Here is a 56393-nt window from a genome sequence, read left to right as displayed (position 1 = left end):
TGATGAGCACGAACAGCGCGACGGCGATGCGCAGCACCAGCAACGTCGTCCGGTCGGGCGCGACGAGCTCCAGCCAGGTGAAGGCGAGCAGCCCGGACGCCGCGGGCCAGTAGCCGAGGTCGAGGTCGGTGAGCGTGAAGTCGCGAGGGATCCGCGCGAGCGCCGCGATGCCCCGATGCAGCCAACGGATTGGGTTGAGGACCGCCCAGATCGCGCCGAACACCAGGGACAGGAACGGCATCCCGACCCAGAGCCACACGTAGACGACGTACGGCACCGGGTTGTTCGCATCGTCACGTCCGAACACCAGCGACATCAGCACCCAGCCGGTCAGCAGCAGCGACAGCCCGGCGAGGATCCCGCGGAACCACCGCGCGTCGAGGACCGACTGGACCCCTGGGGGAACCGGCCACCCGTCCGAAGGGTTCAGCCGCGGCTCCCGCCACAGCAACGCCAGCCCGACGAACGAGGCGACCAGAGCCAGCGCGGCCCCGATGACCAGCGCCTCGAACGGGAGAGGGAGGTCGGTGCGGTTGCCGACGCCGTGGGCCGGCACCGCGACCCACGGGGCCGCCGGCAGGTATGCCGCGAGTCCGGCCCCGGGGGCGCTCACCTCAGCGGACGGCGACGGTGAGCAGCGTCAGTGCGGGGTGGTGCAGCTCGACCTCGTAGACGCCCGGGTCCTTGCCGGTGAGGGCGATGGTGGCCGGCACGCCGGCCTTGATGTCCTCCTCGACCTCGAACCCGTGCGCGTGGAGCTGGTCGTCGTGGTCGCTGGTGACGACGAGCGTCAGGGTCTGGCCGACCGGCAGGTCGACCTGAGCGGGCGCCGGAGTGACCGCCGAACCGGTCACCGTGATGGCGATGGTCCGTCCGGTGGTCGTCGAGGTCGTGGCCGACGGGGTGGAGCTGGTGGCCGAGGACGTCGCGGAGGTCGACGGGCTCGCGCTCGTCGCCGGTGTCGTGGCGGCCGGAGTCGGTGACCCGTTGGAGCAGGCCGCCAGCGCGACGGCCGCCGCGGCGACGACCGCAGCCGTGGTGAGGCGACGCATACCCCTGAGCTCCCTACCCCTGATCGACGAGTCCGGCCTGACGTGACCGACGTCGCCATCGTAAGGAAGGACCGGTCTGCAACGATGTGCGGGTGTCCGACCGGCTGAGCTCCCTCGACGCCTCGTTGCTGTACCTCGAGGAGCCGACCACGGTCATGCACGTCGGCAACGTCATGGTGTTCGACGAACCAGGGGGGCGGGGAAGTTCCGACGCGCCGTTCGACTACGAGGAGCTCGTCGCCCTCATCTCCGCGCGCATCGCCCACCTGCCGCGCTACCGCCAGAAGATCCGCGAGGTGCCCGGCCGGCTGGCCAACCCGGTCTGGGTCGACGACGAGTCGTTCGACATCACCTACCACGTACGCCAGGCGGCCCTGCCGAAGCCGGGCACCGACGAGCAGCTCGAGGAGTTCGTCGCCCGGATCCAGCAGCGGCCGCTCGACCGTAGCCACCCGCTCTGGGAGGTCTACCTCGTCGAGGGGCTGGAGCACGACCGGTTCGCCGTCGTCACCAAGACGCACCACGCGCTCGTCGACGGGGCGGTCGCTCTCGACATCGCGCAGCTCGTGGTGCGCGACCGACCGGGCTTCGACGAGGACGTCGTCGACACGTGGCGGCCGCGGCACGAGCCCAGCGACCTGCAGCTGGTCGCCGGAGCGGTCACCGACGCCGTGTTCATGCCCGGTCAGGTGATCGACTCGGTGCGCGAGAACGTCGACGAGGCGCGCGAGATCGCGGGGCGCGTCGTGCAGGGCCTCGGCTCCCTGGTCTCGACCGTGGTGCGCGGGGCTGCCCGCCCGGCTCCCACCTCACCGCTCAACGTGGAGATCGGCGCCGGCCGCCGTTTCGTCATGGTGGGGACCGACCTCGACGACTACCGGAAGGTGCGCTCGCGGCTGGCCCGCGGGGCCTACGCCGACGACGTCACCATCAACGACGTGATCCTCGCGACCGTGGCCGGCGCGTTCCGGGCCTGGCTGCTCACCCGGGGCGAACCGGTCCACCCGAGCTCGGTGATCCGGTCGATGGTCCCCGTCAGCGTCGAGTCCGAGTCCGGGTCGTCCGCCGCGGCGCACCGGCTCACCGCCTGCTTCGTGGACCTGCCGGTCGGGGAACCCGGTGCGTCGATGCGCCTGCACCAGATCGCCTTCTCGATGCGCCAACAGATGGAGGGCGGCCAGGCGATGAGCGCGCAGCGCCTCGTCGGGCTGGCCGGGTTCGCGCCGCCCACCCTGCACTCGCTCGGTGCCCGGCTCGGCAGCGCGATGTCGCGCCGATTGTTCAACGTCATCATCACGAACGTCCCCGGCCCCCAGACGACGCTGTATGCGGGGGAGGCGCCGATGCTCTCGACCTACCCGGTGATCCCGCTCGCCAAGGGGCAGGCGCTCGCGATCGGGCTGACGTCGTACGACGGCGGGGTGTACTTCGGCCTCAACGCCGACCGCAACGCGATGCCCGACCTCGAGGTGCTCGGCCAGTGCATCGTCGACGCGCTCGCCGAGCTCACCGAGGGCCGGGAGGGCGCGTGATGACGCGCTCATGACCAGGAGAGGACTGGTCCTCGGCGGCGGGGGCGTGCTGGGAGCGGCGTGGATGGTCGGCGCCCTCACGGCGTTGGAGGACCACCTCGGCGTGGACGTCCGGTCGTTCGACGAGATGGTGGGGACGTCGGCCGGATCGGTGCTGTCCTCGCTGCTGGCGTCCGGCGTCAGCGTCGCCGAGCTGCGCACGCACCAGATGGAGGGGTCGCTCACCTACGGCAAGCTGGCCGGCTTCGAGTGGAACTACAACGAGAGCACGGGTGGCGACCGACCGCCCGCTCCGCGCGCGGGGTTCGGGTCGACGGTGTTGCTGCGCAAGCCGATTCGCGAGCTTCGTCAGCTGCCGCCGATGGCCGTGCTCGCGGCACTCCTGCCCGAGGGCCGGGGCCGGCTGGACAGTGTCGGCGCCCTGGTCCGCCACGTCGTCGGGGACGGGTGGGTCGAACGCTCGGGGCTCACCCTCGCGGCGCTCGACTACGACCTCGGGGTGCGCGTGCCGTTCGGACGCGCCGATGCGCCGGCGGCAGGGGCAGCCGAGGCGGTCATGGCCTCGTGCGCCATCCCCGGTTGGTACCAGCCGGTGACGATCAACGAGCGGCGCTACATCGACGGCGGCACCTGGTCGTCGACCAACATCGACCTCATGGCCGGCCTCGGACTCGACGAGGTCCACGTCCTCGCACCTCAGGCGTCGTTCGACCTCGACGCCCCCCGTGAGCTGGTGACCCGACTGGAGCGGCAGTGGCGTACGCGGGTGACCGCCAAGGCGCTGCGGGAGCTGGCCGTGGTCCACTCCGAGGGGACCGACGTGACGATCATCGGTCCTGGCCGCGAGGACCTCGAGGCGATCGGTGGCAACCTCATGGACGTGGGCCGGCGGCCTCGCGTGATGGAGACGTCGCTGCGGACCTCGCTGCTCGCCCTGGAGGACCCCGGTCCGGCGCCCCTGCCCTCAGACTTCCACCCCCTGACCGACGACACCGAGCTGCGGGCGGCCATGGCGGCCGAGGACGAGGCGGCCGACCAGGCCGAGCTGACGGCGCGAGAGGGGCGGTCGTGACGGTGCAGAACCGCGTCTACGTCGCCCTGGACCGAGCCGCGCTGCGCCGGTTGGCCACCGTCGGGAGGCTCGAACCGGCCCCGTTCACGGCGTATGCGGTGACGACCGACCTGCGCCGGGAGCACCCGAACGCCGACGACGAGGAGCTCGAGTACCTCGCCTTCACGGACGCCGCGTCCGAGGCTGCGACCGCCGCCGCTGCCGGCCGGCCCGCCCGGGTGGTCGCCGCGGCCGACGTGGACGCCGACCTCCTGACCGACCTGCTGGAACCCGGTGCGCCGGTCAGCGCGGTCCGTGTCGCTGCGGCGGTACCGCGGCGCCACGTCGCCTCGTTCCACGTCGCCGACGAGGCGGCGGACCACGCGTGGTACGACGCCACCGAGCTCGACGTGGTCATCGACCTCCTCGCCTGAGCGCGGACGACGAGTCAGGAACCGGGAAGCCCGCGGCGTCGACCGACGCATACCGTGTGGGCCATGACCACCGAGCCACACGTCGCCGACCGCCACGACGTGATCCGGGTCGTCGGCGCCCGGGTCAACAACCTCAAGGACGTCAGCATCGACATCCCGAAGCGTCGGCTCACGGCGTTCACGGGCGTCTCGGGTTCGGGGAAGAGCTCCCTGGTGTTCAGCACCATCGCCGCGGAGTCGCAGCGGATGATCAACGAGACCTACAGCGCGTTCGTGCAGGGGTTCATGCCGACGCTGGCGCGGCCGGACGTCGACGTCCTCGACGGGCTCACCACCGCGATCATCGTCGACCAGGAGCGGATGGGCGCGAACCCCCGCTCGACCGTCGGCACGGCCACCGACGCCAACGCCATGCTGCGCATCCTGTTCAGCCGACTGGGGTCGCCGCACATCGGCTCGCCCCAGGCGTACTCGTTCAACGTCGCCTCGATCTCCGGCGCCGGTGCAGTGACCATCGAGCGCGGCGCGTCGACGACGAAGGAGCGCCGCAGCTTCAGCATCACCGGGGGGATGTGCCCGCGGTGTGAGGGAATGGGCTCGGTCACCGACGTCGACCTCACGGCGCTCTACGACGCCAGCCTCTCCCTCAACGAGGGCGCCCTCACCATCCCCGGCTACAGCATGGACGGCTGGTACGGCCGGATCTTCCGCAGCTGCGGGTTCTTCGACCCGGACAAGCCGATCAGCCGGTTCACCAAGAAGGAGCTGCACGCGCTGCTCTATAAGGAGCCGACGAAGATCAAGGTCGAGGGGATCAACCTCACCTTCGAGGGCCTGATCCCGAGGATCCAGAAGTCGATGCTGTCCAAGGACATCGACGCCATGCAGCCCCACATCCGGGCGTTCGTGGAGCGGGCGGTCACCTTCACCGTCTGCCCCGACTGCGAGGGCACGAGGCTGAGTGCGCCGGCCCGGTCGTCGACGGTGAACGGCAAGAACATCGCCGACGTCTGCGCGATGCAGATCAGCGACCTGGCCGACTGGGTCCGCGAGCTCCGTGAGCCGTCGGTCGCCCCACTCCTCGCCGGCCTGCAGCACCTCCTCGACGCGTTCGCGCAGATCGGTCTGGGCTACCTCTCGCTCGACCGTCCGGCCGGGACGCTCTCCGGCGGGGAGGCCCAGCGGACCAAGATGATCCGCCACCTCGGCTCGTCCCTCACCGACGTCACCTACGTCTTCGACGAGCCGACGATCGGCCTGCACCCGCACGACATCCAGCGGATGAACGACCTGCTGCTGCAGCTGCGCGACAAGGGCAACACCGTCCTCATGGTCGAGCACAAGCCCGAGGCGATCGCCATCGCCGACCACGTCGTCGACCTCGGCCCGGGCGCGGGTTCGGCGGGCGGCACGGTGTGCTTCGCGGGCTCCCTCGACGGTCTCCGGTCCAGCGACACCGTCACCGGCCGGCACCTCGACGACCGGGCGAGGCTCAAGGACACGGTCCGCACGTCGACCGGAGCGCTGGAGGTGCGCGGGGCGTCCACCCACAACCTCCAGGACGTCGACGTCGACCTGCCGCTCGGCGTCCTCATCGTGCTCACCGGAGTAGCGGGGTCCGGCAAGAGCTCGCTGGTCCAGGGCTCCGTCGCCGGCCGCGACGGTGTCGTCACCATCGACCAGGGCGCGATCCGCGGGTCCCGGCGCAGCAACCCGGCCACCTACACCGGCCTGCTCGACCCGATCCGCAAGGCCTTCGCCAAGGCCAACGGCGTCAAGCCCGCGCTGTTCAGCGCCAACTCCGAGGGCGCCTGCCCCGCGTGCAACGGCGCCGGCGTGATCTACACCGACCTCGGGATGATGGCCGGCGTCGCGACCACCTGTGTCGAGTGCGACGGCAAGCGGTTCGAGGCGTCCGTGCTCGAGTACCACCTGGGCGGCCGCGACATCAGCGAGGTGCTCGCCATGTCGGTCACCGAGGCCGGGGCGTTCTTCGCGGAGGGGGAGGCGCGGATCCCCGCCGCCCACGCGATCCTCCGTCGGCTGGCTGACGTCGGCCTCGGGTACCTCACCGTGGGACAGCCGCTCACGACGCTGTCGGGAGGCGAGCGCCAGCGCCTCAAGCTGGCGACCCACCTGGGTGAGAAGGGTGGCGTCTACGTCCTGGACGAGCCGACCTCCGGGCTGCACCTCGCCGACGTCGAGCAGCTGCTCGCGCTCCTCGACCGGATCGTCGACTCCGGGAAGTCGGTCATCGTCATCGAGCACCACCAGGCGGTCATGGCCCACGCCGACTGGATCGTCGACCTCGGTCCCGGCGCCGGACACGACGGCGGGCGGATCGTCTTCGAGGGAACGCCCGCCGACCTCGTCTCAGCCCGCGCGACCCTCACCGGCGAGCACCTGGCGGCCTACGTCGGCGCCTGAGGGCGGGTTGCCGTCGTCAGGGTCCGGCCCTGGTGCTGGTTGTGGTCCCAGATGATGACGCGGTCCTGGACCGTCGGCGTGTTGCCGGTGACGTCGTGACGTCGAGACGCGGCGCCGCACAGCGGATGGTCTGCTCCCGCGAGAAACTGCCGCAACCTGCGACATGTTGAACCCGGTAGCCGGGCCCCCGTCAATTGGAGGCGCTACCGCGCGGCGTGGTCCGACCCGAGCCGTCGCCCCAGCCACGGGTCGACGGCGGCGTGGAACTCCTCGGTCTGCTGGTGGCGCACGTAGTGACCGGCCCCCGGCACGACGACGACCTCGATCGCCGGGTTGGCCATCTCGGCGACGACGGCCCGGCTCGCCTCACCGGTGATGACGTCGCCGTCCCCGGTGACCACCAGCGTCGGCGCATGGATACTCGGGACGCTCTCGGTCCACGGCGTCGTCGGGCGGCCCCCACCGGTGGTCACGTAGTCGAGGTCCAGGTCGAGCTTGGCCTCGACCCAGGGCCGGTACTCGGCCTCGGGCCAGCGTGGCTCGCGCTCCCGCAGCCGGTCGAGCTGCCCGTGCGGGTCGCGCTGGAACCCCAGCACCTCCTCACGCCGCGCCGCACCGACCGTGCGGCGCGGGCCGACCACGACCGGGGTGTCCCACGGCGGGTCGACGAGGACCATGGCGTCGACGAGCTCTCGTACGCGTCCGGCTGCGGCGGTGAGGGCCGCGCCGCCAAGGCTGTGGCCGACGGCGCCAGTCGGGATTCCGTTGCGTCGCAACGCGTTCAGGACGGCGATGGTGTCGTCGACGAAGACGTCGCCCGGTGCGTCGAGCTGGTCGGGGCGGAACCGCGGTGAGGACCCGTGCCCCCGCATGTCGACCGCGAACAGCCGGTATGCCGGTGACCAGCGGGCGGCTGCGTCCGGCCAGCAGCGGCCCGAGTCACCGTTGGCGTGGAACAGGACGAGCATCGGCGCATCGGCCGGACCACCGAGGTCGTGGACGCTCAGCCCCTCGACGGTGGTCTCGTTCATGGGTTCGTGGCGAACTGCTTGGCGACCCACGGGTCGACCAGCTGATGGAACGAGTCGGGCCGGTCACGTCGGGCGCAGTGACCCGCACCGGGGACCACCTCGATCTCGAGCCGGTCGTTGTGCACCCCCAGCAGCGCGGACCTCAGGTCGCCGGTCCAGATCCCCCGCTGGCCCAGCACCAGTAGTCCTGGGACGGAGACGGCCGCGGTGACCTCCTGCCACGGCGTGTGCACGGTGATCACCGGGTCGGCCAGCATGGCGAGATCGGTCATCAGCTTCGCCTCGAGCCAGGGCCCGCGCTCCGCCTTCGGCCAGTCCGGATGGTCGCGCTTCCCCTGCTTCTTGGTTGCCCGGGGGTTGGCCATCGTGGCTCGCGCCTCGGCGACGCGCCGCCGGGCGTCTTTTCCGCGCTCGGCCTCCGGGTAGCGGTCATTCCCGAGGGCCGGGTCCTCCAGCACCACCGCGCGCACCAGGTCGGGCCGTCGGCCGGCCAGGGCGGCGGCCGTCCCGGCGCCCATCGAGTGGCCGACGAGTATCGGCCGGTCGACACCATCGGCCTGCAACGCCTCGATCGCCTCCTCCAGGTCCGCGAGGTGGGTCTCACCGACACCGGCCGCAAGCTGCCCCTTGGCGAACCGTTCCGACTCTCCGTGGCCGCGGGCGTCCCAGGCGAGCACGCGGTAGTCGTCCTGCCACCGGGCGACCGCATCGGGCCAGCAGCGCCCCGAGTCGGTGAGGCCGTGCAGCAGGAGCAGGGTCGGCGCAGCGGCCTCGGTGCGACCGAACCGGTGGACCGTCAGGTCCTCGCTGCGATAGGAGGCCGCCATACGTGAAACCATAGGGGGCGCCGATCCGCCCTACCCGAGGAGGAGCAGCCCACATGGACGCTGTGACCCAGGTCCCCGCACCGGTCAACGAGACGGTTCTCGAGTATGCGCCCGGCAGCCCCGAACGGGCCGACCTCGAGATCGCGCTGGCGACGTTGGGCGCCGACCGGCGCGACCTCCCGCATACCATCGGCGGCCGTCGAGTGATGGGTGGCGGCAAGAGGTTCGACGTGCGGCAGCCGCACGCCCGCCGCAAGGTCCTCGGCACGCTGAAGAACGCGACGGTGGCCGATGCCCGCTCCGCCGTCGAGGCGGCCAAGGCCGCGGCTCCCGGCTGGCGGGCGCTCTCGTTCGACGACCGCGCGGCCATCCTGCTCAAGGCGGCCGAGCTGCTGTCCGGGCCGTGGCGCGCCCGGCTCAACGCCGCGACGATGCTGGGCCAGAGCAAGACGTGCTACCAGGCCGAGATCGACGCGGCGTGCGAGCTCATCGACTTCTGGCGGATCAACGTGCACTTCGCCCGGCAGATTCTCGCCGAACAGCCGCCGCTGAACTCGAAGGGCATCTGGAACCGCACCGACCACCGACCCCTCGAGGGGTTCGTCTACGCGATCACCCCGTTCAACTTCACCGCCATAGCCGGCAACCTGCCCACGGCACCGGCCCTCATGGGCAACACCGTCGTGTGGAAGCCGTCGCCGACGCAGAACCTCGCCGCCCAGCTGACGATGGAGCTGCTCGAGGCGGCCGGAATGCCGCCGGGCGTCGTCAACCTCGTGACCGGCGACGGGCTCAACGTCTCCAAGGTCGCGCTCGCCGACCCGGACCTCGCGGGTATCCACTTCACCGGGTCGACCCCGACGTTCCAGCACCTGTGGCGCGAGGTCGGTGCCAACCTCACGAGCTACCGCAGCTACCCGCGGCTCGTCGGCGAGACCGGCGGCAAGGACTTCGTCCTGGCGCACCCCTCCGCGGACCCCGATGTCCTGCGAACCGCCCTGATCCGCGGGGCCTTCGAGTACCAGGGACAGAAGTGCTCGGCCGCCTCCAGGGCCTACGTCCCGGCGTCCCTCTGGAAGGCCATTCGCGACGATCTCGTCGACATCACCAACGGCCTGCCCCAGGGCGACGTGACCGACTTCTCGAACTTCATGGGCGCGGTCATCGACGAGCGCTCGTTCGCCAAGAATGCGGCGGCGATCGACCGGGCCAAGGGGACGGCGAAGGTGAAGGTCATCGCCGGGGGGACCTACGACGACGAGGTCGGCTGGTTCGTGCGGCCCACCGTGCTCGAGGGCGAGGCGACCGACGAGTCGTTCCGCACCGAGTACTTCGGACCGATCCTCTCGGTCCACGTCTTCCCGGACGCCAGGTACGACGCGGCGCTCGACCAGATGGAGTCGTTCTCGCCCTACGGTCTGACCGGGTCGATCATCGCCCAGGACCGGGTCGCGATCGCCGACGCCACCGAGCGGCTGCGGTTCGCTGCGGGCAACTTCTACGTCAACGACAAGCCGACCGGCGCCGTCGTGGGGCAGCAACCGTTCGGCGGCGGCCGCGCGTCGGGGACCAACGACAAGGCCGGCGCCGCCCACAACCTCATGCGGTGGACCAGCGCCCGCTCGATCAAGGAGACCTTCGTCCCCGCGACGTCGCACGCCTACCCGCACATGGGCTGACCGCACCGGTCGGGACCGGCGGGTGGAGAGCCCAGCGAGCGCTAGAGCGCTCGGATATACCTCCACCCGGACAAAGTCGGAGTGGGTCAGCCGGCCAGCCAGGCGGTGCCGACCTCCTGCTCCTTCTCGATGGCGCCGAGGACGGGCCGCTCGGCCGCCTTCTCGATCTTGCCGCCGAGCAGCGGGATCTTGGCCTTGAGCTCACCGTCGATGTCGATGCGGGTGCCGAGCCCGCCGGCGGCGAGGCGCACCGTGCCGTGCATCGCGATCGGCGCGTCGCCGATGGTGATGACGATGGTCCCGGTCCGTGACCCGTCGGCGGACGCTCTGCTCCAGATGAGCGTCTCCGTCACGCGGAGCTTCGACCCGATCATCGACTTCGCGAAGTCCGGGAAGCCCTCGGTGGAGATGACCCGGCTCGTGACGATCTCCGTCTGCTCACCCTTGGCGGTCACCGACTCGGTGTGGGACAACGGGTGTGTCGCCTCGACCTTGGCCGCCTGGAAGGCGGGATCCGCCAGCATGACGAACACGTCCTCGGGAGTCGCGGCGTAGTCGAAGAACGTCGTGATCCTCATGGCCTCACCGTAGCGAACGGGTCCGGGACGTCGTGGCGGCAGCCGCCAGTGCCGCCGTGCCGTCGACCATCACCCGGGCCGTGGCAGCCCGAGCCCGGCCGAGCCGGCTCGCCAGGCGGTCGGCGTGGCGCTGCAGGTCCGGCTGGGCGCGATGGCGTTGCTGGGCCAGCTCGGTGGTCAGCACGCCCCACGGCTCGACCACGCGCAGCCCGTCCAGCTCGAGGCCGGCCGCCGCGGCCTCGCCCTCCAGCCGGCGGACCGCCACGGCGATCTCCGCGAGCTCTTGAGCGAGGTGCTGCAGCGCCGACCCGCTCGCGTCGAGCCGGTCGACGACCGCATCGAGCAGCCGCAGGTCGGCGTCGAGGTCCGTGACGGTGGCCGTCGCGTCCGGGTCCCGTCGCAGCCGGTCGGTGCGTTCGGCGAGCTCACCGCGCAGCGCCGTCAACCGCGCCGCGTGCGACCGGAACGCCCCGCCCAGCTGCGAGCACGACCCCGGGTCTCCGGTCACGCCGTCGATCACGGGCGCTCCAGCACGAGGGCGCGCAGCGTCTCGGCGACCGACTCGTCGAGGGCGCGCAGGGCGTCGGCCGCCTGCTCGACGAAGTCGTCCACCGCGCGACCGGTCGTCCGGTCGCCGGTGTCGGGGACGTGGCCGAGCACGTCCTCCGCCTGCGCCCGCGCCGCCTCCCGCACCGCGGTGAGGGTGCGGACCAGCCCGTCGCGGCGCGGACCCGGCGTCGTCACGGTCGGAGCCCACTCGGCGTGGTCACGCCTCCACGGTAGGCGTTCCGGCGAATACCCCCTCGGCGTTCTCCACCGCCCCGGCCTGAGCGCCCCGCATACGGCCCACTGTCCAGCATGTGAACAGGGGCGATACCCTCGAACGGCACCCGAAGACGCGTGCCCGCGAGACCAGATGAAGGAACACGACCAACGATGTCGGCGACGCTCGAGCAGTCCCGGACCCAACAGCTGCGCGCCGCCGCCGAGCACGCTCCCGAGGAGTCCCGGGAGGACGTCGACCGGCTGTTGCACGTCTTCTACCGCCACACCGCGACCGAGGACCTGCTCGCGCGCGAGCCGGAGGACCTGCTCGGGGCCGCGCTGGCCGAACGCGACCTCGGCCGCCGGCGTGCCGTCGGCACCGCCAACGTCGACGTGACGAACCCGACCGTCGAGTCCCAGGGCTGGTCCAGCGGGCACACCATCGTCCAGGTCGTCACCGACGACATGCCGTTCCTCGTCGACTCGGTGACCGCCGCACTCGACTCGCTCGGGCGCACCGTCCACCTCGTCGTGCACCCGCAGCTCGTCGTCCGCCGGGACGCCGTCGGCACCCTGGAGGAGATCTACGCGGACACGCCGGCCGAGGACGAGTTCGGCGTCGTCACCGAGTCGTGGATGCACCTGGAGGTCGACCGCGTGGCTTCGGCGGAGGACCGTGAGGCGATCTCCGCCACGCTGCGCACCGTCCTCGGCAACGTGCGCGACGCCGTGGAGGACTGGAGCAAGATGCGCGAGCGGTGCAGCAGCATCGCGGTCTCGCTGCACGGCAGCCCACCCGTGGGGATCCCGGCGGAGGAGGTCGGCTCCACCGCCCGGTTCCTCGAGTGGCTGGCCGCCAACCACTTCACCTTCCTCGGCTACCGCGAGTACACCCTCGACGTCGACGACCAGGGCGAGAACCTGCTCTCTCCCGTGAGCGGCACCGGCCTCGGCATCCTGCGGTACGACCGGCCGGCGTCCGAACCGGTCGCGCGGCTGAACCCGTCGGCCCGCAAGAAGGCCCGCGAGCGGGAGCTGCTCATCATCACCAAGGCCAACTCGCGCTCGACCGTGCACCGGGCGACCTACCTCGACTACGTCGGCGTCAAGGTGTTCGACGAGCAGGGGCGGGTCACCGGCGAGCGCCGGTTCCTCGGCATCTTCGCCTCCAGCGCGTATGCGGAGTCCATCCTCCACATCCCGATCCTCGCCGAGCGCGTGGCTCACCTGCTGGAGCGCGCCGGCTTCACGCCGGACAGCCACTCCGGCAAGGACCTCGTGCAGGTCATGGAGAACTACCCGCGCGACGAGCTGCTCCAGACCGACCCGGACGACCTCGTCGACATCGCCCTGTCGGTGATGCACCTCCAGGAGCGGCGCAAGACCAAGCTGTTCCTGCGCTACGACATCTACGAGCGGTTCGTCTCCGCCCTCATCTACCTCCCCCGCGACCGCTACAACACGACGGTCCGGCTGAAGATGGAGGACATCCTGCGGCGGACGTTCGACGCGGAGAGCGTGGACTACACCACGCGCGTCTCCGAGTCCGCCCTGGCCCGGCTGCACTTCGTGGTCCGGGTGCCGAAGGGCGCTCCGATCCCGCAGGTCGACGAGTCGGCGCTGGAGCGCGAGATTGTCGAGGCGACGCGGACCTGGGACGAGGATCTCGTCGAGGCCCTGCGGGCGGATGTGGGCGACGAGGCCGGCGGCCGGCTGATCGGGTTGTACGGCAAGGCTTTTCCCGAGGCGTACAAGGAGGACGTCCATCCCCGGGTGGCGGTCACCGACATCCGTCGCATCGAGATGCTCGACTCCGACGACGCCGTGCAGGTCGGGCTGCACCAGGAACCGGGCTGCCCGCCCGACGAGCGGCGGTTCAAGCTCTACCGCCGCGGCCCGCTCACCCTGACCCGCGTCCTGCCGATGTTCACCCACCTGGGCGTGGAGGTCATCGACGAGCGGCCCTACGAACTCACCCGCAGCGACGGCGTCCGTGTCTACGTCTACGACTTCGGGCTGCGTACGCCGAGGGTCGAGGACTGGGGCGTCGCCGACGACCATAACGCCCGCCGGCTGCGCTTCCAGAACGCGGTCCGGGCGGTGTGGACGGGAGCCGCGGAGTCCGACGGCTTCAACGCGCTCGTCCTCGGTGCCGGGCTGACCTGGCGCCAGGTCGTCATCCTGCGGATGCTCGCGAAGTACCTGCGGCAGACCCGGTCGACGTTCTCGCAGGACTACGTCGAGGCCGCCCTCGTCGCGAACCCCGCGATCTCGCGGCTGCTCGTCGAGCTGTTCCAGAACCGGTTCGACCCCGATCGGTATGCGGGAGAGGCGGGCTCCGAGCGGGCGGCGGCCGAGTCGACGATCGCCGACGCGGTGCTCGCCGCCCTCGACGACGTGAGCAGCCTCGACCAGGACCGGATCATCCGCGCCCTCCTCGGGGTGGCCCAGGCGGCGTTGCGGACGAACTTCTACCAGACCGACCCGGTGGCGGGCGGTCCCAAGGCCTACGTCAGCCTCAAGCTCGACCCGACCAAGGTGCCCGACCTCCCGGCGCCCCGGCCGATGTTCGAGATCTGGGTCTACGGCCCGCGCGTCGAGGGCGTCCACCTGCGGTTCGGCAAGGTCGCCCGTGGTGGGCTGCGGTGGTCCGACCGTCGGGAGGACTTCCGTACCGAGGTCCTCGGGCTGGTCAAGGCGCAGATGGTCAAGAACGCCGTCATCGTCCCGACCGGGAGCAAGGGCGGCTTCTACGCGAAGCAGCTACCCGACCCGACCGTCGACCGCGAGGCGTGGCTGGCCGAGGGGGTCGCCGCCTACGAGCTGTTCATCTCGGGCCTGCTCGACCTCACCGACAACCGGGTCCAGGGCGAGGCGGTCCCGCCGCCCGACGTCGTGCGGCACGACGGACCCGACACCTACCTCGTCGTCGCAGCGGACAAGGGGACGGCCACGTTCTCCGACATCGCCAACGCCAAGGCGCAGGAGTACGGGTACTGGCTCGACGACGCGTTCGCCTCCGGCGGCTCGGCCGGCTACGACCACAAGGCGATGGGGATCACCGCGCGCGGCGCGTGGGAGTCGGTCAAGCGGCACTTCCGCGAGATGGACGTCGACACCCAGACGCAGGACTTCACGGTCGTCGGCGTCGGCGACATGTCCGGCGACGTGTTCGGCAACGGGATGCTCCTCTCGGAGCACATCCGGCTCGTCGCGGCGTTCGACCACCGGCACGTCTTCGTCGACCCGACGCCGGACGCCGCGACGTCCTTCGCCGAACGGCGTCGGCTGTTCGAGCTGCCGCGTTCGTCGTGGGCCGAGTACGACCGCTCCCTGATCTCGGTCGGTGGCGGCGTGTTCGACCGGTCGGCGAAGTCGGTACCGATGTCGCCCGAGGTGGTCACTGCACTGGGGCTGCCCAAGGACACGTCGCACCTCACCCCGGCCGAGCTCATCCACGCGATCCTGCTGGCCCCGGTCGACCTGCTGTGGAACGGGGGCATCGGCACCTACGTCAAGGCGTCCACAGAGACCAACGCCGAGATCGGCGACCGGGCCAACGACGCGATCCGCGTCGACGGGAACGCGTTGCGGGTCAAGGTGATCGGCGAGGGCGGCAACCTCGGTTGCTCCCAGCTGGGCCGGATCGAGGCCGCCCTCAACGGGGTTCGCGTCAACACCGATGCGATCGACAACTCCGCCGGCGTCGACACGTCCGACCACGAGGTCAACATCAAGATCCCGCTGACCGGGCTGGTCCAGGAGGGCGACCTGACCCTCAAGCAGCGCAACGTGATCCTCCAGTCGATGACCGACGAGGTCGCCGCCGAGGTGCTGCGCGACAACTACGAGCAGAACGTCCTGCTCGGAAACGCCCGCGCGCAGCAGTACTCGATGCTTCCCGTGCACCAGCGGCTCATCCACTGGCTGGAGGAGCGCGGCGAGCTGAACCGAGCGCTGGAGTACCTGCCCTCGGACGCCGAGATCGCGAAGCGGCGCGCCAACAAGCTCGGGCTCACCTCGCCGGAGTTCTCGGTCCTCGTCGCCTACGCCAAGCTCGCGCTCAAGGCCGACCTCACGCCGACGGCGCTCGCCGACGACCCCTGGTTCCAGCAGACGCTGACCGAGTACTTCCCGCCGCAGATCCAGGACGAGTATGCGACGCCGCTCGCCGCCCACCCGCTGCGGCAGGAGATCGTCATCAACGCGGTGGTCAACTCGATGGTCAACCGGGGCGGGATCACCTTCGCCTTCCGGGCCGGTGAGGAGACCGGGGCGGACCCTGAGCAGGTCGCACGGGCGTTCGTCGTGTGCCGCGAGGTGTTCGGGCTGACGTCCTACGTCGCCGAGATCGAGGCCCTCGACAACGTCGTGTCGACGCAGACGCAGACGATCCTCTACCTCGAGTTCCGGCGACTGCTCGACCGGGCGTCCCGCTGGTTCCTCTCCACGAGACCCACCAACATCGACGTCGTCGCTGAGGTCGAGCGGTTCCGCGCAGCGGTGGCCGAGTTCGCGCCTCGGGTCGGGGAGGTGCTGCAGGGTTCGGAACGGCGTCGGCTGGAGAAGCGGATCAAGGAGCTGGAGAAGCTCGGCGTCCCCGCGGCCACGGCGACGCGCGCGGCCTCGTTGCTCGACCTCTTCTCGCTGCTGGACGTCGTCGACCTCGCCGAGGAGCTCGAGCTGCCCGTCGAGGAGGTGGCCGCCGTCTACTACTACGCCTCCGAGAAGTTCACCATCGACCAGATGCTGACGCTGGTCAGCAAGCTGCCGCGTGACGACCGGTGGGACGCCCTGGCTCGCGGGGCGATGCGCGACGACCTCTACGCGGTGCTCGAGTCGCTCACTAGGTCGGTCCTCGTCGCCAGCGACGGCGGCGACACCCCGGCGAAGCGGTTCGAGTACTGGGCCGACGCCAACCGTGACGCGCTCAAGCGGGCCAGGACCGCGCTGCACGGCGTCGAGCGCCTCGACAACGCGGGGCTGGCCGCCCTGTCGGTGGCCCTTCGTACGCTGCGCTCGGTGCTCCGCGCCGGCCAGCCCGCCTGACCCACCCGGGACCTCCGAGGGCACGTCGCGGTTCAGGTCGCGCCGCATGTGGTGGTGGCAACATCAACGGCGACATGAGGTGCGACCTGACCGGACCGTTGAACCGGGCGGTCCCGGTACGCGTGCCGCCGGATAGTGTCGGGTCGTGCCGACGCTCGCCGAGCTCCTCCAGGAGCACTCCGAGCTGACGGGCGCGGACTCCGAGTGGCTGCACCTGCTCGTGGGCGACTGGCAGCTGCTGTCCGACCTGTCCTTCGCGGACCTCGTCCTCTGGGTGCGACTGTCGCCGGTGCAGTGGGAGGCTGTGGCGCACGTCCGGCCGACGACCGGTCAGATGGTCTTCTTCGAGGACCAGGTCGGGATCAAGGCCACCCGTGTCCGCGCGGAGATCCTCGAACAGGCCTTCGCCGAGTGCCGGATCGTCCGCGAGCGCGACACCGAGTGGGGTGACGACCTCCCCGTCCGTGAGGAGTCGATCCCCGTCGTGCGGCAGGGCCGCGCGGTCGCCGTCATCACGCGGCATACGAACCTGTCGATGATGCGGACCCCGAGCCGCCTGGAGCTGACCTACCTCGCCACGGCCGACGCGTTGTCGCGGATGATCGCCGCGGGCGAGTTCCCGAACTCGTCAGCGCCCACGGGACTGCGACGCGGTGCCCCGAGGGCGGGGGACGGGGTGGTACGCCTCGACTACGACGGGGTCATCACGTATGCCAGTCCCAACGCGGTCTCGGCGATCCACCGCCTCGGGTGGCCGGGTGAGGTGATGGGCGGCTCGATGTCCGAGATCGTCACCTCGGTCCTGCGCGACTCGTCCCCGGTCGACGAGGGCCTGCCGCTCGTCCTGACCGGACGCCAGCCCTGGCGCACCGAGGTCGGCTCGCGGGCGGCGATCGTCACGATGCGGGCGATCCCGCTGACCGAGGCGGGGCAGCGGTTCGGCGCGCTGCTGCTGCTCCGCGACGTGAGCGAGCTGCGCCGCCGGGAGCAGGAGCTGCTCACCAAGGACGCGACGATCCGCGAGATCCACCACCGCGTGAAGAACAACCTGCAGTCCGTGGCCGCCCTGCTCCGGCTGCAGGCCCGGCGTACCGAGGACGAGCAGGCCCGCGCCGCGCTCCAGGAGGCCGAGCGACGGGTGGGAACCATCGCGCTCGTCCACGACACCCTGAGCAAGGGGTTCGACGAGACCGTCGACTTCGACGAGGTCGCCGACCAGGGCTTCCGCGCGGTTGCCGAGGTGGCCGCCTACGACAAGCGGATCGAGCGGCAGCGCACCGGTGACTCGTTCGGCCGGCTGCGCGCCGAGGACGCCACGTCGCTCGCGATGATCCTCAGCGAGCTCGTCCAGAACGCGATCGAGCACGGCTTCCCGGCCGACATCGGTGGCACGGTCACGGTCGACGTCAAACGGGTGGTCGGCGTCCCGGGCGCTCCGGACGTGCTGACCGTGAAGATCACCGACGACGGGGTCGGCATCGGTACGGAACGCCGACCCGGGTCAGGCCTGGGTACGCAGATCGTCCAGTCCCTCGTGCAGGACCTTCGGGGGACCATCCGGTGGTCACCGGCGGAACCGCACGGCACTCAGGTCACCTTCACGGCGGCCCTGCGCCCACTCAAAGGCTGACCGCCCGGCGATGTCGCCGGGCGGTCAGCAGGACGCGTGAGAGGGGACCGGGTTCAGCCCGCGCGACGCGCCCTGGCGTTGCGGCGCTTGAGCGCGCGGCGCTCGTCCTCGGAGAGGCCGCCCCAGACGCCGGCATCCTGCCCGGACTCGAGCGCCCACTTCAGGCACGTCTCGGTGACCTCGCAGCGACGGCAGACGGCCTTGGCCTCCTCGATCTGCAGGATCGCCGGGCCGGTGTTCCCGATCGGGAAGAACAGCTCAGGGTCCTCGTCGAGGCAGGCAGCGCGGTCGCGCCAGTCCATGCTGATCGTGCTCCTTGATGAGGCGGTGGGCGCCGTGCGGACCGGGGTGGGGCCGGTCGTCGGGCGAGAGTGGCTGCGGGGGGAGCCAGTGGCGGGAGTGGTGGAGGTTCGGGGGACCCGGTGGGGTCGGGTGGCGCTGGTCGTCATCCTCGTCGTCATCTGTTCGTATGTCTCGTCGGATTCTCGGGGGATTCTCGGGGGATTCTGGGTGGAGTGGTGGTGGTCTGGCCTGGACGCACGTCCACGTCGGCGTTTCACCGGTGGACGGGCGGTTCGATGGTCACTGGGAGCGGGTGGCGAGGCAGCGGCGCTGCTTCCTCGTCGGTGCCGTGTCGGGTCTGATCTCGACCTCACGGCTCGGCACCCCGGGCAACGCCCGGGGACGCTCCGATGTTCCAGGGCCGCCGTACAGTCTGACGGCTGCGGTGCCTCAGGGCAACCATTTCGAGGTCGAGATGATATTGGTCCCCCGAACCGGTTCAGTTCACGTGCTCGCTAGGCTCGGGTCCGTGACGCAGGCCACACCGGAGCCGACGTCGGGCGACGCGGTTTCCCGGCCGGTACGCCGCCCGTGGGCCGTGGCCGCGGGCGTGGTCTGCGTACTCCACGTCCTGGTCCTCCTGGCGCTGGCCGTCTTCTACGGCCTCGAGCTCCTGCGTGGCGAGGGGAGCAGCCCGACCACCGTGGTGATGTCGGGCGTGCTGATCCTCGTGTTCGCCGTTCTCCTGGCGCTGCTGGCGCGGGTGTGGTTCGTCGGCTCGAGTCGCGGCGCGGTGCCGACGTTCGTCTGGAACGGCCTGCTCATCCCCGTGGTCGTGGCGCTCTACGGCGCCGAGGAGTCGGTCATCGCGACGGGGCTGCTCGCTCTCGTGGTGCTCGGCGTCGTGACCACCGCGGGCGCACTCGCGACCAGGCGACCCGGCCCGACACCGACCTGACCCTCGCATACCGCTCCTCGGACCGTGTAGGGCCGGTTCGCCTGCTGGCGAACCGGCCCTGTCCGACGAACCGGGTCAGCGGTTCCCGACGACCGCCCGTATGCGAGCCGCCGCGTCGGTGAGGATGTCGACGACCTCCCGGGTCTGGTCCGCGGTCAGACCGCCGCGGCGCCACGCTCGGCGGACGTCGCTGCGGAAGGTGTTGACCGCCTGCTCGAGGTCGGCGTAGGCCGCCGCCTCGCCCCGGGTCCAGGGCTCGTGGCCGCCGACCGGAGTGGCCGTCGCTCGTGCCTCGCGGGCCGCGTTCTTCAGCTCCGTGCGCAGGTCGGCCGCCTGGTGCTGCACCCGTGAGCGCACCTGTTCGGCCAGCTGCCGGACCGACTGGTCGAGGTCGTCCCGCAGGTCCTGGACATCGGCCTGCCGCGCCCGGACCTCGGCCCGGCCGGCGTCGGTGATGGCGTAGGTCGCCTTCCGTCCGTCGTCGGTGCGCTGGACCAGGCCCTCCTCCTCCAGCTTGGCCAGCCGGGGATAGACCGTGCCGGCGCTCGGCGAGTAGAGCCCGTTGAAGCGGCTCTCGAGCTCCTGGATCACCTCGTACCCGTGTCGCGGCCCCTCGTCGAGCAGCACGAGCAGATAGAGGCGCAGCTGTCCGTGGGCGAAGACGGGGCTCATCGGGCACCACCCTCGGAGCCCTCGGAGCCCTCCTCCGGCCGGGTCGTCCCGCCGGACTGGTCCGCCGGATGCTCGCCGGGCGGGGTGTCCTGCGGCATCGGCGACGTGCCCTCGGTGCGGATCTGCGCCGTCGGCTCGCCGGTGGGCGGCGGAGGTGCGTCCTGAGGCGTCGGCGCGGTGGACGCCTCGCTGGAGCGCAGCACGACGATGCTGCCGGACACCGCGTTGGCCTTGATCTCCAGCGCACCGTCACCCTCGCGGAGGTGACCGACGCGCTCGTGACCCTTCGACCCGCCGCCGAAGCCCTTGGACAGCTGACGGCCGTCCACCACGATCGAGCCGCTGGCCGTGTTGGCCTCGACGTCGAACCCCGTCAGGGGCGCTCGGACCGTGACGTCGCCGGACACCGAGTTGGACCGGATGTGCGACGAACCCGAGGTCAGGTCGAGGGCGATGTCGCCGCTGACCGTGTTGATCTTGACGTCCGGAAGGCTGCTGCGCTGCAGGGTCACCATGCCGGAGACCGAGTTGACGCTGGCGCTCCCGGTGAGGTTGTCGCCGTCGACCGTGCCGCTGACGGTGTACATGTCGACCTGGCCCTGGACGTCGCTGACGATCAGCGACCCGGAGACGCTGTTGACCTTGACGACGTTGCGCAGTCCGGAGACGACGGCCTCACCGCTGACCGTCGCCACCGTGGCCGACGCGTCGGTGGGCACAGAGATGCTGATCGTCACCTTGTTGCGCCCGAAGTGCTCGAAGGTCCGCTTGAGCATCTCCATGACGTTGTTGTTGTCCCACTCCTTGCCGTGGAGCACGCGGAGCGTGACGCCGTCCCAGGTCACCTTCACCGGCAGCCCCTCGACGTTCGTCACCTCGATCCGCGCGGTGGGGGAGTCGTCGTGGGTGACGACATCCACCCGTCCGCCGACGATGCCGACCTCGAGCTTGCCGACCCGCTCGTTCTCGTCGCCGATGTCGAGGACTCGTGGCCCCTCGATGCGCCATTCCTGCGTCATGCGCCTCTCCCTTCGCGCGCGTCCCGGCTGATCCGAGTCGCGTTATATCGCGTTCAGAAGGACACGTTATATCGCGTATGCGTCGAACGCAAGCCCTGGGGAGAAGGGTCGCGAGGTGGACTAGGAGGAGATCCGCATCCAGTCGTTCCAGCCGTTGTGGAGGACCAGCCAGGCGATGAGGCCGTACCCCGCCTGTCCGGGGTGGACCCGGTCGGGCGACGCGTTGACGTCGGAGAGCCACTGCTCGTGTCCGACCAGGGGGGTGAAGCAGTCGACGTAGGCCACCCCGCGGCGGGCGCAGACGTCGGCCTGCGCCTCGGCGAGCGCCTCGATGCGGGGGTTCCACTCGGTCTCGAGGCTCGGGGTCAGGCCCACGCAGAACACCGCGATGCCGCTGGTCGTCGCCTCGTCGAGGATGTTGGCGAGGTTCAGCCGGGACCGGGCGAGGCTCACGCCCGTGGCGATGTCATTGGCGCCCACCGAGACGACCAGCCGACGCTCGGTCCGGTTCACCCAGCGCAGGGCGGTCTCGCTGCGCCACCGCGCCATCACGCCGGCCGAGGTGTCGCCGCGCACGCCGAGGTTGTACGCGGTGAGGTCGAGGTCCGGGTGCTGGGTCCGGCTGACCACGCGTCCGACCCAGCCGAGTCCCTTGGGATCCCCGTAGCCCGCGGTCATCGACGAGCCGACGAAGCACAGCCCGACGTCCCGGCGCCCTTCGGCCACGTTGAACTCGGCGCTCGGGGTGAACTGAGGTTCGTGGTGCGTCTCGGCCGCGGCGGCGGCGGTCTCGTCGTCGGTCACCGGGTCATCGTTCCACGCGGTCGGGTGTCGTTCGTTCGTCCGCTCCCGGTACGCCTGCGTGTCGCCCGGAGCACGGCACCGAGCGGCGCCGCGGAGCTCGGGAGCTGAGCGCGGTCAGTCGTCGTCGTCCAGCCGAGCGAGCCAGGTGGCGAGCCGCTCGACCGGGGTCTCGAACTCCGGGTTGAGGTCGACGAACGTCCGGAGCTGCTCGGCGAGCCAGTCGAACGAGACCTCCTCCTCGCCGCGCCGAGCGGCGAGCTCCTCGATCCCGCGGTCCGTGAAGTACAAGCCGGTCAGCGGTCGAAGGCGGCGGCGACGAGGTTCTCCTGCTCGACCTCGTGCTTCTTGTGCGACCCGGTCGCGGGGGAGGCCGAGGCCATCCGCGACACCAGCCGCAGCGGCCGGGTCTCGCCGAACTCCTCCATCGCCTCGGGCAGGTTGAGCGCCATGTAGGGCCACGCCCCCTGGTTCCGTGGCTCGTCCTGGACCCACAGCACCTCAGCGCCCGGGTAGACCGCGAGGGCCTCGGCGATCTCGGCGCCCGGGACCGGCGCGAGCCGCTCGACCCGCACGATCGCCGTGGTCGTGTCCTCCCGGGTGGTGCGCTCGGCCTCCAGGTCGTAGACCACCTTGCCGGAGGCGAGGATCACCCGGGTCACCCCGGCCGGGTCGAGCCGGGCCGGGTCGGGCAGCACCGGACGGAAGCCGCCCTCCGTGAAGTCCTGGACACTGCTGGCCGCGGCCTTGAGCCGGAGCATCGACTTCGGGGTGAAGACGATGAGCGGGCGGCGCGGACGCGCGTACGCCTGACGCCGCAGCAGGTGGAAGTACGACGCGGGCGTCGACGGGTAGGCGACGGTCATGTTGTCCTCGGCGCAGAGCTGGAGGTAGCGCTCGATCCGCGCGGACGAGTGGTCCGGGCCCTGGCCCTCGTAGCCGTGCGGCAGCAGGAGGGTGACCGACGAGCGCTGGCCCCACTTCTGCTCGGACGACGAGATGAACTCGTCCAGGATCGTCTGCGCGCCGTTGGCGAAGTCGCCGAACTGGGCCTCCCAGAGCACCAGGGCGTCCGGCCGCTCCACGGAGTAGCCGTACTCGAAGCCCATGGCCGCGAACTCGCTGAGCAGGGAGTCGACAACCCAGAACCGGCCCTGGTTCTCGCCGAGGTAGAGCAGGGGCGTCCACTCGGCGGCGGAGGTCTTGTCGATGAGGACCGCGTGTCGCTGCACGAACGTGCCGCGCCGGCTGTCCTGGCCGGCCAGCCGGATCGGCGTGCCCTCGATGAGCAGCGACCCGAACGCGATCAGCTCGCCCATCGCCCAGTCGATCCCGCCCTGGCTGGTCATCGCCGAACGCCGCTCCAGCAGCTGCCTCAGCTTAGGGTGCACGGTGAAGCCGTCGGGGATATTGGTGAAGGCGTCCCCGATCTGCTTGAGCACCTCCGGCGTGATGGCGGTGTTGTTCTTCCACCGCGGTGCGGCGGCGTAGTCGGCGGCCTGTGAGGCGGGCTTCTCCAGCCCACGGCTGCGGTTGTCGGCGGAGGCGCTGGCGGTGGTCTTCGGGGCCTTGATGGCCTCCTTGGTCTCGACGAACACCCGCTCCAGCTGCTGCTGGTAGTCGCGCAGGGCCGCCTCGGCGTCCTCCTGCGAGATGTCGCCGCGACCGATCAGCGCCTCGGTGTAGAGCTTGCGGACCGAGCGCTTGGCCTCGATGAGGTGGTACATCAGCGGCTGCGTCATCGAGGGGTCGTCGCCCTCGTTGTGACCGCGACGGCGGTAGCAGACCATGTCGATGACGACGTCCTTGTTGAACGCCTGGCGGAACTCGTAGGCCAGCTCGGCCACGCGTACGCACGCCTCGGGGTCGTCGCCGTTGACGTGGAAGATCGGCGCCTGGATCATCCGCGCCACGTCCGTCGAGTAGACCGACGAGCGCGACGCGGACGGGGAGGTCGTGAAGCCGACCTGGTTGTTGATGACGACATGGATGGTGCCGCCGGTGCGGTAGCCGCGCAGCTGGGACAGGTGCAGCGTCTCGGCGACGACGCCCTGCCCGGCGAACGCCGCGTCACCGTGCATGAGGATCGGCAGCACCGTGAACGCCTCGCCGGCGAGGTCGAGCCGGTCCTGCTTGGCCCGGACGATGCCCTCGAGCACCGGGTCGACGGCTTCGAGGTGGGACGGGTTCGCCGCGAGGTAGACCTTCGTCGTCGAGCCGTCCTCGGAGGTGAACTCGCCCTCGGTGCCGAGGTGGTACTTCACGTCCCCGGACCCCTGGACCGACTTCGGGTCCTGCTGACCCTCGAACTCGCGGAAGATCTGACCGTAGGACTTGCCGGCGATGTTGGTCAGGACGTTGAGCCGGCCGCGGTGCGGCATACCGATGCAGATCTCGTCCATCCGGTCGTCCGCGGCGCGGCACATGACGCGGTCCATCAGGGCGATGACCGACTCGCCGCCCTCGAGCGAGAACCGCTTCTGCCCGACGAACTTGGTCTGAAGAAAGGTCTCGAACGCCTCGGCGGCGTTGAGCTTCTTGAGGATCCGCATCTGCTCGTCGCGCGACGGACGCGCATACGGGACCTCGACCTTGGCCTGGATCCAGGCCCGCTGCTCGGGGTCCTGGATGTGCATGTACTCGATGCCGACGGTGCGGCAGTAGGAGTCGCGCAGGATGCCGAGGATGCGGCGGAGCTTGAGGAACGGCTCGCCGCCGAACCCGCCGGTCGCGAACGAGCGGTCGAGGTCCCAGAGGCTCAGGCCGTGGGTGGTGACGTCGAGGTCGGCGTGCTTGCGCTGCCGGTACTCGAGCGGGTCGGTGTCGGCCATGAGGTGGCCACGGACCCGGTATGCGTGGATCAGCTCCTGAACCCGCGCCACCTTGTTGATGTCGTCGTCATGGGTGGCCGAGATGTCCTGGACCCAGCGGATCGGCTCATAGGGGATGCGCAGCGACTCGAAGATCTCGTCGTAGAAGCCCTGCTCGCCCAGCAGCAGCTGGTGCACCACGCGGAGGAAGTCGCCGCTCTGGGCGCCCTGGATGATCCGGTGGTCGTAGGTGCTGGTCAGGGTGAGGATCTTGCTGACCGCGTTGCGGTTGATCGTCTCGGTGCTCGCGCCCTGCCACTCGGCCGGGTACTCAAGCGCGCCGACGCCGATGATCGCGCCCTGGCCCTCCATGAGCCGGGGCACCGAGTGGTTCGTGCCGATGGTGCCCGGGTTCGTCAGGCTGATCGTCGTGCCCTGGAAGTCCTCGACGGTGAGCTTGTTCCCGCGGGCCTTGCGGACGACGTCCTCGTAGGCGGTCCAGAAGTGGACGAAGTCCATCGACTCGGTGGCCTTGATGCTCGGCACCAGCAGCGCGCGAGTGCCGTCGGGCTTGGACATGTCGATGGCCAGGCCGAGGTTGACGTGCGCGGGCGTGAGGAGCACCGGCTTGCCGTCACGGACGCCGAAGCCGTTGTTCATCTCGGGCATCGCGCGGAGCGCCTTGACCAGGGCGAACCCGATGATGTGGGTGAAGCTGACCTTGCCGCCGCGCGAGCGGGCGAGGTGGTTGTTGATCACGACGCGGTTGTCGATGAGCAGCTTGGCCGGCACGGCCCGGACGCTGGTAGCGGTCGGGACCTGGAGCGAGGACTCCATGTTGGTGACGACGCGGGCGGCCGGTCCGCGCAGCGGGGAGACCTTCTCGGTGACCTCGGCGTCGGGGTTCTTGGGCGCGACCTTCACGTCGCGAGGGGTGGGCCTGGACTCGGGCTTCTGCTCCGCGCGGGCCGTCGGAGCCGAGCTGGGGGCCGGCTTGCTCGCGGGCGGGGCCGTCGCGGTGGCGGCGACGGTCGGGGTGGCCGTACCGCCGGCCTTGGAGGGAGCGGCGCCCTTGGCGGCGGGAGCGGCGTTCTTCTCGGGCGCGGCCTTGGTGGGAGCCGGCGCGGCCTTGGAGGGAGCCACCTTGGTGGGAGCCGCCTTGGTGGGAGCCGGCGCGGCCGTCACCTCAGCGGTTGGCGCGGCGCCGTTTCCTCCGTTGGGGCCCGGCGTGCCGTCGGGCGAGTAGTCGGCGAAGAACGCCCACCAGGCCTTGTCGACCGAGTTCTTGTCCTGCAGGTACTGCTCGTACAGCTCGTCCACCAACCACTCGTTCGGGCCGAAGGCACTGAGCGGGTCGTCGGGCCGGGTGGTCCGGGGGTCAGCCACGGGGAAAACGCCTCTTTCGTCACGTCAACGATGACGGTCACGCGAGACGGCCGGGAAGGCCCAGAGAACGCAGCCCGTCACCGCCGTTCCCGCGTACCTCAGGGTTCGAGTCTAGCCCCGCCACGTCCTGGCCGCGGCGCGGCATCCCCGGTCCGAGCCCGCGGCGACCGAACTCAGATGTTTACCCGGTTTCGGGCGTTCGGGCCCGGAAACCGGCAGACATCTGAGTTCGGTCGGGGGGAAGGACGGTCAGCTGATGTCGCGGCGCACCGTCAGCCACGAGCCGATGCCGGCCATGACCGCGGCGTAGGCGGCCAGGACGAGGGCGCCGGCCCACCAGCTGAGGGTCTGCACCGTGTTCCCGTTGAACCCACCGGTCGAGGTGCTGAGCATCGCCGACGTGGCCTGGCTGGGCAGGTACGGCGTGATGTCACCGCCCCAGCTGGTGATGCCGAGGACGGCCCCGAGGATCGGCTCGATGATCCACGCGACACCGATCGCGATGAGCAGTGCGGCGACCTGGTTGGGGATGAGGATCCCGACTCCGAGACCGATGAGCGCCCAGAGGCCGAGGACCAGGAGCGCCAGGGCGAGAGTCCGCCAGATCTCCGGGTCGGCGAACGGGGCGTGGCCCTTCGCGGTGAGCAGGAGCCCGCCGGTCACGACCGAGCCCACCAGGGACAGCACCGCGTACATCGCCCCGATGACCAGCAGCGCGACGACCTTGGCGCCCATGACCTGGACCCGCTTGGGGTTGGCGAGGAACGTCGACGTGACCGTCTTGTGGCGGTACTCCGAGCCGATGGTCATAACGCCGATGGCCAACGTGAGCAGGTACCCCACCCCGATGCCACCGGTGAACACCTGGCGGGCCAGGTCGAGGTCGTTGGTGATCGGCGGCGGTCCGCCTTGGCCGCCCGTAGCGGCGTCGCTGGTGAAGATGAACCCGAACAGCAGGGCGAACCCGGCGCCGGCCAGGACGATGGCGATCGCCATGCCCCACCACATGCGGGTGGTGAAGAACTTGAGCAGCTCCGAGTTGATCGACCGGATCATGACGCGACTCCTTGGTGGACCGCGGGTTCGGCGTCCTGCACCGGCATCCCCTCGAGGTTGCGGTTGCGGTTCTCCGGTGACGTCGTCAGCTCGAAGTAGAGCGACTCGAGGTCCGTGGAGAGGGTCCGCAGCTCGTGGACGGCCACACCGGCCCGCAGGGCCACGTCCCCGATCCGGGCCATGTCCTCGGTGCGGACGCGCAGGCCGTTGGCCTCGTCCTGCTCCGACACCACGCCGGCGGCGAGGAGCGCGCTGGCCAGCTCGTCGCGGTCGGGGGTCCGGACCAGCACGGTCGGCTCGCCCTGAAGGTCGCTGATCGGGCCCTGCGCGACGCTGCGCCCGTTGGCGATGATGACCACGTCGTCGACGGTCTGGGCGACCTCGGCGAGCAGGTGGCTGGAGATGAGGACGGTCTTGCCCTCGCTGGACAGGTACCGCAGGAAGCCGCGCAGCCAGCGGATGCCTTCCGGGTCGAGGCCGTTGGCCGGCTCGTCGAGGATGACCGCCTTCGGGTCGCCGAGCAGCGCGGCCGCGAGGCCGAGCCGCTGACGCATACCCATCGAGTAGCCGCCGGCGCGCTTCCGGGCCGCCGCCGGTATGCCAACGAGGTCGAGCATCTCGTCGACCCGGCTGACCGGGATGCCCGAGGTCGCCGCGAGGACGCGCAGGTGGTCACGGCCGCTCCGGCCGGGGTGGAAGTTCGTCGACTCGAGGGCCGACCCGACCTCGAGAAGGGGGTTCGGGATGTCGTGGTAGGTGACGCCGCCGATGGTCGCGGTGCCCGAGCTCGGCCGGATCAGGCCGAGCAGCATCCGTAGCGTGGTCGTCTTGCCGGCCCCGTTCGGGCCGAGGAAGCCGGTGATGCGGCCGGGCTCAACGGCGAAGTCGAGGTCCTGGACCGCCGTGAAGTCCCCGAACCGCTTGGTGAGGCCTCGAACCTCGATGCGCGCGCCGGACGCCGGCGCCGGTGTCATGAGTCGTCCCCACAAGATGTCATGGGTCGATCAAACCAGCGCCGGTCGGGCACCGGATCCCACGGGGGGCGGATTCCGGGCCGGCTCAGGGTGCGCTCAGGGTCATACCCCAGGCGGAGGAGCGGGTATGCGGCGGATCGGCCGCTCCGCGCGGCTTCCCTAGGATGGAAGAACTATGACCGAGTGGTTGCTCGTGCTCGCCGCTGTCGCCCTCACGGCGGGCACCGCGCTCTTCGTCACCGCGGAGTTCTCCCTCGTCGCCCTGGACCGGCCGTCCGTCCAGCAGGCGGTCGACCAGGGCGACGAGCGTGCGGCCACCGTCCTGAGGTCGTTGCGCCAGCTCTCGACCCAGCTGTCCGCCGCCCAGGTCGGGATCACGCTGACCACCCTGATCGTCGGCTATCTCGCCGAGCCCTCGATCGGCTCGCTGCTCTATGGGCCGCTGGTGAGCCTGGGCCTGTCCGACTCGATGGCATCCTCGCTCGCCACGACCCTCGCCCTGGTCCTCGTGACGCTGTTCTCGATGGTGTTCGGCGAGCTGATGTCGCAGTTCCTCGGGATCAGCGCGCCGCTCGCGGCGGCCAAGGTCGTGGCCGGGCCGGTCCGGGCGTTCGCGATGGTCGCTCGGCCGCTGGTGGCGATCCTCCAAGGCTCGGCCAACGCCGCCCTGCGGGCGATGGGCATCACACCGCAGGAGGAGCTGACCAGCGCCCGGACCCCGCAGGAGCTCGCGAGCCTGGTCCGGCGGTCCGCGGAGCAGGGGACCCTGGAGGCCAACACCGCTCGGCTGCTCACCCGCTCCCTCGACTTCGGCGACCGTACGGCGGTCGACGTGATGACCCCGCGGGTGCGCTGCTCGGGCATCGAGCGCACGGCCCGTGCCGACGACATCATCCGGCTCGCGCGGCAGACCGGGCACTCGCGGTTCCCCGTCATCGGCGACGACTGGGACGACATCGACGGGCTGGTCCACGTCAAGAAGGCCATCGCGGTGCCACATGACCGTCGGCCGGACGTCCCCGTCAGCGCACTGATGGTGCCGCCGGTAATGGTGCCCGAGACCATCCGCCTCGACCCGCTGCTGCTCCGTCTGCGGGCCGCCGGCCTGCAGATGGTGGTGGTGGTCGACGAGTACGGCGGGACCTCCGGAGTGGTGACCCTCGAGGACGTCGTGGAGGAGATCGTCGGCGAGGTCAGCGACGAGCACGACCGGTCGCAGTCCGACTGGAACCAGATGGCCGACGGGTCCTGGCTGCTCCCGGGCCTCTGGCGGCCCGACCAGGTCCGCGACCAGCTCGGCGCTGTGGTCCCGGACGGACCGACCTACGAGACCGTCGGCGGGTTCGTCATGGCCGTGCTGGGCCGCATCCCCGTCGTTGGCGACGAGCTGGCCCTGCCTGGCTGGACCGTGCGCGTCGCGAGGATGGACGGGCGGCGGGTCGACCGGCTGCGGTTCATCCCGAACCCCGACGAGCCGCCGCCGACGGATGCCGACGGCCAGCCGTCCGGGGAGGCGTCCGCGTGAGCCATGCCCTGGCGTTGTGGATCTCGGTGCTCCTGCTGCTCGGGAACGCCTTCTTCGTGGGTGCCGAGTTCGCGGCGATGGCCGCCCGACGCTCGACCCTCGAGCCGATGGCCGCGGCCGGAAGCGCCCGCGCTCGGATGTCGCTCGACGCGTTGGAGCACCTGGGCTCGATGCTCGCAACCGCGCAGCTCGGCATCACCGTCTGCTCGGTCGGGCTCGGGGCCCTCGCCGAGGTGGCGCTGCACGAGATGCTCGAGGGCGTCTTCATCTCCTGGCACCTCGACCAGTGGATCAGCGAGGCGTGGCTGGGTCCGATCTCGCTCTTGGTGGCCCTCAACATCGTCGTCTACTTCCACGTCGTCATCGGCGAGATGATCCCCAAGAACCTCGCCATCGCGGGTCCCGACCGCGCGGCGCTGCTGCTGGTACCGGCGCTCCTCTTCGTGTCGCGGGCGCTGCGGCCGCTGGTCCGGGTGATGGAGTGGGTCGCGAAGGGCTTGGTACGCCTCGTGTTCCGTGTCGAGCCCAAGAACGAGATCACCAGTGCGTTCACCGCCGACGAGGTCGCGCACATCGTCGCCGAGAGCCACGCCGAGGGGTTGCTCGAGGAGGGGCGCGAGGGGCTGGTCCGCTCGGCGCTCGACTTCAGCGACAAGGTCGCGTCCCAGGTCGCCGTTCCCGTCGACTCGCTGGTGACCGTGTCGTTCGGTGCGACGCCGGCGGACATCGAGAAGCTCGTGGCCCGTTACGGGTACTCCCGGTTCCCGGTGCGGGCGCCCGACGGTGAGGTGACGGGGTACCTCCACCTCAAGGACATCCTGTACGCGGACGACGAGCGCCAGACGCAGCCGGTCCCGCTCAAGCGGGTTCGCCGCCTGGCCACGGTGAGCCCGAACGACGATGTCGACGACGTGCTCGCGACGATGCAGCGCACCGGTGCCCACCTCGCCCGAGTCGTCGACGCCGACGGCGCGGTCAGCGGCGTGATCTTCCTCGAGGACGTCCTCGAGGAGCTCGTGGGTGAGGTGTCGGACGCGACCCAGCGGTGACATCCTCTCCCCTGCGGACGGCGGCAGCGTCCGCCCCGAGAAGTCTCAAGGGACTCATGGCCGACAACGGCGGGCGTCAGATCGGTGATGTCGTCGGCGCCGACGTCAGCCCGGTGGAGACGATCACCGGTGGGGTTCGACGTGCCGACCGGCACGCCGCTGAAGGTGGCCTACACGCCGGAGCTTGCGGTGCTCGGGTCCTGGCAGTGACGGTGACCCAGCGCCTGGCGCTCAGGCCTTGGATGTCGCGGTGATGCCGCCGCCCTCGGTGGCGATGAACTTCGTCGGCCGGACGGTCAGGACCACGCGGACGTCCTTGTCGGTGACCTCGTAGTCCCTGCCGTAGCGGTGCTGCAGGCCCTTGTAGAACGACGCCTCGGCGTCGTCGTCCTCGACGCTCTCGAGCACGCCACGGATCTCGAGAGAGCGGTACTCGTCGTCCGGGTCGGCAATCGACAGGGCCAGCCGCGGGTCCTCGGCCAGGTTCGCGAACTTCTGCCGCGTCTTGGTGTGCGTCATCCGCAACCGTGAGCCGTCCCACGCGAACCACATCACGCTGCTCATCGGCGCGCCGCTCGGCCGGACGGTCGCCAGGTGGGCGAACACCGGGCGCTCGAGGAGGTCGGCGTGCGAGGCGGGGACGCTGGCGGCGGTGGTGTCGGTGTCGGTGCTCATACCTCCGCCAACCACCGAGAGCCCCCGAGTCATTCCGGCTTGGCGGGTCCCCGCACGTGCATTCGCTCACCCTGCGGCCCGAACAGGGCCAGGATCTCGGCGCTCTTCCCGCCCGCCGCCTCGATCGCGTGCGGCGTGCGGGTGTCGAACTCCGCCGCCTCGCCGCGGGTCAGGATGAGGTCCTGGGTGCCGAGGCGCAGCCGGAGCCGGCCGGACAGCAGGTAGAGCCACTCGTACCCCTCGTGCGTCTGGAGCGGAGGCAGGCGGGTCGAGGTCGGTGGCGGCATGAGGATCTTGTACGCCTGCAGCCCGCCGGGCTGCTGCGACAACGGGATGAACGTCCGGCCGTGCCGGTTGACCGGTCGGGGGTGGATGCGCGGGTCGCCGGTCGGCGGTGCTCCGACGAGCTCGTCCAGCTGCACGCGCCAGGCGCTCGCGATCGGCAGCAGCAGCTCCAGGGTGGGGCGGCGCTGCCCGGACTCGAGGCGCGACAGCGTGCTGACCGAGATGCCGGTGGCGGCCGAGAGCTGCGCGAGAGTGCCGCCGCGTTGCCGCCGCGTCGCCCTCAGGCGCTCGCCGACCCCGTCGAGGGTCGTGGTGAGGTCGGGTGCGTCCATGGCCCCAGTTTGCCAGACCGGCAAGGGTGTTTGCTCACCGGTGGAGAGTCTGTGCAGACTGCCCGCATGAACTCGAGCTATGACGTCGTCATCATCGGAGGAGGCCCGGCGGGCCTCAGCGCGGCTACGGCGCTCACGAGGTCCCGGCGGACGGTGCTGGTCCTCGACGGGGGTGCCCCGCGGAATGCGCCGGCCGGTCACCTGCACAACTTCCTCAGCCGCGACAGCACCTCACCGCTGGAGCTGGTGGCGTTGGGCCGCAAGGAGGTCGAGTCGTTCGGCGGGACCGTCGAGTCGGCCGAGGTCAGCGGCATCCGTCGGGTCGGGGACGCGTTCGAGGTGACGACGGCCGACGGTCGGGCCGCCCAGGCCCGGAGGGTGCTGGTCACCACCGGACTCCAGGACCGGCTGCCGGACATCCCGGGGGTCGCCGAGCGCTGGGGTCGCGACGTCCTGCACTGCCCCTACTGCCACGGCTACGAGGTCCGCGACCAGGCGGTCGGCATCCTCGCGGTCGGCCCCCTGGCCGGGCACGCCGCCGGGCTCTGGCGTCAGCTGACCGACCGGGTCACCGTGTTCCGGCACGACGACGAGGAGCTCGACCCGGAGACGGCGGAGCGGTTGGAGGTGCTCGGCGTCCCGGTCGTCGACGGGAGGGTGGCGGGACTCGTCGTCGAGGACGACCGGGTCACCGGCATCCGGCTCGAGTCCGGTGAGGTGCTGCCGGTGGACGCGGTGGTCGTCTCGCCGCTGGCCGGCGCCCGGGCCGGGTTCCTGGCCGACCTCGGGCTGGAGACGGTCGACATCGAGATGATGGGGCGCGTCGTCGCGACCCGGCTGGACGCCGACCCGCTCGGCCGCACCGGGGTTCCGGGCGTCTGGGCCGCGGGGTCCGTGGTGGAGCCGATGGCCCAGCTCATGGCGTCCGCCGCATCGGGCCTCATGGCCGGTGCGCAGATCAACGCCGACCTGGTCGAGACCGACCTGCGGGAGCGGATCAGCTCCCGTCGGGCGGTCGCCTCGTAGCGGTCACCACATCAGGAGGCCCTTGACGACGGTGAAGACCGCGCCGCCCAGAGCGAGACCGATGGCGAGCCGGCGGGCCAGCTCGTGGTCGATGTGCCGCGACAGGATCTCGCCCCCGACCAGGCCGACGGCCAGCGCGCCGAACGACACGGCGAGCGCGAGCGGGGCGACGTGGGGCAGTCCGCCCTTGGCGGCCAGGGAGCCCAGGTTGGTGAAGATCGAGAAGAACTGGAACGTCGCGACGAACTTGCGGTGTTCCCAGGCGGTGCTTACCGCATACAGGACGATCGCCGGACCACCGACGCCGGCGGTGACGTTCATGAAGCCGCTGGACGCGCCGGCGACGACGGCTCCGCCCCGGCCACGCAGCACCCTGGCCCGCTCGCTGAGCACGACCGCGCCCAGGGCGAGGATGACCAGGAGGCCGATGATGACCATGAGCGGGGCGGGCGGGACGTTCTTGGCGACGTAGGCCCCGAACGGGATGGCGACCAACGCCGGGACCGCCAGCAGCAGGCCCTTTTTCCACTCGGTGTCCCGCCAGTGCGTCACGAAGACGACGACGCTGACGGTCAGCCCCAGCAGGTTGGACAGGACGACACCGTCGAACGGCCCGGCGATGAGGACCAGCAGGGGCGCGCAGACCAACGCGAAGCCGATGCCGGTCACGCGCTGGGTCAGCGCGCCCGCCATCACCCCCAGGGGCAGGAACAGCAGCTCGGTGGTCATGTCCGACGATCCGGTATGCGCGTGGTCCGGTCAGAGGCCGAGCGCCAGGTAGCGCACGTCTTCGAACTCCTCGAGCCCGAGGGCCGCGCCCTCCCGACCCAGGCCGGACTGCTTGACCCCGCCCATCGGCGCGAAGGCGACCGAGGGAAGCGCGTTGTTGACGCCGACGATGCCCGCCTCGAGATGCTCCGCCGTCCGCCAGCAGCGGGAGATGTCGCGCGACCAGAGATAGCCGGCCAGGCCCATCTCGGTGGCGTTGGCGCGGGCGATAGCGTCGGCGGTGTCGCGGAACCGGGACACCGCCGCGGCGGGTCCGAACACCTCCTGGGTCGCGATGGCGGCGGTGTCGGGGACGTTCGCCAGCAGGGTCGGCGCCAGGAAGGTGCCGCCCCCGGGCACGTCGCGCTCGTGAGTCAGCCGGGTCGCCCCCAGCGAGAGCGCCTCGGAGACCAGCACGTTCACCGCGTCGACCCGGGAGGCGTCGATGACGGGGCCGAGGTCGGGGAGGGGGTCGGCGAGTCCGTCACCGACCGTCATGGCGTCGACCCGGGCCACCAGCGCCCCGACGAACTCGTCGTAGACGTCCTCGTGCACGATGAAACGGTTGGCCGCGATGCAGGACTGCCCGGTGTTGCGGAACTTCGCGAGCATCGCGCCCTCGACCGCCGCGTCGATGTCGGCGTCCTCGAAGACGATGAACGCGGCGTCGCCGCCGAGCTCGAGCAGCGGCCGGACGACCCGGCGGGCTGCACCGGCCATGATCTCTCGGCCGACCGGAGTCGAGCCGGTGAAGGTCACGGCGCGGACCGCCTCGTGGTCGAGCAGGGTCTGGGTGACCTCGCGGGCCGGTCCGTGCACGAGGTTGACGACGCCGGCGGGCACGCCCGCGTCGACGATCGCGCGCACCATCTCGGTCGCCGCCAGCGGAGCCTTCTCGGAGACCCGGGCGACGACGGTGCACCCGGCGGCGAGGGCGGGAGCCAGCTTGCGGGCCTGGATCGAGCAAGGGAAGTTCCACGGGGTCAGCGAGGCCACGACGCCCACCGGACGCCGGAGGGACAGGTGCCGTCGGTCGGCCGCCTCGTGGGCCATGACCTCGCCCTGCGGCCGGCGGGCCTGCTCCCCGAACCAGCGGAAGTACTCCGCGCTGAAGGCCACCTCGCCGACGGCCTCGGGGCGGCGTTTGCCGGCCTCGCGGGCCAGCGTGTCGCCGATCGAGTCGGCCCGTTCGGCGATCAGCCGGCTCGCCTCGAGGAGGATGTCGGCCCGCCGCCGCGGCGGCAGGTCGGCCCAGTCGGCGAACGCTCGGGCGGCGGCGTCGGCCGCGCGCTGGGCCGTCTTCGCGTCGCCCCACGCCAGCCGGCCGACGACACTGCCGTCGGCGGGGTTGGTCACGTCGACGGTGCTGTCGCCGTCCTCCCAGATGCCGTCGACGAGATGGCTGGCGATCGTGGTCACGAGAGTGCTCCTTGGCGAGTCGGGTTGGACGTCAACGGATCTGTGGGTCAGGGGACGAGGACGTCCGGCCGCAGCCGGTCCCCGACCTTCACGGTCGGCCACGCGTCGTCGTGGACCAGGGTGTCGGGACCGGCGCCCTCCACGAGGGCGGTGTCCTCGACCTTCCAGCCGGCGGCGCTCGGGTTCCACGCGAGCACCGCGCCCTCCGTCACGATCTCGTCGCTGGCCGGTGAGGCGGGGAACTCGCGGGGCTGGAAGCCGCTGAAGCCGCCCTGGTGGTGGCGGTGCCACTCGTCGCGGCTGAACCCCTGCGCAGCGTAGGCGGCGGTGCCGGCCGCGACGACGTCGCCCAGCCGAGCGCCGACCCGGGACGCGTCGAGGAAGGCCTGCTCGACGTGCAGCAGCCGCTCGTAGGCGTCGTGCTCATCAGCCCCGAGCGGATCGAACGAGACGATCCGGGTGACGCTGGCGACGAGACCGTGCCGGCGGGCGCAGGCGACGAGCATGGCGCGGACTCCCAGAGGGTCGCCGGTGGGCAGCGGGTGACGGTGGGCCTCGAGGTGCGGCGCACCGCCGACGAGCAGGACGATCGGGTCGAGCTCGCGGTCGAGCAGCTCGCGCGCCAGAAGCCCCGCGGCCTGGTACCCCGTCGTTGTGGGGGTGAGCCCCGCCGCCGCGGTCGTGGCCGCCGCCGCCGCGTCGCCGCACACCTCCCGCAGCAGCCGCCGCTGCCGATCGGTGAGGTGGCGCCGCAACCGGGCGACGTCGCCCGCCAGCGGCAGTGCGTCCGGCAGCGGCCGGTCGCTTCCGACGTGGGTGCCACGGGGGAGCCTCGGGTCGCGTGCTTCCCACCACGGGACGACGTCCCACGTGGCGTCGAGCCCGGCGAGCTCGGTGTCGCGGAGCCGCGGTGCCTCGATCGCGTTGGTGACGAGGGTGATCCGGGGTCGGCTCACGCAGTCCAGGACGACGTCCAGGCAGGCGGTGTCGAGGGTCTGGGGGACGTTGACCCGGCCGCCGAGGAGCCAGGTGAGGTTGGCCGGGTCGCGGAGTACCAGGGTGTCGAGGCCCCGGTCGCGGGCCACGGTCGCCAGCTCCGCGACCTTCTCCGGGAGGTCCGCCCAGCGGTCGGTGTCAGCCGCCATGGTGCACCACCTCGCCGGCGGCGGCCAGCGGCGACCCGTCGAAGCCGACCCACGTCCGCCCGGTCACGTCGACGTCGCCGTAGACGTGTTGGTGCCAGGGCCGGTCGAGGAGGTCGGCGACCGAACGGAACGTCGCCTCGACCTCGACGCGCGGGATGACGGCGCCCTCGCGGACGAGTAGTGGCATCCGGTCGAGCGGCACGTCGACGGTGTGGAAGCCCGGACCCGTGAAGCTGGTTCCGTCCTCGAGGCCGTACCACCGGCCCTCTGGCACGTAGAACGTCCGGCTGACGGGGCGGTCGGCGTCGTCGAACACCGGCACGACGAGCAGGTCCTGGCCGACCAGGAAGCTGTCGTCGACGCTCCGAGCGACGCGGTCCTCGGGGTAGTGGAAGCCGAGCGGGCGCATCACCGGCCAGCCGTTCGTGGCGGACTCGTTGGCGACCTGCCAGAGGTAGGGGAGGAGCGAGTAGCGGAGCCGGACCCAGTCACGGCAGATGCGCAGCGCCTCGTCCCCGAACGCCCAGGGCTCGCGTGGTCGCAAGCCGTGCGCGCGCATCAGCGGTGAGAGAGCGCCGAGCTGGGTCCATCGCACGTAGAGGGCCGGGGTCAGCTCGGGACCGAAGAACCCGCCGATGTCGTGGCTCCAGAACCCCGGAGCACTCATCGCGTACGAGAGCCCGCCGCGCACTGTCGCCTGCATGCCGGCGACCGTCGACTCGGCGTCCCCGCCCCACTGGCCGGGGTAGCGCTGCGAACCGGCCCATCCACTGCGGCCCCAGACCAGCGGTGCCCTGTCGGTGAACTCGCGGATAGCGTCCGAGACGGCACCGTTGTAGCGCAACGGATAGAGGTTGTGGGCCTGGTGCGGGGGCGTCCCGTCGAAGAGCGCGACGTCGTCCGGCAGCGCCTCGCCGAAGTCGGTCTTGAACACGGCCACGCCGTCGTCCAGGAACTCGCGGTGCATCTCCTGCCACCAGCGCCGCGCCTCCGGGTTGGTGAAGTCGATGAGCGCGCGCATCCGCCCATCGGGGGTCGGCGTCTTGACGATCGACGCCAGGCTGCCGTCGGTCCGCTTGACGAGGTACCCCTCGCGCTCGGCGTGCTCGAAGATCGGCGAGGCCGGGTCGAGGTAGGGGAGCTCCCACACCGACAGCCGGATCCCGAGGTCCGCGAGGTCGGCGACGAACTGCTTGCGGTCGCCGAACCGCGAGGTGTTCCAGATGAAGTCGGTGTTGAGCCGGTCGACGACGAGCCAGTCGGGGTCCAGGTGCAGCACGTCGAGCGGCACGTCATGCTCCCGCATCGTCCGGCCGACCTCGAGCATCTCCTCGCGGGTGTGGTAGCGGCAGCGACCCATCCAGTAGCCGAAGGCCCACGGCTGCGGGACGTCCGGCCGGCCGGTCAGGGCGGTGTATGCGGTGAGCCGGGCCGCGGGGTCGGCGCCGGCGACGACGTAGAGGTCGATGACCCGGTCGTCCACGCCGATCGACAGGACGGATGGGCGGGAGTGACCCACGTCGGCGGTGACGACGGCTCCGGTGTTGACGAATCCGGTGTAGCCGCGCGACGAGTGCCACACCGGGACCGGCTTGTAGGCCATCCCCGTGCCGGTGCCGCAGGCGTCCTCGCTGCGCAGCCGCAGCTTCTGGCCGTTCTTGACCAGCCGGCTGAACTGCTCGCCGAAGCCGAGGATGTCCTCGTCCGGGCCGAGCTCCAGGCTGAGCGTCGTCGCGGTCTGGTCGACGACGACGGACGGCGCGGTCAGCAGCCCGGCGACCTGGCGCAGCCGGTCCGCCGTGCGCAGCACGGTGGCGCCGCTCTCGGCGTCGGTCAGCATCAGGGTGAAGGGAGCCCTGCCCACCGTCAGCCGCAAGCCCCCGCCGTGGAGGACGACGCGGTCGTCGTGCTCCTCGACGTCGAGCGTGGACGGATCCGGCGTCGCTTCCACGACGATGCCGAGACCGGTGCCGTCGTCGTCGAAGGCGGCGTCCCCTGCGGGGGCGAGGACCAGCCGCAGGCAGCCGGGCTGCGGGGCGGTGACCCGCAACGCATACGGCGTCACGTCGGTGGGAGGGAGGCTGATATCGGGAAGGTTCGGCATCTGGGTCTCGACTCCCTGCGCCGCCAACGGCTCGCCCGTGAGCCAGCCCGGCATCATGCCGAGCTGGACGCCGGGGAGGGCGTCGATGTCGAGGGTGACACCCGCCTCGTCGGTGCGGACGTCCCGAACGCGGCGAAGCAGGACTGCGGTGTCGGTCATGTTCAGCCCTTCACGGCGCCGGCGGTGATGCCAGCGACGAAGTAGCGCTGCAGGAACACGTAGGCGAGGACGATGGGCGCGGAGGCCACGACGACGCCGGTGAACAGCAGCGGGTAGTCGGTGAGGAACTCGCCCTGGAACGACAGCAGGGCCACGGGGATGGTGCGCTTCGCGGCGTCCTGGATGAACAGCAGCGGGTAGAGCAGGTCGTTCCAGTGGATGACGAACAGGAAGATCGCCGTCGCGGACAGGGAGGGCACGGACACCGGGATCACGATGGACCGGTACGTGCGCCAGGGGCCGGACCCGTCGACGGCGGCCGCCTCGAACAGCTCCTTCGGCAGCGTCTTGAGGAACCCGGTCATGATGAACACCGCGATGGGGAGCGTCACGACGATGTTGATGAGGATCAGCCCGACGAGCGAGTCGGTGAGCCCGAAGGTCTCGAACTGCACGTACTGCGGGATCATGTTGGCCTGGGCGGGAACCGCCATGCCGAGAACGAAGAACCCGAAGAGCAGGCCGCTCTTCCAACCGGGGATGCGAGCGATCCCGTAGGACGCCAGGCTGGCGATGAAGAGCGTGAGCGGCACCGAGCAGCCGGTCACGATGACGCTGTTGCGGAACGCCACCCCGAGTCCGGACTCGCCGACGATCTTGCTGTAGTTGTCGAACTGCCAGTTCGTCGGTGGGGCGAAGGGTGACGCGAAGAGGTCCTGGCTGGTCTTCAAGCTGCCGAAGATGACGACGACGAGCGGGACGATGACGAGGACAGCGTAGATCCCGAGCACCACGCGACGGGTCAGGTTGTAGGTCATGGCGTTCTCCTCAGACGTCCGGGTTACTGGCCTTGACGGCTCGCCGCTGCAGCCAGGTGATGGCGGCGATGAGGGCCATGAAGATGAGGGACTCGGCTGCGGCGTAACCGAACTGGGAGTTCGCGAAGCCGGCGTAGATGCGGGTCGACAGGATGTCGAGGGACCCCTTGGGCGGGTTGCCGCCGAGGCCGAGGATGAGGTCGAAGGCCTTGAACGACTGGACCGTCGTGTAGGCCATGACAATGGCCGTCGCGGGAGCGACCATCGGGAGCGTGACGTAGCGGAACTGCTGCCAGCGGCTCGCTCCGTCGATCTCGGCCGACTCGTAGAGCTCCTGGGGGATCTGCTGGAGCCCGGCGACGTAGATGATCATCATCTGGCCGACGTGGAACCACACCTGGGTGATCGCGACCCAGTAGATGGCCTGGTTGTCGTTGCCGAGGAAGGCGCTCTGGAACCGGTCCAGCCCGACGGCACCCAGCACGGTGTTGATGAGGCCGAAGTTCGGGTCGTAGACGAACTTCCAGATGAAGGCGACCGACACGCTGGAGAGGATGGTCGGGAAGAAGTAGAGCGACCGCAGGGCGACCGAGGACCTGGAGTTCTTGGTCAGGTAGACGCCGAGCGCGAGTGAGAAGATCGTCTGGAAGATGACGACGACCAGCATGAACTTGATGTTGTTGCTGAGCGCGTTCCGGAACAACTCGTCCGACGTGAGAATGGTCGTGAAGTTGTCCAGGCCGACGAACTGCGCGGTCGGGCTGAAGCCGTCCCAGTCGGTGACCGCGTAGAACACCCCCTGGATCGTGGGGATGACGAAGAAGGCGATGTAGAGCACGAGCGCGGGGATCGGGAACAGCCACAGGGCGGGATGCGCGGCCATGGGGTTTCGGTTCTTGGGCTTCGGCTGGGTGTCGGCCGTCTCCGGGCCCTGGGCCTGGCTCGGCGAGGTGAGCGTGGTGGCCATGGTCACTTCCGCTTCTGGTCGATGACGGTCTGCGCCTGCTGGGCCGCCTGCTCGGGAGCGGTGCCGCCGACGACGGCGACGCACGAGGCCTCCACGGCGTTGCGGATGTCGAGGTTGTTGAACTGGAACCGGGGCGCGAGGAGCGTCTTCTTCAGCAGCCACGGCGCGGTGTGCTTGAGGTCGGCGTTGGTGTAGTCGACGTTCTTGACCGTGAGGTGCTGCGACGTCCCGTTCGCGTACACCGCGGCGTTGACGGGGTCGGAGAGGAACTGGAGCCACTTGACGGCGGTGTCCTGCTGCGTGCCGGCGGTGTTGACGCCGAGGATGAAGGTCGCGTTGTAGATCCCCTCGTACTTCGCCTTGTCCTGGGCCACCGTGATCGGGGCAATGAGGTTGATGGGGAACGTCGCGCCGAGCTTGCGGACCGCGCTGAGGTGGAACGAGCCGGTGGCGAGCATGGCGGCCTTGCCGCTGGCGAACATCTGCTGCAGCGGCTCCGAGGCCGTGCCGGTGGAGTTGGGCTCGAAGAACGGCGCCAGCTGTTGGTACTGCTTGAGGGTCAGCAGGAACCAGTCGTCGGTGACCTTCCGCGTGCCGGCCTCGATGTCGGCGAACGCGGTGTCCGTGGGCATGTTGTTCATGACCATCGAGTTGATGAGCTGGCCCGAGTTCGCCGGCTCTCCGCCGGGCCACGCGATCGGGACGAAGCCTGCTCCCTTGAGCTTGTCGCAGAGCGCGAGGAACCCGTCCCAGTCCTGGGGCAGCGACGTGACGCCGGCCTTGGCGAAGGCGTCCTCGTTGTAGATGGGCATGTTGAAGACCAGCTGGTAGGGCAGGCCCATCTGGGCCCGGCTGGTGTCCTGCCCGGCCTTGACGAGCTCGGCGAAGTAGCCGTCCACGAACGGCTGGGCGCCAAGACCCGCATACAGGCCGGCCTTGACCATGTTGACGAACTGCGCGCCGCGGAACGCCGTGAAGGCGTTGCCGATGTTGCCGCCCTTGATCTTCTGCAGCGCCGTGCTCTGGTAGTCGTTCGACGGTGAGATGTCCTGGGTGATCTTCGCCTGCGGGTTCGCCTTGACGAACGTCGCAATGAGGGTGTCGAAGACGGCCTTGTCCTCGGCGCGCCAGTGGGCGAACGAGATCGTCCCGGTCGCGGGCTTCGCGTCGACGGCGGGCAGGAGCAGGGTGCTGGCACCGGGTCCGCCAGCGGTGGCGCTGCCGCGGGACGTGATCGTCGGCCCCACGCAGGCGGTCAGGGCACCGGCCGTTCCGAGTGCGCCTATCCCGGTGAGGAAGCGCCGGCGGTCGATGGTGAACTTCTGGGACATCGTTGTCTCCTCGGTCGTACTGACTGACTCGGGTTGGGGCTACCAGTCGATGACGGCGATCCCCAGGTGGTCGGCGGCGGCCCGCAGCTGCGGGCGTACGTCGGTCCACGCGAGGACGGTGTGGTGCGGGAAGCCTCCGGTGACGAGGCCGGTGACGAACTGCTCCGCGTCGCCGTCGAGGCGGACTGCGGCGGTGTTGCCCTGGAACCGGTTCGGCTCGGCCACCGACTCGCCGGACGCGAGCAGTAGCCGGAGCGTTCCCGGACGAGCGGGGTCCTCGGTGAGCCGGGCCATGACGACCGGGCCGGTCTTCAGCGGGAAGTTGCCGGCGACCCCGAGCTTGCGGTTGCAGTGCGTGAACTGGGTCGCATCCGACGGGTCGGCCGCGAGGGAGGTGGCCGCCGCGCCGCAGTGCCAGAGCCGGACGATGTTGGCTTCAGCGTCGAGGTCGACGGTGTCGACGAGGTAGGTCGTCCCGGAGCCGAGCGCCTCCATCAGGAGCATGGTCACGGCGCCGTAGACGTCACGCTCGCACGCGGTCGGCGTGCTCTCGTCCGCGACGCGGGAGAGCGAGGAGCAGGGACAGGCGCCCAGCTGGTTGGGGAACTCGGGCCAGCAGCGGATGGCCATGCCGTCGAGCGCTCCCTCGTCCCGCCAGTCGCGCATCGCCGTGGTGATCCGCGCGGAGGTCAGGGCCTGGTCGGCGTCGACGGTCCCGAGCGAGGGCTGCGCGGCGACGGCCGCCGCATACTCGGACTTCGCGACGACGTCGTCCACGGTGCGAACGCGGTCGAACATCGCGTCGATGTCGAGCTGCTCGACCTCGATGCCGAACAGCGAGGCCACCAGCGCGCCGTCGTACTGGCTGGGGGTGAACCCGGGCGGGGCGTCGCCGACGAGGCCCAGCCGGCGGCCCCGCAGCGACTCGAGGGCGGGGACGACGGTGGCGGCATCTGCGCGCTGTCCGCGGTTGGCCGGCAGGCCGACTCTCTCCGGCAGGTGGCCGGCGAGCGCCTCGGCGAGCGCTCGCCGCGTGCCGGGCTCGTCGGGGTTGCCGAGGACCAGGTGCGGCGCCCGGCCGGCATGGACCACGAGGGCGTGGCCGAAGAGGTTGGCCCCGCACATCGAGTTGAGCCAGAGCCGGTCCCCGACCGGGCCGGGCTCGCGGAACGACCACAGCAGGACCGGCTGGTCCAGGTCCCTGTAGAGCTCGAGGGCCGGCGTGGCGTCGGAGAACGAGGCGCAGACGTTGACGACGAGGTCGGCACCGTCGGCCAGGAACGGCTTCGCCGCCTCGACGTCCTCCGGCGTCATGACGAGGTCCTCTGGCCCGACGACGTCCGCGCCGAGCTCGACGAGCAGCGCGCGTGCGTCGGCCGCCAGAGAGCGGGCCACGTCGACGGCGAAGGTGGGCCGCGCGGTGGGGACGAGCACGACCCGTGGCGCTGTGGCGGTGGTCATCGCTGGACGACCTCGTCGACGAGCTCGCCGAGGCGCTGCAGGCGCGGGATGGACACCTCGACCAGGTCGCGCTCGACGTCGTCGCTGCCGATGACCGCCGCCCAGACCGCACGGCCGGCGAGGAAGCCGGATGCTCCTTCACGGCAGGCGAGCTCCACGGCCTGCGGAAAGAGGTCCGCCGGCACACCGGACGAGAGGACGACCCACGGTGACGAGACCGCTTCGGTGATCTGCGCGCAGCGACGCCGGATCTCGTCGGCCGGGCCCTGGCCCTTGAGCGGGACCTCGGCCTTGTAGAGGTCGGCACCGAGCGAGCCGAGCTCCTTGGCCGCCTCGACGACGGAGTCGTCCCAGTCCCAGGCGCCGCCCTGACGAGGGGCCTTCGCGACCGGCTCGATGATGCTCACCAGGCCGGCGGCGCGGCACCGCTCGACGAACTCCCCGACCATCGCGATCCGCGTCGCGGCGGCCTCGTCGGGACGGTGGATGACGAGGAGCTTCATCGCGACCGCGCCCTGGTCGCGGACGGCGGCGGGGACTACGTCGGGGTCGATCTCGACGGCGGTGACGAACTCGCCGTTGCCCTCGATGAAGCGGTCGGCCGCCGCGATCAGCCCGCACGTCGGGGCGACGGCGTCCGCGTCGACCACCGCGTCGAAGGCGAACTGCTTGTCGACCAGGACGGCCGAGGCGTACGGGGTGAGCACCCGCGTCGCGGCGACCTTGAAGTCGGTGAGCTGCTGGTCGGTGACCGGCGCGGTCTGGTGCTCCGCGAACATGGCCCGCATGGCCTCGCGCTGGTCGACGGCGAGCATGGCGAATGCGCCGCTCGGCCGGGCCACCCGCGCCAGCCCGGCGCTCCGGGCGGTGGGAGTGGGGTGGGTGACGTCGGTCATCGGTTCTCCTGGGTGGGTGACGGGCTGATCGGTGTCAGTGAGCGTTGGCCGGCATGGCCGCTTCGACCTCGGCGAGCGACGGGATGCGGGAGCGACCGTCGAGACCGCGGCAGGACAGGGCGGCGGTGACGTTGGCGAAGGCCAGCTGCTGGTCGAGCGGCAGACCCTTGACGACGGCGGCGACGAGGGCGCCGTGGAAGACGTCGCCGGCGCCCAGGGTGCTGAGGATCGGGCTGGTATGCGCCGGCGCCGAGGCCGTCTCGCCCGTAGCGGTGAGCGCGGACGAGCCTTTCGCTCCGTCGGTGGCGACGACGACGTCACAGCCCTCGGCAACGGCCAGGGCCAGAAGGTCGGCGACCGCGTGATCGGCGCCGTAGGTGAGCCGGAGTGCCTCGACGGTCGGCGCGTAGAGGCCTACCCCTCGGGGTGTGAAGCCGGGAATGGGGTTGCCGGCATCCACCGAGAGCAGCTGGCCCTCGCGCAGGACCCCGGCCGCGGCGACCGAAGCCCAGCCCGCGTGGTCGACATGGACAACGGGGCTCGAGGCGATCAGGGCCAGTCCGGCGCTGATGTCGATGCGCGGTGCCGGCTGGTTGCAGATGGCCCGGCTGTCGCGGACCCGGTCGACGATGACGACGCTGGCCGCCGACGGCAACCCAGCGAGGACGGTGACCCCGCTGACGTCCACACCCTCGTCCACGAGCCCGGTGAGGATGGCGCGACCGTTGGCGTCGTCACCGACGGTGCCGACGAACGCCGCGCGGACCCCGAGCCGCGACGCGGCGACCGCGGCCGTCGCGGCCGGGCCACCTCCCGCGTACGCCACCTCGGAGGCGACCACGCGGTCGTCGGGGGCGGGGAACCGGTCCACGAGCGCAATGGCGTCGAGGGTGGCCACGCCGACGAAGACGGCGTCGACGAGACTCGGGGAGCTCGTGGGGCTGGTCGCCATGGCGCTCTCGCACTCCTTCGTGCCGGGATCTACGATGTTGAGACTCTAACAGTTGTTGTTGGAAAGTCAACACTTTCTTGTGACTTACCTCGCGTATGCTGGCGCCGTGGGGGATCAGCGGGCCGAGGCGAACGAGGCCACGACACTGCGCTACGACAGCGCGCCCGAACGCCGTCGGGCCATCCTCAGCGCCGTGGGCGACGCCGGGTTCGTCTCCGTCACGGAGCTGACCCGCCGGCTGGGGGTCTCGGACATGACCGTGCGCCGAGACCTGCGCAAGCTCGCTCAGCAGGGCTCGGTCCGGATCGTCCACGGTGGTGTCAGCGCCCTCTCCCAGTCACCGCACTCGCCGGCCTTCACCGGCCGGGCCGAGGAGCACGCGACCGGCAAGCGTGCGATCGGGAAGGCGGTCGCGCGGTCGCTGTCGTTGCGCGGCACCATCGCCGTGGACGCCGGCACGACGACCTACGCCGTGGTCCAGGCCCTTCCGGACTCGTTCCGGGGAACCGTGGTCACGCACTCGATCCCGGTGATGCAGCTGATGCTCAGCCGGGGACTGGGGCGTGTGGTCGGACTGGGGGGCGAGCTCCTGGGGGAGAGCCAGGCGTTCATCGGACCTCGGACCGTTGCCGCGGTCGCCGGGCTCCGTGTCCAGACGCTGCTGCTCGGGGCGGCCGCGGTCGATGACCAGGGCATCTACGTCTCCACCGACAACGAACGGCCGACCAAGCTCGCCCTCATGTCGATCGCCGACCGGGTGGTCCTGCTCGTCGACTCGAGCAAGTTCCTGGCCTCGGCGCCGGTCCACCTCTGCGGGTGGGACGAGATCTCGGCGGTCGTGACGGACGCCCCTCCACCCAACGCCGTTCTCGAACAGCTTCCGCGTCTCGCTGAGATCGTCGAGGTCGCCGGGCGAGACTAAGCCGCCCGCGAGGCGACGAGCGCGACGGCGTCGTTGAACGCGGCCGGCTCCTCCAGGTTGGGGTAGTGGGCGGTTCCCTCGATGTCGACGGTCCGTCCGTCGGGTACCGAGTCGGCCAGCCGGTGACCCATCCCGACGTGGTCGGGGGAGTCGAGGACGCCACTGACCACCACGACCGGTACCTCGATCGACGGGACGCGCTCCCAGGTCCGGGTGACCGGTGTCGGTGGCACGAAGCTGCGGACCGCATGGTGCTGCAGCGTGTCCCACCCCATCCGCCGGACCGCCTCGGCCACGTTCGGGTCGACGTCGTCGAGGGTGCGGCGCGGTCCGGGGAGGAAGCGCATGAACGCGTCGAGCCAGCGCTGGGCGTCACGGGTCTCCTCGGCCGCCTTCCACTCGGCGAACGCGTCGAGCACCCACGGGTCGGTGAACGTCGGCTCGCTCGTCCCCACTCCGGAGACGACCAGCCCCGCCACGAGGTCCGGGTGCTCGAGGGCCAGGTCGACAGCGGTGCCGCCGCCCATCGAGAGACCGACGACGGTGGCCGGTCCCAGGTCGAGAGCGTGGAAGACGGCCGCCAAGTCGTCGCAGTGCCGGTATGCGGCGGTCGCGGTGGACGACTCTCCGTGACCTCGGGCGTCGACGAGGACGACTCGCTGAGTGTCGGCGAACGCGGTCACTTGTTGTTCCCACATCCGGTGGTCCAGCCCGCCGCCGTGCAGGAGCACCAACGGGCGTCCCGGTCGGTGGTTCGACCAGACGGCCAGGTGGCCCTCGGGAACGCTGACGTCGGTTCGAGCCAGATCGGCCATCATGACACCCAAGGTGTCACTATGGCGACCACCATGTCAACCGAGGTGTCATCATGGCGGTGTGCCCTCCGCCGCCCCCGATGAGCTGGCCCGCGTCTTCGACCTGCTCGGACCGCTCTACCGGCAGACCGTCCGCAACCTCGAGCAGGCGAGCGGCATACCCGTCGGCGTGCGCGCCGTCCTGGACCTGCTCCGCGTGCGGGAGGCCCTGCCCGTCCCGCGCATCGCCGCCGTCCTCGGGCTGAGCCGGCAGTTCGTCCAGCGGTGCGTCAATGACGCCGAGACCGGAGGATGGGTGACGCTCCGGCCGAACCCGTCCCACCGGCGTTCGTCCCTGGTCACCATCACCGAACAGGGCCGTGGCCTGGTCGGCGAGATCCGGGCGGCCGAGGCGAAGTCGCTCGGACCGGTCGCGGCCGCGATGAGCCACGACGACGTGGCGGCGTGCGTCCGGATCCTCTCGCAGCTGCTCGAGGTCGTCCGCGCCGAGTCCGGACCCGCAACGGTGCCCTGACCGCCGGGCGGATGTGGGGGCGCTGTGCGCAGGGGCTAGCGTCAGAGCCTCACCACGCCCCAGGAGGCCGCTTTGTCGCTCAGCGAACGCGAACAGGAAGAGATCGACCGCGCGAACGAGTCGGGCCGCCAGCCGGTCGCCTTCGTCCACGGGTTGTGGCTCCTCTCGAGCAGCTGGGACCGCTGGCGCACGCTGTTCGAGAGCAACGGGTATGCGACGATCGCGCCCGGCTGGCCGGACGACCCGGAGACCGTCGCCGAGGCGCGCGACCACCCGGACGTCTTCGCCCACAAGATGGTCCAGGCCGTCACCGACCACTACCTCGAGGCCATCGCGGCGCTGACCCTGAAGCCCGGGGTCGTCGGCCATTCGTTCGGTGGACTGATCGCGCAGAAGATCGCCGGCGTCGGCGTGTCCGCGGTCACGGTGGCCGTCGACCCGGCCCCGGGTAGGGGAGTCCTGCCGCTGCCGGCGTCGGCGCTCAAGTCCGGCTCTCCGATCCTCGGCAACCCGGCGAACGCCCGCCGGTCGGTCACCCTCACCTTCGAGGAGTTCACCTACGGCTGGGCCAACGCCCTCGACGAGGCCGAGGCGAGAGAGCTGTACGACGAGTTCCACGTCGCGGCGTCCGGTGTCCCGATCTTCCAGGCCGCCGCGGCGAACCTGAACCCCTTCAGCGAGACCAAGGTCGACTTCAAGGCCGAGAACCGAGGACCGATCCTCATCATCTCCGGCGAGAACGACCACACGGTGCCGCACGCGATCTCGTACGCGGCATACAAGAAGCACCGTAAGAACGTGGGAGTGACCGAGTTCACCGAGCTGGCCGGTCGCGGCCACTCCCTCACCATCGACCACGGGTGGCAGGAGGTCGCCGAGACCGCCCTCGCCTTCGTCCGCGCGAACGGTCCCGCGACCGCCTGACGCGCTAGAGCCCGCTGTAGACAGCCATCACGACACTCAGGCCCCGGTCGTCTCCCATCGGGCCCTGTTCCAGCATCTGGTTCATCACGTACGACACGGTCAGGTGCTGCTCGAGGTCGACCAGGACCATCGAACCTCCCCTACGACCCCAGGAACAGGTGCGACCCCTGACGGCGTAGCCCATGCCGTACCGGATCGGTGCGCCCAGGACCTGTCCGCCCCTACGAACTGCTCCTCCAGGACGCGCTCGCAGCCGGCCGCCGAGAGCAGGCGGACACCGCGGACCTCGCCGCCGGACGCGAGGACCGACTGCACCGCGGCAACGGACCGGGCGTTGCCGAACCCGTTGGCGGAGGGGATGTCGGCCCGCCGCCAGGCATCAGTGTTGGCGGTCTCCGCCGGGATCAGCGGGTTGCCGGGCCCTCGCTCCTCGATCTCCGGCGCCCTGGTCGCGGGCGGGATGACCCTGGCGACCCGGTGGTCGTGCTCGGCGCCCAGACCGATGTGGAAGTCCGCGCCCAGCGGCCCGGCGACCTGCTCGGCGAAGAACTGGCCGAGGCCGCGACCGGTGACCCTTCGGACCACCTCGCCGACGAGGAAACCCTGTCGAGGGACTCCGCCAGGGCGTCACGAACCGCCGCGAACCGTTCGTCACACGTTCCGTCGAGGTCGGCCATGCGCCGTACTCAACAGGGCTTTCCCACTCCTGCCAACGGATTTAGCGCCGCTCGCCAGCGTCAGGACTGGTCCAGGGCTAGCGCTTCGCGGCTCGAGCCACGGGGTCACCGAGCGCGGCGGCGCTGGCGTTGGCCTTCTTGTCGGCCCGCTTCTCCTTGATGGTCTTGCCTTGCTTCTTGGCCATGTGCTGGCGCGGGGACTTGTCCGACATGTTGGCTCCTCGTCGGGGCCAGAGATGGCCCTCGTGCGAACAGTACGCCGCATCGCGCCAGCGCCGGCTACGCCGACCCGTCGATGGCGCGGTCACGCTGCGCCGCGCCGGCGTCTCCGTAGGGATACGCCGAGACCAGCGGCCTGCTCACCGCGTCCAGCCGCGTGCGCTCCTGGTCCGTCAGCTCGACCGAAGCGGCACCGAGGTTGTCCGCCAGCTGTTCCGGGTTCCGGGCACCCAGGATCACCGACGTGACCGCCGGCCGGCCCTCCAGCCACGCGAGGGACACCTGTGCCGGGCTGGCGCCGCGCGCCGTGGCGATCTCGGAGACCGTGTCGATGACGCGCCACGTGCGCTCCTCGCGGTTCCGGGGCTCCCATGCCTCCATGCCTCGGTCGGGGTCCTCGCCCAGACGGGTCGCACCCTCGGGGGTGGAGTCCCGCGCATACTTCCCCGTCAGCCAACCACCGGCGAGCGGCGACCACGGCAGGAGCCCCATGCGGGCATCGAGACAGGCCGGCACGATCTCCGACTCGATCTCCCGCACGAGCAGGCTGTACTGCGGCTGCAGGGTCACCGGTGCAACGAAGCCGAGAGCGCGGGCCATGTACGCGGCCTTGGCGACCTGCCAGCCGAGGAAGTTGGAGAAGCCGTAGTAGCCGATCTTGCCGCTGCTCACGCTGTCGTCGAGGAACCGCAACGTCTCCTCGAGCGGCGTCACGGCGTCCCAGGCGTGCAGCTGGTACAGGTCGATGTGGTCGACCCCGAGCCGGCGGAGCGACGCGTCCAGGGCGCGACGCAGGTGCAGGCGCGAGTTGCCGATCTCGTTGAGGACTCCACCCCTGGTAAACCGGCCCTTGGTCGCCAGCACGACCCGCTCGCTCTCGGTGGGCCGCCGCGCGATCCACCGGCCGATGATCTCCTCCGAGGCACCGTTCGCATACACGTCGGCCGTGTCCACCAGGTTGCCCCCGGCTGCGATGTACGCGTCCAGGATCTGGTGCGAGGTCTTCTCGTCGGCCTCCGCACCGAAGGTCATCGTTCCGAGGGCGTACGTCGAGACGACGGCGCCGCTGTTGCCGAGCGGTCGGTAGCGCAAGGGTGTCCTTCGATCGGAGTGCGTGGTCCGCCTCGATCCTCGAGGCGATGTCGCTCTCGACGGTATGCCAGCGCCGCTCGGGCCGTACGCCGGGTGTGCGGGCCGGGGGGCCGACAGCGAGGATGATGAGGAACGAGCAGCGGGGGAGTCGCCCACGCGCAGGGGAGCCGGCAATGGCACAGATCACGGGGCCCATGACCGGCCGGACGGTGCTCGTGACCGGAGCCACCGGGGGGATCGGTGAGGCGACGGCCCTGGGGCTGGTCGCGTCGGGCGCGCACGTGGCGATCACCGGCCGGGACCGCGGCCGTACCGAGGCCGCGGCTCGCGGTCTGCGCGCCGCCGGGAGTGGGGCGGTGGACGTCTTCGTCGCGGACATGTCCGACCAGTCACAGGTGCGGGCGATGGCCGCCGAGATCCTGCAGCGCCTCCCGCGGATCGACGTGCTGGTCAACAACGTCGGCGGGTTCTGGAACACCAGGCACGTCACCGCCGACGGCCTGGAGCGCACCTTCGCCCTCAACCACCTCGCACCGTTCCTGCTGACCAACCTCCTGCTCGACCGGCTGCGGCAGAGTCCCGCGGCGCGCGTGGTCACGGTGTCCTCCAACGCGCACACCACGGGCCGGATCGACTTCGACGACCTCCAGGGCGAACAGTCCTACTCGGGCGCTCGGGCCTACAGCCAGTCCAAGCTGGCGAACGTCCTCTTCACGTACGAGCTGGCCAGTCGGCTTCACGGCACCTCGGTCACCGCCAACGCCCTGCACCCGGGAGTGGTGCGCACCTCCTTCGGGGCCGAGGACCCCGCCGGCGTGCAACGGTTCCTCGTCCCCCTCGCGCGTCCGTTCATGAAGAGCCCCGCCCAGGGAGCCGCCACCTCCATCCATCTCGCGTCCGCCCCCGCTCTCGCGCACGTCACCGGTCGCTACTTCGCCAACAGCAAGGAGAAGCGGTCGGCCGGGCCGAGCTACGACCGGGCGGCAGCGGTTCGGCTGTGGAAGGTCAGTGCCGACCTGGTTCACCTCAACGGCGCTGCTGACCGCCCGACCTGACGCCTGCTCGTCGCTCGAGCCAGGTGGGGGCACGTCGCGCGCCGCGCCACAGGAAGAGGGCCAGAGCGATGGGCCACAGGCACCTGGTACGCGAACCTCGCGGACCGGTGCGCGGCCACCGTCCGCGGCCCCGGCCAAGCCGAGGCGGTCGCGACCGTCCGCGCGGAGCGAGCGAACATCGACGTCGCCCTCACCTGGGCCGCGGCCCACGACCCGCTGCTCGGTGGCCGCATCGCCATGGGCTTCGGGTGGACGTGGGTCGTTCTCGGCGACGGTGTCGCCGGTGCCGAACGCCTCCGCAGTGCGCTCGCCGCCGCGGACACCCTCCCGCGGCAGACCCGAGCGCCAGGTCTGCTCGTCGCCGGCTGGCTGGAGGCGTCGGCCGGAAACCTTGCACGAGCGCGGGCCGATCTGGACGAGGCCCTCCAGATCGCCGACGAGCTCGCGGACTCCCGCCTGCGGGCCGACGCCGACCGTCATCGCGCGTTCCTGTCCGTCCAGCCGGGCCGGCCGGCCGACGTGCTGGACCTCGCGAGCTCCAGCATCAACGCCTCGCGAGCGTTGGGTTTGTCGTGGGAGACCGCCGCGGCTCTCGTGCTCAGGGCCTACGGGTCGATCATGCTCGGAGACACCGCCCACGCCGGCCAGGACGCCGACGAGGCGATACACCTCCTCGACCCGCTCGAGGACTCCTGGGGCCTGGTTCACGCCGAAGCCATGCTCGGAGCCATCGCCCAGGCGGAGCACCGGTTCGGGACGCGGCCGAGCATCTCGCGCGGGCGGCCGCCCAGTCCGAGCTTCTCGGCTTCGTCGGCCAGGCCGCCCTGCATCTCGCATCGCTCGGCCGTGTTCACCAGCGCTCCGGAGATCCCCACGCCGCGATCCTCACGCTGAACCGCGCGATCCTGGCCGCACGGACAGCGCTGACCTCAGGCTCGCCGCCACCGCGCGACTCCACCTCGCTCGGCTAGGGCGGACCACCGGTGAGGCCGACGCAGTACGAAGCCTTCTCGAACAGAACGACCGCTGGTACCAGGCGGCCGGAGGGGGTGAGGGGGGCGCTCCTCACCCGATGCCTGCTGGCCGCGGTCGACGCCCAGAACGAGACTGGTGAGCGCTCGCAGCAGCTCCTCGACATCCTCGCCCGCCTGGCCCGCCAGCGGGGTGAGCTCACGCTCGCACGAGACCTGTTGCGAGCCGCCGACGAGATCGCCGTCGCCGCGCCGCATGTGGTGGACAGCAGCGACCGCGTCGATGCCGACCACACCCGAGCTGCCTTGGGCCTTTAGGCCGGCTCGGGGGAGTGGGCCCGACGGGTGATGGCGTTGGATGGTTCGTGGGAGGAGGCTCACGAGATGACGGCGTCCGAGCAGCTCCGCGACATGGTCAACGGCTTTCGAATCTCGCAGGCGCTGCACGTCGCCACCGTGCTGGGCGTCTCGGACCTGCTGGCCGACGGCCCGCTCGACCTCGAGTCCCTCGCCCAGGCGGCCGACGCCGACCCGGAGTCTCTTCGCCGACTGCTCGGTGCGCTGGCTGCGGTCGGCGTCTACGTCGAGACGGACGAGGGTGGCTACGCCAACAGCGAGCTGAGCGAGGGCCTGCGTACCGGTGCGCCGGGGTCGGTGAAGGGCTGGGCCACCCTCATCGGTGAGCCGTACTTCTGGAGCGCCTGGGGCAACCTGTTGAGTGGCGCCCGGAGCGGAGCGACCCCCTTCACGACGCTGTACGGGATGGACGTGTGGGCCTACCGCGCCGGTGACGGGACAAGGACCGCGGTCTTCGACGCGGCCATGACCGAGCTCGCCACCAGGATGGCGGCCGCGGTCGCCGACGCCTACGACTTCCCCGAGCGCGGCCTGCTCGTCGACATCGGTGGCGGGCACGGAGCCCTTCTCGCGGGGGTGCTGGCCGCATACCCGTCGCTGTCCGGGGTGGTGGTCGACCTTCCGCACGTCGTTGCCGGAGCGACCGAGGTGCTGGCGAATACGCCTGCGCGGGAACGGATTCGCCTGGTCGCCGGCGACATGTTCGAGTCAGTCCCCTCCGGTGGCGACGTCTACCTGCTGAAGTCGGTCCTGCACGACTGGCGCGACGAGGACTGCGAGTCGATCCTGCGGGTATGCCGGGCGGCGATGTCTCCGTCCTCGGCTCTCCTCATCGTCGAGCGGCTCCTGGCCGGTCCGAACGAAGGCTCGGACACCAAGTTCTCCGACCTCAACATGTTCGTCATGACGGGCGGACGGGAGCGTTCCGAGGCTCAGTTCGTCCAGCTGCTCGAGCGTTCGGGGCTTCGGCACCGTCGAACGCTCGACACGACCAGCCCGTGGTCCGTCGTGGAGGCGGTGGTCGAGTAGCTCCCACCAGCCCCCCAGCAGGGTCACCCCTGGTTACCAGCGGGCCGTCTGGCCAAGCCTTCGTGTTCGGCGTGGATCTGCCGATCCCCTGGAACGGTCATCTCGCAGACGGGTTCGGCGGCGGCGAGCTCAGTCGTCGAGGGGTTCCCAGACGAGCTCAGCGACATCGAGGACCAGGTGTGACCTCGGCTGAGCGGGATCGTCTGACGTGCGAACTTCCCCTACGCAGACGCAGATGGCGTCGTTGAGCCGCCGGTAGGGGTCTTGGTCGCTGAGGTGGAGCATCGAGCCGACCACCTGTCGGCGGCCGATCGGGTAGGCCCGACCGTATCCGTGCCACTCCACCATGATCGTGGCCGCATCGTCGGTCTCGATGACGGCGCGGAAGTCCGGTTGGAACGGACCGTCGACGGTACGCCGTAGCGGGAAGTTGACGCCTCGGAACCGACCGGTGATCCAACCCTGGCAATCGCCCTCGGCCAGGAACAGGTGCTGCTGCCAACCGCCCTCCAAGGCCACCGTCCACTCGTGCGGGTACGTGAACCGAAGTCGGTACAAGTGCTCGAGCCTCATCCGCCGCTCCGATCACCTCGACGCCAGCCGCAGGAAGCACGCTGGCACCCCGCGGCCCCATCGGCACGGTCAGCAAACCACCGGGGCCAGGTGGCGTGCCACTCACCGCACACGCGGCGACGTGGCCCTCGAGGTGGCGTTCAGGTCCCTCCGAGAGGTTGCGGGGTCGTCACGGCGATTCCCCGCATCCGAGCGACCTCGATGGGAACGACCTCGCGTCCAAGGGGCCACAGGGAGAGTGGGATGAGCTTGACGTTCGCGACGGCCAACGGGATGCCGATGATGGTGATGGCGAGCAGCAGCGCGGTAACAAGGTGGGCCAGTGCCAGTTCCCAGCCGAGCAGAATGAGCCAGACGATGTTCCCGATGAACGTGCCCACACCGGCAGTGGGCTTGGCGATGGTGGTCCGGCCGAAAGGCCAGACCACGAATCCTGCGATGCGGAACGCGGCGATCCCGAACGGGATGGTGATGATCAGGATGCACGCCAGGATGCCGGCCAGGACATAGAGGAGCCAGAGCCAGAATCCGGCGAGCACGAACCAGATGACGTTGCCGAGGACCCTCACCGCGTCATCGTCGCACGCGGAAACCCGACGTGAGGCGGGCTCCGGGCGGTCACCGCCAGGCTGCCCCTCAGCCATGGACGCGCCTGACGCTCACGACGGGGGGATGTTCAGGTTGAGACGGAACACGTTGTCCGGATCGTGCTGGGGCTTGATGTCCCGAAGCCGATCGACGTTGGGCCCGAAGGCGGCGTCGACCCGGTCGGCTTCGTCTTCGGCGGCGTAGTTCATGTACGTGTGGGGCGCGAGCGCGGCGAGGGTGTCCCGCACCCACTGCACGTTCACAGCGGTGTCAGCCGGATCCTGCCACTGGCCGGCGACCAGCAGGTTGAACCCCGGGGTGCGGTGCGGGAAGGCGGTGGCCGTCGGGGCGATTCGGCACGCGGCGCCGTTGAAGTTCTCGAGGAGGATGGCCGACATCGGCGACGGTACAACCTCATAGGCTTCGACCAGCGCCGAGACGGCGGCGTCGCTGAGCTCGGTGACGAAGGCCGATCGCCAGTAGTTCAGTGCGCCCCGGGGGAAGCCGGCGTCCAACATGGTGTTGACCGCGGGGTACGGCATCGGAGCCACCATGTCCATGACCGGCGGCCCGAACTCCCGCAGCGGCCGCAGCTCGGCCTCGGCCTCGTCGATGACGCCGGCGTGGCAGGGCGGAAGTACGCACAGCTTCGCCCCGCTGCCGTCCGGCGCGTGCACGAACCCGCAGAACACCGACGCATCGTCGGACATCGTGACGGTGAACTGGCGGTATCTGCTCACCACGTCAACCGCCGCCGACACAGGGTGGGGAGAAGTCCGCCGAGAAGGATGTCCAGCGGGTGGGTCTCGAACTCCAGGGACGCGGCGACGTCGAAGCTGCCCCCGCCCCGACGCAGCGCCCAGAACAGGTCCGGCTCGTGCTCGTCGTCGACGATCCGCACGGCACCGTCGGCGGTGACCACCTCGACGGCCCTGTGGTTGTCGATGGACATGCCGTACTTGCCCCTCAACCAACCCAGCCCGCCGCCCAACGTCGGGCCGGCCACCCCGGTGGTCGAGATCACGCCGCCGGTGGTCGCCTGCCCGTAGGCGTGGGTGACCGGTTGAGCTCGTTCCAGGTGGTCCCGCCCTGAGCCCGTGCTCGACGGTGGCCGGGATCGAGGCCGACCCCACGCATCAACGACAGGTCGATCATCAGTCCGCCCTCCGTGACCGCCCGGCCCGCTACGTTGTGCCCGCCGCCGCGGACCGAGATCTCCAGGCCCACGCTGCGGCCGAACATCACCGCGTCTCGGATGTCGGCCACGTTGTGGCCGCGGGCGGTCAGGCCCGGATGCCGGTCGACCAGACCGTTGTGGACCGCCCGCACCTCGTCGTACTGCGGGTCATCTGGCCCGACCAGACGTCCGTTGAAGCCCGATCAACTCGTCAGGAACCGTCAGGGAAGCCATCCCCGCCTTCTTTGGCGGCAGGTGCCCATGCTCGTCGTGACGGTAGGTCGACCTCCAGGGTCGAGGCCAGGGAAGTGGGCGAGCGGAGCCGTGCGACTGCAGAACCTCGTTCATGGGCCCCGAACGGCCTCGGTGGTCACCGGCACGCGACACGTGGCGCAGTACGTGCCTCACCTCACGTGGGTGACCGGGATCGAGGTTCTTGCGATCTACTGTGGGGGGGCCGAGCTCCGGAGGGAGGACGGACTCTCGTGGGAGGTCGCGATGTCGGTCTTGACCAGGATTCGTCCGGTGTCTCTTCGGGGGTACAAGCCGGGTTGG

At 70.7% G+C, this 56393-nt stretch carries 53 protein-coding genes and 1 pseudogene (1 of these 54 running past the window's edge); 19 read left to right on the top strand and 35 right to left on the bottom strand.

Annotated features, from left to right (window positions below):
* Positions 1 to 613: the 5' portion of a hypothetical protein gene (locus VIG79_RS19475; RefSeq protein ID WP_331888710.1), read on the bottom strand. The gene continues 743 nt to the left of window position 1, outside the view; the window shows 613 of its 1356 coding nt (coding positions 1–613); its start codon is at positions 611 to 613; its stop codon lies off the left edge, out of view.
* A 1-nt stretch (position 614) separates the two neighbouring features.
* The gene (locus VIG79_RS19470) at positions 615 to 854 is read right to left on the bottom strand and encodes a hypothetical protein (RefSeq protein WP_331888708.1); all 240 of its coding nucleotides are present in this window, start codon (positions 852 to 854) and stop codon (positions 615 to 617) included.
* Between the two features lie 10 nt (positions 855 to 864).
* On the opposite strand from VIG79_RS19470, the gene VIG79_RS19465 reads away from it, so the two are divergent.
* The 5 genes from VIG79_RS19465 to VIG79_RS19445 all read left to right on the top strand — a co-directional run bounded on the left by VIG79_RS19465 (position 865) and on the right by VIG79_RS19445 (position 6496).
* Complete coding sequence (locus VIG79_RS19465) at positions 865 to 1098, top strand: hypothetical protein (RefSeq protein ID WP_331888706.1); 234 nt, start codon at positions 865 to 867, stop codon at positions 1096 to 1098.
* Between the two features lie 46 nt (positions 1099 to 1144).
* Positions 1145 to 2584 (top strand): wax ester/triacylglycerol synthase family O-acyltransferase, encoded by a 1440-nt coding sequence (locus VIG79_RS19460; protein ID WP_331888705.1) that lies wholly within the window; start codon positions 1145 to 1147, stop codon positions 2582 to 2584.
* Positions 2585 to 2594: 10 nt separating this feature from the next.
* Positions 2595 to 3656: a patatin-like phospholipase family protein gene (locus tag VIG79_RS19455; RefSeq protein ID WP_331888703.1), complete on the top strand. Its 1062-nt coding sequence runs from the start codon at positions 2595 to 2597 to the stop codon at positions 3654 to 3656.
* Positions 3653 to 4069: a DUF6912 family protein gene (locus tag VIG79_RS19450; protein WP_331888701.1), complete on the top strand. Its 417-nt coding sequence runs from the start codon at positions 3653 to 3655 to the stop codon at positions 4067 to 4069. The genes VIG79_RS19455 and VIG79_RS19450 overlap by 4 nt, the downstream gene beginning before the upstream one ends.
* Before the next feature lie 63 nt (positions 4070 to 4132).
* Positions 4133 to 6496, top strand: coding sequence for an excinuclease ABC subunit UvrA (locus VIG79_RS19445; protein WP_331888699.1), 2364 nt, complete (start codon positions 4133 to 4135; stop codon positions 6494 to 6496).
* Between the two features lie 203 nt (positions 6497 to 6699).
* Here the strand turns inward: VIG79_RS19445 and VIG79_RS19440 are convergent, their stop codons facing one another.
* A complete protein-coding gene (locus VIG79_RS19440; protein WP_331888697.1) occupies positions 6700 to 7527 on the bottom strand; it encodes an alpha/beta hydrolase in 828 nt (275 codons plus the stop codon).
* Positions 7524 to 8354 carry an alpha/beta hydrolase gene (locus VIG79_RS19435; protein WP_331888695.1) on the bottom strand — a complete coding sequence of 277 codons (831 nt, stop codon included), beginning with the start codon at positions 8352 to 8354 and terminating at the stop codon, positions 7524 to 7526. Before VIG79_RS19435 ends, VIG79_RS19440 begins: the two co-directional genes overlap by 4 nt.
* 53 nt (positions 8355 to 8407) lie before the next feature.
* Between VIG79_RS19435 and pruA the strand changes: the two genes are divergently transcribed.
* Positions 8408 to 10033, top strand: a complete 1626-nt coding sequence (gene pruA, locus VIG79_RS19430) for an L-glutamate gamma-semialdehyde dehydrogenase (protein ID WP_331888693.1) — start codon at positions 8408 to 8410, stop codon at positions 10031 to 10033.
* A gap of 86 nt (positions 10034 to 10119) precedes the next feature.
* On the opposite strand, the gene VIG79_RS19425 is transcribed toward pruA, so the two are convergent.
* Genes VIG79_RS19425 through VIG79_RS19415 form a run of 3 tightly spaced genes read right to left on the bottom strand, consistent with a single transcriptional unit; the run spans position 10120 to position 11355 of the window.
* A complete protein-coding gene (locus tag VIG79_RS19425) occupies positions 10120 to 10611 on the bottom strand; it encodes a DUF2505 domain-containing protein (RefSeq protein WP_331888691.1) in 492 nt (163 codons plus the stop codon).
* Positions 10612 to 10615: 4 nt separating this feature from the next.
* Positions 10616 to 11131, bottom strand: coding sequence for a hypothetical protein (locus VIG79_RS19420; protein ID WP_331888689.1), 516 nt, complete (start codon positions 11129 to 11131; stop codon positions 10616 to 10618).
* Positions 11128 to 11355 (bottom strand): hypothetical protein, encoded by a 228-nt coding sequence (locus VIG79_RS19415; protein WP_331888687.1) that lies wholly within the window; start codon positions 11353 to 11355, stop codon positions 11128 to 11130. Before VIG79_RS19415 ends, VIG79_RS19420 begins: the two co-directional genes overlap by 4 nt.
* Before the next feature lie 192 nt (positions 11356 to 11547).
* Between VIG79_RS19415 and VIG79_RS19410 the strand changes: the two genes are divergently transcribed.
* Both VIG79_RS19410 and VIG79_RS19405 read left to right on the top strand, forming a co-directional pair.
* Positions 11548 to 16425 (top strand): NAD-glutamate dehydrogenase, encoded by a 4878-nt coding sequence (locus VIG79_RS19410; protein WP_331888685.1) that lies wholly within the window; start codon positions 11548 to 11550, stop codon positions 16423 to 16425.
* Between the two features lie 145 nt (positions 16426 to 16570).
* Positions 16571 to 18055: a sensor histidine kinase gene (locus VIG79_RS19405; protein ID WP_331888683.1), complete on the top strand. Its 1485-nt coding sequence runs from the start codon at positions 16571 to 16573 to the stop codon at positions 18053 to 18055.
* 53 nt (positions 18056 to 18108) lie between these two features.
* Here VIG79_RS19405 and VIG79_RS19400 read toward each other — a convergent pair whose 3' ends face one another.
* Positions 18109 to 18357, bottom strand: coding sequence for a WhiB family transcriptional regulator (locus VIG79_RS19400; RefSeq protein ID WP_331888681.1), 249 nt, complete (start codon positions 18355 to 18357; stop codon positions 18109 to 18111).
* Between the two features lie 509 nt (positions 18358 to 18866).
* Here VIG79_RS19400 and VIG79_RS19395 point away from each other — a divergent pair.
* Positions 18867 to 19295, top strand: a complete 429-nt coding sequence (locus tag VIG79_RS19395; protein WP_331888679.1) for a hypothetical protein — start codon at positions 18867 to 18869, stop codon at positions 19293 to 19295.
* A gap of 75 nt (positions 19296 to 19370) precedes the next feature.
* On the opposite strand, the gene VIG79_RS19390 is transcribed toward VIG79_RS19395, so the two are convergent.
* The 7 genes from VIG79_RS19390 to VIG79_RS19360 all read right to left on the bottom strand — a co-directional run bounded on the left by VIG79_RS19390 (position 19371) and on the right by VIG79_RS19360 (position 28013).
* Positions 19371 to 19967, bottom strand: a complete 597-nt coding sequence (locus VIG79_RS19390; RefSeq protein ID WP_331888677.1) for a PadR family transcriptional regulator — start codon at positions 19965 to 19967, stop codon at positions 19371 to 19373.
* A complete protein-coding gene (locus tag VIG79_RS19385; RefSeq protein ID WP_331888675.1) occupies positions 19964 to 20986 on the bottom strand; it encodes a DUF4097 family beta strand repeat-containing protein in 1023 nt (340 codons plus the stop codon). Before VIG79_RS19385 ends, VIG79_RS19390 begins: the two co-directional genes overlap by 4 nt.
* Positions 20987 to 21106: 120 nt before the next feature.
* A complete protein-coding gene (locus VIG79_RS19380) occupies positions 21107 to 21790 on the bottom strand; it encodes a GDSL-type esterase/lipase family protein (protein WP_331888673.1) in 684 nt (227 codons plus the stop codon).
* Positions 21791 to 21904: 114 nt separating this feature from the next.
* Positions 21905 to 22078 (bottom strand): DUF6104 family protein, encoded by a 174-nt coding sequence (locus tag VIG79_RS19375; RefSeq protein ID WP_331888671.1) that lies wholly within the window; start codon positions 22076 to 22078, stop codon positions 21905 to 21907.
* A gap of 5 nt (positions 22079 to 22083) precedes the next feature.
* Positions 22084 to 25983 carry a multifunctional oxoglutarate decarboxylase/oxoglutarate dehydrogenase thiamine pyrophosphate-binding subunit/dihydrolipoyllysine-residue succinyltransferase subunit gene (locus VIG79_RS19370; RefSeq protein WP_331888669.1) on the bottom strand — a complete coding sequence of 1300 codons (3900 nt, stop codon included), beginning with the start codon at positions 25981 to 25983 and terminating at the stop codon, positions 22084 to 22086.
* Between the two features lie 249 nt (positions 25984 to 26232).
* On the bottom strand, positions 26233 to 27039 hold the full coding sequence (locus tag VIG79_RS19365; protein WP_331888667.1) for an ABC transporter permease: 807 nt from the start codon (positions 27037 to 27039) through the stop codon (positions 26233 to 26235).
* On the bottom strand, positions 27036 to 28013 hold the full coding sequence (locus tag VIG79_RS19360) for an ABC transporter ATP-binding protein (protein WP_331888665.1): 978 nt from the start codon (positions 28011 to 28013) through the stop codon (positions 27036 to 27038). Before VIG79_RS19360 ends, VIG79_RS19365 begins: the two co-directional genes overlap by 4 nt.
* Positions 28014 to 28188: 175 nt before the next feature.
* On the opposite strand from VIG79_RS19360, the gene VIG79_RS19355 reads away from it, so the two are divergent.
* Positions 28189 to 29538, top strand: a complete 1350-nt coding sequence (locus tag VIG79_RS19355; RefSeq protein WP_331888663.1) for a hemolysin family protein — start codon at positions 28189 to 28191, stop codon at positions 29536 to 29538.
* The gene (locus tag VIG79_RS19350) at positions 29535 to 30587 is read left to right on the top strand and encodes a hemolysin family protein (protein ID WP_331888661.1); all 1053 of its coding nucleotides are present in this window, start codon (positions 29535 to 29537) and stop codon (positions 30585 to 30587) included. The genes VIG79_RS19355 and VIG79_RS19350 overlap by 4 nt, the downstream gene beginning before the upstream one ends.
* Positions 30588 to 30818: 231 nt before the next feature.
* Here the strand turns inward: VIG79_RS19350 and VIG79_RS19345 are convergent, their stop codons facing one another.
* Complete coding sequence (locus VIG79_RS19345; RefSeq protein ID WP_331888659.1) at positions 30819 to 31262, bottom strand: PPOX class F420-dependent oxidoreductase; 444 nt, start codon at positions 31260 to 31262, stop codon at positions 30819 to 30821.
* Positions 31263 to 31291: 29 nt separating this feature from the next.
* Positions 31292 to 31879 carry a helix-turn-helix transcriptional regulator gene (locus VIG79_RS19340; protein ID WP_331888657.1) on the bottom strand — a complete coding sequence of 196 codons (588 nt, stop codon included), beginning with the start codon at positions 31877 to 31879 and terminating at the stop codon, positions 31292 to 31294.
* A gap of 66 nt (positions 31880 to 31945) precedes the next feature.
* On the opposite strand from VIG79_RS19340, the gene VIG79_RS19335 reads away from it, so the two are divergent.
* Positions 31946 to 32905, top strand: a complete 960-nt coding sequence (locus tag VIG79_RS19335) for an NAD(P)/FAD-dependent oxidoreductase (RefSeq protein WP_331888655.1) — start codon at positions 31946 to 31948, stop codon at positions 32903 to 32905.
* Between the two features lie 3 nt (positions 32906 to 32908).
* On the opposite strand, the gene VIG79_RS19330 is transcribed toward VIG79_RS19335, so the two are convergent.
* From VIG79_RS19330 to VIG79_RS19285, 10 genes are read right to left on the bottom strand one after another with little or no spacing between them, the layout of a single operon-like run.
* Complete coding sequence (locus tag VIG79_RS19330; protein ID WP_331888653.1) at positions 32909 to 33634, bottom strand: sulfite exporter TauE/SafE family protein; 726 nt, start codon at positions 33632 to 33634, stop codon at positions 32909 to 32911.
* A 30-nt stretch (positions 33635 to 33664) separates the two neighbouring features.
* Positions 33665 to 35092 carry an NAD-dependent succinate-semialdehyde dehydrogenase gene (locus VIG79_RS19325; protein WP_331888651.1) on the bottom strand — a complete coding sequence of 476 codons (1428 nt, stop codon included), beginning with the start codon at positions 35090 to 35092 and terminating at the stop codon, positions 33665 to 33667.
* A 47-nt stretch (positions 35093 to 35139) separates the two neighbouring features.
* Entirely contained in the window at positions 35140 to 36237 is a 1098-nt protein-coding gene (locus VIG79_RS19320; RefSeq protein ID WP_331888649.1) for a M24 family metallopeptidase, read from the bottom strand.
* A complete protein-coding gene (locus tag VIG79_RS19315) occupies positions 36227 to 38500 on the bottom strand; it encodes a glycoside hydrolase family 31 protein (RefSeq protein WP_331888647.1) in 2274 nt (757 codons plus the stop codon). Before VIG79_RS19315 ends, VIG79_RS19320 begins: the two co-directional genes overlap by 11 nt.
* Before the next feature lie 2 nt (positions 38501 to 38502).
* A complete protein-coding gene (locus VIG79_RS19310) occupies positions 38503 to 39318 on the bottom strand; it encodes a carbohydrate ABC transporter permease (protein ID WP_331888645.1) in 816 nt (271 codons plus the stop codon).
* Positions 39319 to 39328: 10 nt separating this feature from the next.
* Positions 39329 to 40285, bottom strand: a complete 957-nt coding sequence (locus VIG79_RS19305; RefSeq protein WP_331888643.1) for a sugar ABC transporter permease — start codon at positions 40283 to 40285, stop codon at positions 39329 to 39331.
* A gap of 2 nt (positions 40286 to 40287) precedes the next feature.
* Entirely contained in the window at positions 40288 to 41616 is a 1329-nt protein-coding gene (locus VIG79_RS19300; protein WP_331888642.1) for an ABC transporter substrate-binding protein, read from the bottom strand.
* A 39-nt stretch (positions 41617 to 41655) separates the two neighbouring features.
* A complete protein-coding gene (locus tag VIG79_RS19295; protein ID WP_331888641.1) occupies positions 41656 to 43077 on the bottom strand; it encodes a hypothetical protein in 1422 nt (473 codons plus the stop codon).
* Entirely contained in the window at positions 43074 to 43973 is a 900-nt protein-coding gene (locus VIG79_RS19290; protein WP_331888639.1) for an aldolase, read from the bottom strand. The genes VIG79_RS19295 and VIG79_RS19290 overlap by 4 nt, the downstream gene beginning before the upstream one ends.
* Before the next feature lie 34 nt (positions 43974 to 44007).
* Positions 44008 to 44925 (bottom strand): PfkB family carbohydrate kinase, encoded by a 918-nt coding sequence (locus tag VIG79_RS19285; RefSeq protein WP_331888637.1) that lies wholly within the window; start codon positions 44923 to 44925, stop codon positions 44008 to 44010.
* Between the two features lie 106 nt (positions 44926 to 45031).
* Between VIG79_RS19285 and VIG79_RS19280 the strand changes: the two genes are divergently transcribed.
* A complete protein-coding gene (locus VIG79_RS19280) occupies positions 45032 to 45847 on the top strand; it encodes a DeoR/GlpR family DNA-binding transcription regulator (RefSeq protein ID WP_331888635.1) in 816 nt (271 codons plus the stop codon).
* Here the strand turns inward: VIG79_RS19280 and VIG79_RS19275 are convergent.
* Positions 45844 to 46665, bottom strand: coding sequence for an alpha/beta hydrolase (locus VIG79_RS19275; RefSeq protein ID WP_331888633.1), 822 nt, complete (start codon positions 46663 to 46665; stop codon positions 45844 to 45846). The genes VIG79_RS19280 and VIG79_RS19275 overlap by 4 nt on opposite strands.
* A 58-nt stretch (positions 46666 to 46723) precedes the next feature.
* On the opposite strand from VIG79_RS19275, the gene VIG79_RS19270 reads away from it, so the two are divergent.
* Positions 46724 to 47176 carry a MarR family winged helix-turn-helix transcriptional regulator gene (locus VIG79_RS19270; RefSeq protein WP_331888631.1) on the top strand — a complete coding sequence of 151 codons (453 nt, stop codon included), beginning with the start codon at positions 46724 to 46726 and terminating at the stop codon, positions 47174 to 47176.
* Positions 47177 to 47248: 72 nt separating this feature from the next.
* The gene (locus tag VIG79_RS19265; protein ID WP_331888629.1) at positions 47249 to 48100 is read left to right on the top strand and encodes an alpha/beta hydrolase; all 852 of its coding nucleotides are present in this window, start codon (positions 47249 to 47251) and stop codon (positions 48098 to 48100) included.
* A gap of 99 nt (positions 48101 to 48199) precedes the next feature.
* Here the strand turns inward: VIG79_RS19265 and VIG79_RS19260 are convergent, their stop codons facing one another.
* The 3 genes from VIG79_RS19260 to VIG79_RS19250 all read right to left on the bottom strand — a co-directional run bounded on the left by VIG79_RS19260 (position 48200) and on the right by VIG79_RS19250 (position 50088).
* Positions 48200 to 48685 (bottom strand): serine hydrolase, encoded by a 486-nt coding sequence (locus VIG79_RS19260; RefSeq protein WP_331888627.1) that lies wholly within the window; start codon positions 48683 to 48685, stop codon positions 48200 to 48202.
* 169 nt (positions 48686 to 48854) lie between these two features.
* The gene (locus tag VIG79_RS19255; RefSeq protein WP_331888625.1) at positions 48855 to 48989 is read right to left on the bottom strand and encodes a hypothetical protein; all 135 of its coding nucleotides are present in this window, start codon (positions 48987 to 48989) and stop codon (positions 48855 to 48857) included.
* Positions 48990 to 49056: 67 nt separating this feature from the next.
* Positions 49057 to 50088: an aldo/keto reductase gene (locus VIG79_RS19250; protein ID WP_331888623.1), complete on the bottom strand. Its 1032-nt coding sequence runs from the start codon at positions 50086 to 50088 to the stop codon at positions 49057 to 49059.
* A 194-nt stretch (positions 50089 to 50282) separates the two neighbouring features.
* Between VIG79_RS19250 and VIG79_RS19245 the strand changes: the two genes are divergently transcribed.
* From VIG79_RS19245 to VIG79_RS19230, 4 genes are all read left to right on the top strand, one after another.
* The gene (locus VIG79_RS19245) at positions 50283 to 51143 is read left to right on the top strand and encodes an SDR family oxidoreductase (RefSeq protein ID WP_331888621.1); all 861 of its coding nucleotides are present in this window, start codon (positions 50283 to 50285) and stop codon (positions 51141 to 51143) included.
* A 237-nt stretch (positions 51144 to 51380) separates the two neighbouring features.
* On the top strand, positions 51381 to 52037 hold the full coding sequence (locus tag VIG79_RS19240; protein ID WP_331888619.1) for a hypothetical protein: 657 nt from the start codon (positions 51381 to 51383) through the stop codon (positions 52035 to 52037).
* A 155-nt stretch (positions 52038 to 52192) separates the two neighbouring features.
* On the top strand, positions 52193 to 52432 hold the full coding sequence (locus VIG79_RS19235; RefSeq protein ID WP_331888617.1) for a hypothetical protein: 240 nt from the start codon (positions 52193 to 52195) through the stop codon (positions 52430 to 52432).
* Between the two features lie 66 nt (positions 52433 to 52498).
* On the top strand, positions 52499 to 53500 hold the full coding sequence (locus tag VIG79_RS19230; RefSeq protein ID WP_331888615.1) for a methyltransferase: 1002 nt from the start codon (positions 52499 to 52501) through the stop codon (positions 53498 to 53500).
* Positions 53501 to 53629: 129 nt separating this feature from the next.
* Here the strand turns inward: VIG79_RS19230 and VIG79_RS19225 are convergent, their stop codons facing one another.
* The 4 genes and pseudogenes from VIG79_RS19225 to VIG79_RS19210 all read right to left on the bottom strand — a co-directional run bounded on the left by VIG79_RS19225 (position 53630) and on the right by VIG79_RS19210 (position 55903).
* On the bottom strand, positions 53630 to 54073 hold the full coding sequence (locus VIG79_RS19225; protein ID WP_331888613.1) for a hypothetical protein: 444 nt from the start codon (positions 54071 to 54073) through the stop codon (positions 53630 to 53632).
* Between the two features lie 140 nt (positions 54074 to 54213).
* Positions 54214 to 54642, bottom strand: a complete 429-nt coding sequence (locus VIG79_RS19220; protein WP_331888611.1) for a YccF domain-containing protein — start codon at positions 54640 to 54642, stop codon at positions 54214 to 54216.
* A gap of 90 nt (positions 54643 to 54732) precedes the next feature.
* Entirely contained in the window at positions 54733 to 55401 is a 669-nt protein-coding gene (locus tag VIG79_RS19215) for a BBE domain-containing protein (RefSeq protein WP_331888609.1), read from the bottom strand.
* Positions 55398 to 55903: pseudogene (locus VIG79_RS19210) on the bottom strand (FAD-binding oxidoreductase). Before VIG79_RS19210 ends, VIG79_RS19215 begins: the two are co-directional and overlap by 4 nt.
* Positions 55904 to 56393: the final 490 nt, after the last annotated feature.

This window comes from Lapillicoccus sp. (genome assembly GCF_036559105.1).
Lineage (GTDB): Bacteria > Actinomycetota > Actinomycetes > Actinomycetales > Dermatophilaceae > Lapillicoccus.
Note: the sequence above shows the minus strand (reverse complement) of the source record. Positions and strands in the feature narration are given on the sequence as shown.

What these genes read in the sequence shown, in the direction of transcription:
- VIG79_RS19465 (WP_331888706.1), top strand. Translation starts at nt 865, where the DNA reads ATGGTCCGTCCGGTGGTCGTCGAGGTCGTGGCCGACGGGGTGGAGCTG.
- VIG79_RS19455 (WP_331888703.1), top strand. Translation starts at nt 2,595, where the DNA reads ATGACCAGGAGAGGACTGGTCCTCGGCGGCGGGGGCGTGCTGGGAGCG.
- VIG79_RS19445 (WP_331888699.1), top strand. Translation starts at nt 4,133, where the DNA reads ATGACCACCGAGCCACACGTCGCCGACCGCCACGACGTGATCCGGGTC.
- VIG79_RS19440 (WP_331888697.1), bottom strand. Translation starts at nt 7,527, where the DNA reads ATGAACGAGACCACCGTCGAGGGGCTGAGCGTCCACGACCTCGGTGGT.
- VIG79_RS19435 (WP_331888695.1), bottom strand. Translation starts at nt 8,354, where the DNA reads ATGGCGGCCTCCTATCGCAGCGAGGACCTGACGGTCCACCGGTTCGGT.
- pruA (WP_331888693.1), top strand. Translation starts at nt 8,408, where the DNA reads ATGGACGCTGTGACCCAGGTCCCCGCACCGGTCAACGAGACGGTTCTC.
- VIG79_RS19425 (WP_331888691.1), bottom strand. Translation starts at nt 10,611, where the DNA reads ATGAGGATCACGACGTTCTTCGACTACGCCGCGACTCCCGAGGACGTG.
- VIG79_RS19410 (WP_331888685.1), top strand. Translation starts at nt 11,548, where the DNA reads ATGTCGGCGACGCTCGAGCAGTCCCGGACCCAACAGCTGCGCGCCGCC.
- VIG79_RS19400 (WP_331888681.1), bottom strand. Translation starts at nt 18,357, where the DNA reads ATGGACTGGCGCGACCGCGCTGCCTGCCTCGACGAGGACCCTGAGCTG.
- VIG79_RS19390 (WP_331888677.1), bottom strand. Translation starts at nt 19,967, where the DNA reads ATGAGCCCCGTCTTCGCCCACGGACAGCTGCGCCTCTATCTGCTCGTG.
- VIG79_RS19385 (WP_331888675.1), bottom strand. Translation starts at nt 20,986, where the DNA reads ATGACGCAGGAATGGCGCATCGAGGGGCCACGAGTCCTCGACATCGGC.
- VIG79_RS19365 (WP_331888667.1), bottom strand. Translation starts at nt 27,039, where the DNA reads ATGATCCGGTCGATCAACTCGGAGCTGCTCAAGTTCTTCACCACCCGC.
- VIG79_RS19360 (WP_331888665.1), bottom strand. Translation starts at nt 28,013, where the DNA reads ATGACACCGGCGCCGGCGTCCGGCGCGCGCATCGAGGTTCGAGGCCTC.
- VIG79_RS19355 (WP_331888663.1), top strand. Translation starts at nt 28,189, where the DNA reads ATGACCGAGTGGTTGCTCGTGCTCGCCGCTGTCGCCCTCACGGCGGGC.
- VIG79_RS19345 (WP_331888659.1), bottom strand. Translation starts at nt 31,262, where the DNA reads ATGAGCACCGACACCGACACCACCGCCGCCAGCGTCCCCGCCTCGCAC.
- VIG79_RS19340 (WP_331888657.1), bottom strand. Translation starts at nt 31,879, where the DNA reads ATGGACGCACCCGACCTCACCACGACCCTCGACGGGGTCGGCGAGCGC.
- VIG79_RS19335 (WP_331888655.1), top strand. Translation starts at nt 31,946, where the DNA reads ATGAACTCGAGCTATGACGTCGTCATCATCGGAGGAGGCCCGGCGGGC.
- VIG79_RS19330 (WP_331888653.1), bottom strand. Translation starts at nt 33,634, where the DNA reads ATGACCACCGAGCTGCTGTTCCTGCCCCTGGGGGTGATGGCGGGCGCG.
- VIG79_RS19320 (WP_331888649.1), bottom strand. Translation starts at nt 36,237, where the DNA reads ATGGCGGCTGACACCGACCGCTGGGCGGACCTCCCGGAGAAGGTCGCG.
- VIG79_RS19315 (WP_331888647.1), bottom strand. Translation starts at nt 38,500, where the DNA reads ATGACCGACACCGCAGTCCTGCTTCGCCGCGTTCGGGACGTCCGCACC.
- VIG79_RS19310 (WP_331888645.1), bottom strand. Translation starts at nt 39,318, where the DNA reads ATGACCTACAACCTGACCCGTCGCGTGGTGCTCGGGATCTACGCTGTC.
- VIG79_RS19305 (WP_331888643.1), bottom strand. Translation starts at nt 40,285, where the DNA reads ATGGCCACCACGCTCACCTCGCCGAGCCAGGCCCAGGGCCCGGAGACG.
- VIG79_RS19300 (WP_331888642.1), bottom strand. Translation starts at nt 41,616, where the DNA reads ATGTCCCAGAAGTTCACCATCGACCGCCGGCGCTTCCTCACCGGGATA.
- VIG79_RS19295 (WP_331888641.1), bottom strand. Translation starts at nt 43,077, where the DNA reads ATGACCACCGCCACAGCGCCACGGGTCGTGCTCGTCCCCACCGCGCGG.
- VIG79_RS19290 (WP_331888639.1), bottom strand. Translation starts at nt 43,973, where the DNA reads ATGACCGACGTCACCCACCCCACTCCCACCGCCCGGAGCGCCGGGCTG.
- VIG79_RS19285 (WP_331888637.1), bottom strand. Translation starts at nt 44,925, where the DNA reads ATGGCGACCAGCCCCACGAGCTCCCCGAGTCTCGTCGACGCCGTCTTC.
- VIG79_RS19275 (WP_331888633.1), bottom strand. Translation starts at nt 46,665, where the DNA reads ATGATGGCCGATCTGGCTCGAACCGACGTCAGCGTTCCCGAGGGCCAC.
- VIG79_RS19255 (WP_331888625.1), bottom strand. Translation starts at nt 48,989, where the DNA reads ATGTCGGACAAGTCCCCGCGCCAGCACATGGCCAAGAAGCAAGGCAAG.
- VIG79_RS19245 (WP_331888621.1), top strand. Translation starts at nt 50,283, where the DNA reads ATGACCGGCCGGACGGTGCTCGTGACCGGAGCCACCGGGGGGATCGGT.
- VIG79_RS19240 (WP_331888619.1), top strand. Translation starts at nt 51,381, where the DNA reads ATGGGCTTCGGGTGGACGTGGGTCGTTCTCGGCGACGGTGTCGCCGGT.
- VIG79_RS19230 (WP_331888615.1), top strand. Translation starts at nt 52,499, where the DNA reads ATGACGGCGTCCGAGCAGCTCCGCGACATGGTCAACGGCTTTCGAATC.
- VIG79_RS19225 (WP_331888613.1), bottom strand. Translation starts at nt 54,073, where the DNA reads ATGAGGCTCGAGCACTTGTACCGACTTCGGTTCACGTACCCGCACGAG.